The 56776-nt window shown below is 52.5% G+C and carries 56 protein-coding genes and 4 pseudogenes (1 of these 60 cut by a window edge); 20 read left to right on the plus strand and 40 right to left on the minus strand.

The window, feature by feature from the left end; translation table 11 throughout:
- Positions 1–52: 52 nt before the first annotated feature.
- Both mobB and mobA read right to left on the minus strand, forming a co-directional pair.
- A complete protein-coding gene (gene mobB / locus FDX11_RS03860) occupies positions 53–571 on the minus strand; it encodes a molybdopterin-guanine dinucleotide biosynthesis protein MobB (protein WP_137350461.1) in 519 nt (172 codons plus the stop codon).
- Positions 553–1137 carry a molybdenum cofactor guanylyltransferase MobA gene (gene mobA, locus FDX11_RS03865; RefSeq protein WP_137361690.1) on the minus strand — a complete coding sequence of 195 codons (585 nt, stop codon included), beginning with the start codon at positions 1135–1137 and terminating at the stop codon, positions 553–555. Before mobA ends, mobB begins: the two co-directional genes overlap by 19 nt.
- Positions 1138–1206: 69 nt before the next feature.
- Between mobA and FDX11_RS03870 the strand changes: the two genes are divergently transcribed.
- The 3 genes from FDX11_RS03870 (at position 1207) to dsbA (ending at position 3179) form a co-directional block, all read left to right on the plus strand.
- Positions 1207–1476: a YihD family protein gene (locus FDX11_RS03870; RefSeq protein ID WP_003028616.1), complete on the plus strand. Its 270-nt coding sequence runs from the start codon at positions 1207–1209 to the stop codon at positions 1474–1476.
- Positions 1477–1552: 76 nt separating this feature from the next.
- On the plus strand, positions 1553–2539 hold the full coding sequence (locus FDX11_RS03875; protein WP_137397529.1) for a serine/threonine protein kinase: 987 nt from the start codon (positions 1553–1555) through the stop codon (positions 2537–2539).
- A gap of 16 nt (positions 2540–2555) precedes the next feature.
- The gene (dsbA, locus tag FDX11_RS03880) at positions 2556–3179 is read left to right on the plus strand and encodes a thiol:disulfide interchange protein DsbA (protein WP_137397530.1); all 624 of its coding nucleotides are present in this window, start codon (positions 2556–2558) and stop codon (positions 3177–3179) included.
- 13 nt (positions 3180–3192) lie between these two features.
- Here dsbA and FDX11_RS03885 read toward each other — a convergent pair whose 3' ends face one another.
- Positions 3193–4056 (minus strand): acyltransferase, encoded by an 864-nt coding sequence (locus FDX11_RS03885; RefSeq protein ID WP_249357208.1) that lies wholly within the window; start codon positions 4054–4056, stop codon positions 3193–3195.
- On the opposite strand from FDX11_RS03885, the gene FDX11_RS25375 reads away from it, so the two are divergent.
- On the plus strand, positions 3941–4276 hold the full coding sequence (locus FDX11_RS25375; protein ID WP_233639323.1) for a hypothetical protein: 336 nt from the start codon (positions 3941–3943) through the stop codon (positions 4274–4276). The two genes, FDX11_RS03885 and FDX11_RS25375, sit on opposite strands and share 116 nt — an antisense overlap.
- Before the next feature lie 215 nt (positions 4277–4491).
- Entirely contained in the window at positions 4492–7278 is a 2787-nt protein-coding gene (gene polA / locus FDX11_RS03890) for a DNA polymerase I (RefSeq protein WP_137397531.1), read from the plus strand.
- Positions 7279–7611: 333 nt separating this feature from the next.
- On the opposite strand, the gene yihA is transcribed toward polA, so the two are convergent.
- Positions 7612–8244: a ribosome biogenesis GTP-binding protein YihA/YsxC gene (yihA, locus tag FDX11_RS03895; protein ID WP_042313572.1), complete on the minus strand. Its 633-nt coding sequence runs from the start codon at positions 8242–8244 to the stop codon at positions 7612–7614.
- Positions 8245–8453: 209 nt separating this feature from the next.
- Between yihA and FDX11_RS03900 the strand changes: the two are divergent.
- The 3 genes and pseudogenes from FDX11_RS03900 to hemN all read left to right on the plus strand — a co-directional run bounded on the left by FDX11_RS03900 (position 8454) and on the right by hemN (position 10880).
- Positions 8454–8702 (plus strand): annotated as a pseudogene (locus FDX11_RS03900) (hypothetical protein).
- A 106-nt stretch (positions 8703–8808) separates the two neighbouring features.
- Positions 8809–9318 carry a Der GTPase-activating protein YihI gene (gene yihI, locus FDX11_RS03905; RefSeq protein ID WP_047025942.1) on the plus strand — a complete coding sequence of 170 codons (510 nt, stop codon included), beginning with the start codon at positions 8809–8811 and terminating at the stop codon, positions 9316–9318.
- A gap of 188 nt (positions 9319–9506) precedes the next feature.
- Complete coding sequence (gene hemN, locus FDX11_RS03910; RefSeq protein ID WP_038635842.1) at positions 9507–10880, plus strand: oxygen-independent coproporphyrinogen III oxidase; 1374 nt, start codon at positions 9507–9509, stop codon at positions 10878–10880.
- 89 nt (positions 10881–10969) lie between these two features.
- Here hemN and FDX11_RS03915 read toward each other — a convergent pair whose 3' ends face one another.
- The 4 genes from FDX11_RS03915 to glnA all read right to left on the minus strand — a co-directional run bounded on the left by FDX11_RS03915 (position 10970) and on the right by glnA (position 15373).
- Positions 10970–11080 (minus strand): YshB family small membrane protein, encoded by a 111-nt coding sequence (locus FDX11_RS03915; RefSeq protein ID WP_003028631.1) that lies wholly within the window; start codon positions 11078–11080, stop codon positions 10970–10972.
- A 112-nt stretch (positions 11081–11192) separates the two neighbouring features.
- The gene (gene glnG, locus FDX11_RS03920; RefSeq protein ID WP_042313592.1) at positions 11193–12602 is read right to left on the minus strand and encodes a nitrogen regulation protein NR(I); all 1410 of its coding nucleotides are present in this window, start codon (positions 12600–12602) and stop codon (positions 11193–11195) included.
- Between the two features lie 11 nt (positions 12603–12613).
- Positions 12614–13663: a nitrogen regulation protein NR(II) gene (gene glnL, locus FDX11_RS03925; RefSeq protein WP_042313563.1), complete on the minus strand. Its 1050-nt coding sequence runs from the start codon at positions 13661–13663 to the stop codon at positions 12614–12616.
- A gap of 300 nt (positions 13664–13963) precedes the next feature.
- On the minus strand, positions 13964–15373 hold the full coding sequence (gene glnA, locus FDX11_RS03935; protein WP_038635848.1) for a glutamate--ammonia ligase: 1410 nt from the start codon (positions 15371–15373) through the stop codon (positions 13964–13966).
- A gap of 380 nt (positions 15374–15753) precedes the next feature.
- Between glnA and typA the strand changes: the two genes are divergently transcribed.
- The gene (gene typA / locus FDX11_RS03940; protein ID WP_003028641.1) at positions 15754–17577 is read left to right on the plus strand and encodes a ribosome-dependent GTPase TypA; all 1824 of its coding nucleotides are present in this window, start codon (positions 15754–15756) and stop codon (positions 17575–17577) included.
- Between the two features lie 311 nt (positions 17578–17888).
- Here typA and FDX11_RS25380 read toward each other — a convergent pair.
- The 15 genes and pseudogenes from FDX11_RS25380 to yihU all read right to left on the minus strand — a co-directional run.
- A pseudogene (locus FDX11_RS25380) lies at positions 17889–18418 on the minus strand (RHS repeat-associated core domain-containing protein); the annotation flags it as partial.
- An 82-nt stretch (positions 18419–18500) separates the two neighbouring features.
- On the minus strand, positions 18501–18893 hold the full coding sequence (locus tag FDX11_RS03955; RefSeq protein WP_137397534.1) for a hypothetical protein: 393 nt from the start codon (positions 18891–18893) through the stop codon (positions 18501–18503).
- A 13-nt stretch (positions 18894–18906) separates the two neighbouring features.
- On the minus strand, positions 18907–19176 hold the full coding sequence (locus FDX11_RS03960) for a hypothetical protein (protein ID WP_137397535.1): 270 nt from the start codon (positions 19174–19176) through the stop codon (positions 18907–18909).
- Positions 19177–19234: 58 nt separating this feature from the next.
- Positions 19235–19588 (minus strand): annotated as a pseudogene (locus FDX11_RS03965) (RHS repeat-associated core domain-containing protein); the annotation flags it as partial.
- 163 nt (positions 19589–19751) lie between these two features.
- Positions 19752–20054 carry a hypothetical protein gene (locus tag FDX11_RS03970; protein WP_137397536.1) on the minus strand — a complete coding sequence of 101 codons (303 nt, stop codon included), beginning with the start codon at positions 20052–20054 and terminating at the stop codon, positions 19752–19754.
- A 1-nt stretch (position 20055) separates the two neighbouring features.
- Positions 20056–20427: a DUF4329 domain-containing protein gene (locus tag FDX11_RS25710; protein WP_371414794.1), complete on the minus strand. Its 372-nt coding sequence runs from the start codon at positions 20425–20427 to the stop codon at positions 20056–20058.
- A gap of 48 nt (positions 20428–20475) precedes the next feature.
- Positions 20476–24130, minus strand: a pseudogene (locus FDX11_RS03975) (RHS repeat-associated core domain-containing protein); the annotation flags it as partial.
- A gap of 213 nt (positions 24131–24343) precedes the next feature.
- The gene (gene ompL / locus FDX11_RS03980) at positions 24344–25036 is read right to left on the minus strand and encodes a porin OmpL (protein ID WP_042313561.1); all 693 of its coding nucleotides are present in this window, start codon (positions 25034–25036) and stop codon (positions 24344–24346) included.
- Positions 25037–25102: 66 nt separating this feature from the next.
- Entirely contained in the window at positions 25103–26524 is a 1422-nt protein-coding gene (locus FDX11_RS03985) for an MFS transporter (protein ID WP_042313559.1), read from the minus strand.
- A 46-nt stretch (positions 26525–26570) separates the two neighbouring features.
- Positions 26571–27953 carry an MFS transporter gene (locus tag FDX11_RS03990; RefSeq protein WP_006686128.1) on the minus strand — a complete coding sequence of 461 codons (1383 nt, stop codon included), beginning with the start codon at positions 27951–27953 and terminating at the stop codon, positions 26571–26573.
- Positions 27954–27998: 45 nt separating this feature from the next.
- Positions 27999–30035: an alpha-glucosidase gene (locus tag FDX11_RS03995; protein ID WP_137397537.1), complete on the minus strand. Its 2037-nt coding sequence runs from the start codon at positions 30033–30035 to the stop codon at positions 27999–28001.
- Between the two features lie 48 nt (positions 30036–30083).
- Positions 30084–30926 carry an aldose-1-epimerase gene (locus tag FDX11_RS04000; protein WP_137397538.1) on the minus strand — a complete coding sequence of 281 codons (843 nt, stop codon included), beginning with the start codon at positions 30924–30926 and terminating at the stop codon, positions 30084–30086.
- Positions 30927–30944: 18 nt separating this feature from the next.
- Positions 30945–32186: a sulfoquinovose isomerase gene (gene yihS / locus FDX11_RS04005; RefSeq protein WP_061382598.1), complete on the minus strand. Its 1242-nt coding sequence runs from the start codon at positions 32184–32186 to the stop codon at positions 30945–30947.
- Positions 32187–32200: 14 nt separating this feature from the next.
- Positions 32201–33076 carry a sulfofructosephosphate aldolase gene (gene yihT, locus FDX11_RS04010; RefSeq protein WP_061382597.1) on the minus strand — a complete coding sequence of 292 codons (876 nt, stop codon included), beginning with the start codon at positions 33074–33076 and terminating at the stop codon, positions 32201–32203.
- 19 nt (positions 33077–33095) lie between these two features.
- Complete coding sequence (gene yihU, locus FDX11_RS04015; RefSeq protein WP_137350337.1) at positions 33096–33986, minus strand: sulfolactaldehyde 3-reductase; 891 nt, start codon at positions 33984–33986, stop codon at positions 33096–33098.
- A 166-nt stretch (positions 33987–34152) separates the two neighbouring features.
- On the opposite strand from yihU, the gene FDX11_RS04020 reads away from it, so the two are divergent.
- From FDX11_RS04020 to fabY, 6 genes are all read left to right on the plus strand, one after another.
- Positions 34153–35049, plus strand: coding sequence for a sugar kinase (locus FDX11_RS04020; protein ID WP_137397539.1), 897 nt, complete (start codon positions 34153–34155; stop codon positions 35047–35049).
- Between the two features lie 33 nt (positions 35050–35082).
- Complete coding sequence (locus tag FDX11_RS04025) at positions 35083–35886, plus strand: DeoR/GlpR family DNA-binding transcription regulator (RefSeq protein WP_042313532.1); 804 nt, start codon at positions 35083–35085, stop codon at positions 35884–35886.
- Positions 35887–35990: 104 nt separating this feature from the next.
- Entirely contained in the window at positions 35991–36590 is a 600-nt protein-coding gene (gene yihX / locus FDX11_RS04030; protein ID WP_038635879.1) for a glucose-1-phosphatase, read from the plus strand.
- Positions 36584–37456, plus strand: coding sequence for a virulence factor BrkB family protein (locus tag FDX11_RS04035; RefSeq protein WP_061382594.1), 873 nt, complete (start codon positions 36584–36586; stop codon positions 37454–37456). Before yihX ends, FDX11_RS04035 begins: the two co-directional genes overlap by 7 nt.
- Positions 37453–37890, plus strand: coding sequence for a D-aminoacyl-tRNA deacylase (gene dtd / locus FDX11_RS04040; RefSeq protein ID WP_003825289.1), 438 nt, complete (start codon positions 37453–37455; stop codon positions 37888–37890). Before FDX11_RS04035 ends, dtd begins: the two co-directional genes overlap by 4 nt.
- Before the next feature lie 44 nt (positions 37891–37934).
- Positions 37935–38876 carry a fatty acid biosynthesis protein FabY gene (gene fabY, locus FDX11_RS04045; RefSeq protein WP_032940213.1) on the plus strand — a complete coding sequence of 314 codons (942 nt, stop codon included), beginning with the start codon at positions 37935–37937 and terminating at the stop codon, positions 38874–38876.
- 14 nt (positions 38877–38890) lie between these two features.
- Here the strand turns inward: fabY and FDX11_RS04050 are convergent, their stop codons facing one another.
- The 3 genes from FDX11_RS04050 to FDX11_RS04060 all read right to left on the minus strand — a co-directional run bounded on the left by FDX11_RS04050 (position 38891) and on the right by FDX11_RS04060 (position 40660).
- Positions 38891–39337 carry a type II toxin-antitoxin system HigA family antitoxin gene (locus FDX11_RS04050; RefSeq protein WP_137366331.1) on the minus strand — a complete coding sequence of 149 codons (447 nt, stop codon included), beginning with the start codon at positions 39335–39337 and terminating at the stop codon, positions 38891–38893.
- Positions 39334–39645, minus strand: a complete 312-nt coding sequence (locus FDX11_RS04055) for a type II toxin-antitoxin system HigB family toxin (protein WP_000558161.1) — start codon at positions 39643–39645, stop codon at positions 39334–39336. Before FDX11_RS04055 ends, FDX11_RS04050 begins: the two co-directional genes overlap by 4 nt.
- Positions 39646–39730: 85 nt before the next feature.
- Positions 39731–40660, minus strand: coding sequence for an alpha/beta hydrolase (locus FDX11_RS04060; RefSeq protein WP_137397540.1), 930 nt, complete (start codon positions 40658–40660; stop codon positions 39731–39733).
- Positions 40661–40864: 204 nt separating this feature from the next.
- Here FDX11_RS04060 and FDX11_RS04065 point away from each other — a divergent pair, with 204 nt between their 5' ends.
- Positions 40865–41107: a CopG family transcriptional regulator gene (locus FDX11_RS04065; RefSeq protein ID WP_001523745.1), complete on the plus strand. Its 243-nt coding sequence runs from the start codon at positions 40865–40867 to the stop codon at positions 41105–41107.
- Entirely contained in the window at positions 41107–41481 is a 375-nt protein-coding gene (locus FDX11_RS04070; protein WP_137397541.1) for a type II toxin-antitoxin system VapC family toxin, read from the plus strand. Before FDX11_RS04065 ends, FDX11_RS04070 begins: the two co-directional genes overlap by 1 nt.
- Positions 41482–41517: 36 nt before the next feature.
- Here the strand turns inward: FDX11_RS04070 and fdhE are convergent, their stop codons facing one another.
- Genes fdhE through fdnG form a run of 4 tightly spaced genes read right to left on the minus strand, consistent with a single transcriptional unit; the run spans position 41518 to position 47041 of the window.
- Positions 41518–42447 carry a formate dehydrogenase accessory protein FdhE gene (fdhE, locus tag FDX11_RS04075; RefSeq protein ID WP_042313511.1) on the minus strand — a complete coding sequence of 310 codons (930 nt, stop codon included), beginning with the start codon at positions 42445–42447 and terminating at the stop codon, positions 41518–41520.
- Positions 42444–43079, minus strand: coding sequence for a formate dehydrogenase cytochrome b556 subunit (fdoI, locus tag FDX11_RS04080; protein WP_042313508.1), 636 nt, complete (start codon positions 43077–43079; stop codon positions 42444–42446). The genes fdhE and fdoI overlap by 4 nt, the downstream gene beginning before the upstream one ends.
- Positions 43076–43978: a formate dehydrogenase O subunit beta gene (gene fdoH, locus FDX11_RS04085; RefSeq protein WP_042313505.1), complete on the minus strand. Its 903-nt coding sequence runs from the start codon at positions 43976–43978 to the stop codon at positions 43076–43078. Before fdoH ends, fdoI begins: the two co-directional genes overlap by 4 nt.
- Before the next feature lie 12 nt (positions 43979–43990).
- Positions 43991–47041 carry a formate dehydrogenase-N subunit alpha gene (fdnG, locus tag FDX11_RS04090; protein WP_137350340.1) on the minus strand — a complete coding sequence of 1017 codons (3051 nt, stop codon included), beginning with the start codon at positions 47039–47041 and terminating at the stop codon, positions 43991–43993.
- 194 nt (positions 47042–47235) lie between these two features.
- Here fdnG and fdhD point away from each other — a divergent pair, with 194 nt between their 5' ends.
- Complete coding sequence (gene fdhD / locus FDX11_RS04095; RefSeq protein WP_072276989.1) at positions 47236–48072, plus strand: formate dehydrogenase accessory sulfurtransferase FdhD; 837 nt, start codon at positions 47236–47238, stop codon at positions 48070–48072.
- Here the strand turns inward: fdhD and FDX11_RS04100 are convergent.
- Positions 48039–48545 carry a YgjV family protein gene (locus FDX11_RS04100; protein ID WP_137366333.1) on the minus strand — a complete coding sequence of 169 codons (507 nt, stop codon included), beginning with the start codon at positions 48543–48545 and terminating at the stop codon, positions 48039–48041. The two genes, fdhD and FDX11_RS04100, sit on opposite strands and share 34 nt — an antisense overlap.
- A 58-nt stretch (positions 48546–48603) precedes the next feature.
- A complete protein-coding gene (locus FDX11_RS04105; protein WP_137397542.1) occupies positions 48604–49125 on the minus strand; it encodes a Crp/Fnr family transcriptional regulator in 522 nt (173 codons plus the stop codon).
- Positions 49126–49254: 129 nt separating this feature from the next.
- On the opposite strand from FDX11_RS04105, the gene FDX11_RS04110 reads away from it, so the two are divergent.
- The gene (locus FDX11_RS04110) at positions 49255–49467 is read left to right on the plus strand and encodes a DUF1471 domain-containing protein (RefSeq protein WP_042313485.1); all 213 of its coding nucleotides are present in this window, start codon (positions 49255–49257) and stop codon (positions 49465–49467) included.
- 56 nt (positions 49468–49523) lie between these two features.
- Here the strand turns inward: FDX11_RS04110 and FDX11_RS04115 are convergent, their stop codons facing one another.
- From FDX11_RS04115 to FDX11_RS04140, 6 genes are all read right to left on the minus strand, one after another.
- Entirely contained in the window at positions 49524–51269 is a 1746-nt protein-coding gene (locus FDX11_RS04115) for a putative frv operon regulatory protein (protein ID WP_137397543.1), read from the minus strand.
- Positions 51269–52339 (minus strand): aminopeptidase, encoded by a 1071-nt coding sequence (locus FDX11_RS04120; protein ID WP_137397544.1) that lies wholly within the window; start codon positions 52337–52339, stop codon positions 51269–51271. Before FDX11_RS04120 ends, FDX11_RS04115 begins: the two co-directional genes overlap by 1 nt.
- Positions 52329–53774 carry a PTS fructose-like transporter subunit IIBC gene (locus tag FDX11_RS04125; RefSeq protein WP_137397545.1) on the minus strand — a complete coding sequence of 482 codons (1446 nt, stop codon included), beginning with the start codon at positions 53772–53774 and terminating at the stop codon, positions 52329–52331. The genes FDX11_RS04120 and FDX11_RS04125 overlap by 11 nt, the downstream gene beginning before the upstream one ends.
- Positions 53775–53784: 10 nt before the next feature.
- On the minus strand, positions 53785–54231 hold the full coding sequence (locus tag FDX11_RS04130; RefSeq protein WP_137397546.1) for a PTS fructose transporter subunit IIA: 447 nt from the start codon (positions 54229–54231) through the stop codon (positions 53785–53787).
- 182 nt (positions 54232–54413) lie between these two features.
- Positions 54414–54737, minus strand: a complete 324-nt coding sequence (locus FDX11_RS04135; protein ID WP_042313473.1) for an AzlD domain-containing protein — start codon at positions 54735–54737, stop codon at positions 54414–54416.
- The gene (locus FDX11_RS04140; protein ID WP_079225721.1) at positions 54737–55396 is read right to left on the minus strand and encodes an AzlC family ABC transporter permease; all 660 of its coding nucleotides are present in this window, start codon (positions 55394–55396) and stop codon (positions 54737–54739) included. Before FDX11_RS04140 ends, FDX11_RS04135 begins: the two co-directional genes overlap by 1 nt.
- A gap of 101 nt (positions 55397–55497) precedes the next feature.
- On the opposite strand from FDX11_RS04140, the gene FDX11_RS04145 reads away from it, so the two are divergent.
- Positions 55498–56046 carry a helix-turn-helix domain-containing protein gene (locus FDX11_RS04145; protein ID WP_003825255.1) on the plus strand — a complete coding sequence of 183 codons (549 nt, stop codon included), beginning with the start codon at positions 55498–55500 and terminating at the stop codon, positions 56044–56046.
- 84 nt (positions 56047–56130) lie between these two features.
- Here FDX11_RS04145 and rhaM read toward each other — a convergent pair whose 3' ends face one another.
- Together rhaM and fucO are read right to left on the minus strand one after the other, a co-directional pair.
- Positions 56131–56445: an L-rhamnose mutarotase gene (rhaM, locus tag FDX11_RS04150; protein ID WP_079225720.1), complete on the minus strand. Its 315-nt coding sequence runs from the start codon at positions 56443–56445 to the stop codon at positions 56131–56133.
- A protein-coding gene (fucO, locus tag FDX11_RS04155) for a lactaldehyde reductase (RefSeq protein WP_042313465.1) crosses the window boundary here: on the minus strand, positions 56442–56776 show its final stretch. 814 nt of this gene lie beyond the right edge of the window; only the last 335 of its 1149 coding nucleotides appear in the window; the start codon falls outside the window, past its right edge; its stop codon occupies positions 56442–56444. Before fucO ends, rhaM begins: the two co-directional genes overlap by 4 nt.

Genomic DNA, 56776 nt, shown 5'->3' on the forward strand with positions numbered 1-56776 from the left:
ATGCGGCGTAAACGCCTTATCCGGCTTACCAAAGCGCATCAACATACAGCAGTTATCGTCTTGCCCATTGCGTAACGAAATCAGCAACTTGCTGTATATCATTAATATCTAATAATGGAACATCCACAGATAACGGAACATCACTGGCAACCGCGATAACAAACTCATCCATCGCCAACTCTTCAGGAGTATGTCCGCAGCCCTCACGAAAAAGCAGGATCTTCGCAACAGGTTCATGCTTAAATCCCTCGACCAGTACCATATCTAACGTCGAAGCATCCATCCTGCTTACCAGATACGCTAAATCCAGTTCGGGTTCTTCCGGTGTTTCTACCATTAACGCCCAACGTTGCTGGCTGGCGACCAGTGTTTGTGCCGCCCCTGCTTTGCGCAGCTCATAGCTGTCTTTACCGGGCTTGTCGACATCCATATTGTGATGTGTATGCTTAATCAATCCGGGTCTAATACCTCTGACACGCAGCTCAGGGATCAGTTTCTTTAGCAGCGTGGTTTTTCCCGTACCGCTCCATGCCGCAATGGCAAGTAATGGGATCATGATTTTTCCTGCCATTTTGCAAGTTCTTCAGGTGTGTTCACGTTTACGAATGCATCTTTATGATCGCTGAAATCGACGGCATGACCGCCAGCCTGACGCATAAAGACCATGACGCGTCGTTCACCTGACTGAAGATAATCCTGTAGCAAGGGCTGCAAGGAGCGGTGCATCAGGGCAATTGTCGGGTGATCTCTTTCCCCATCATGCACCCAGACGATTGGTGCAGCTTTGCGCTGCTCTTTTAAACGGGAGACCAGATCGTGAGGAATATAGGGCATATCGCACGGGCAGAACAAAAACCAGTCCCCCGCTTGCTGCAGGAATACCGACAGCATCCCGGCCAGTGGGCCAGGGAAATCGGCCAAGGCATCGGGAATAACTTTCAGGCCGCTTTGTTGGTAGATATCCCGGTGGCGATTGGCATTAACGACTACGGTATCGACCTGCAAAGCGAGAGTATCGGCCACATGTCGCCAAAGCGGTTTACCGTCGAGTTCAAGCAGGCCTTTATCGGTTCCGCCCATCCGTCTGGCCTTACCGCCCGCCAGCACAACCCCTGTTATTGCACTATCCAGAATCACTGATATCGCCTCTTTTAATGTGGGATTGACCCTGCTAACGTATCCGTATTAAGCCTAAGGAGCACAACCATGAAATGTAAACGCCTTAATGAAGTTATTGAACTCCTCCAGCCAGCCTGGCAGAAAGAACCTGATCTTAACCTGATGCAATTTTTACAGAAACTGGCGCAAGAGTCAGGTTTTGACGGTGAACTGGCGGATTTAACTGATGACATTCTGATCTATCACCTGAAAATGCGTGACTCGGCGAAAGACGCCGTCATCCCAGGTATTCAGAAAGATTATGAAGAAGATTTTAAAACAGCCCTTCTCCGCGCGCGTGGCGTAATTAAAGAGTAAAAGCTTGTAATCGCCGCCACCGAAAGCGCTGCGAAATGATATCCTGAATCATTCGTAGTATTTTCCGGATGATGGGATGAACGACAACGCTTTTACTTTCCAGCCGCTACACCCGGATACCATCATGGATGCACTGTTTGAGCAGGGGATCCGGGTGGACTCCGGGCTTACCCCGCTTAACAGCTATGAAAACCGTGTCTATCAGTTTCAGGACGAAGACCGCCGACGCTTTGTCGTTAAGTTTTATCGCCCTGAGCGTTGGTCCGTTGATCAGATCCAGGAAGAGCACCAGTTTGCGCTGGAACTGGTGAGCGATGAAGTGCCGGTTGCTGCTCCGCTGGTACTGAACGGCCAAACACTGTTAAGCCATCAGGGTTTTCATTATGCGATCTTCCCAAGCGTCGGCGGACGCCAGTTTGAGGCCGATAACATCGATCAGATGGAGGCGGTTGGGCGCTATCTGGGGCGTATGCACCAGACTGGCGGCAAGCGTAATTTCGCTTTCCGTCCCACGATTGGCCTTGAAGAGTATCTGACCGAACCGCGTAAACTGTTTGAACAGGCCCAACTTATTCCTTCAGGGCAAAAAGCAGCCTTCTTGAAAGCAACGGATTCACTTATTACAGTAGTTTCCGAATGCTGGCATACGCGTTTTGCCACGTTACGCCTGCATGGTGATTGTCATGCCGGCAATATTCTGTGGCGTGACGGTCCAATGTTTGTCGATTTAGATGATGCCCGCAATGGCCCGGCTGTTCAGGATTTATGGATGCTTCTTAACGGCGATAAAGCTGAACAACGCATGCAGCTTGAAACCATTATCGAGGCTTATGAAGAGTTTAGTGAGTTCGACACGACAGAAATCGGACTGATCGAACCTTTACGTGCTATGCGTTTAGTTTATTATCTTGCATGGCTGATCCGACGTTGGGGTGACCCTGCGTTTCCAAAAAACTTCCCGTGGTTAACTGGGGAAGATTACTGGCATCGTCAGACCGCAACTTTTATTGAGCAGGCAAAAATTCTGCAAGAGCCCCCCTTACAATTAACGCCAATGTATTAATCGGAGAAACTTGAACATGAAAAAAATATGGCTGGCGCTGGCTGGTATGGTTTTAGCTTTTAGCGCATCTGCGGCGCAGTTCCAGGATGGCAAACAATACATCACTCTGGAAAAGCCTGTTGCGGGTGAACCGCAAGTGTTGGAGTTCTTCTCCTTCTACTGCCCGCACTGCTATCAGTTTGAAGAAGTGCTTCATATGTCTGATAACGTGAAGAAAAAACTGCCGGAAGGCACCAAGATGACCAAATACCACGTCGAGTTTCTTGGGCCTTTGGGTAAAGATCTGACGCAGGCCTGGGCTGTTGCTATGGCACTTGGCGTTGAAGATAAGGTCACTGTTCCGCTGTTTGAAGGGGTTCAGAAAACCCAAACCGTTCAGTCTGTTGCAGATATCCGTAAAGTGTTTGTCGACGCGGGTATTAAAGGTGAAGACTACGATGCGGCATGGAACAGCTTTGTGGTGAAATCACTCGTGGCGCAGCAGGAAAAAGCGGCAGCTGATTTACAGCTGCAGGGCGTTCCGGCGATGTTCGTGAATGGTAAATACCAGGTAAACCCACAGGGCATGGATACCAGCAGCATGGATATCTTTGTACAGCAGTATGCGGATACCGTGAAATTCCTGGTTAGTCAGAAATAAAAGCGAAAGCCGGTCATTGACCGGCTTTTTTGTTTGTGGCTTTAATCGCATCTATTTGCGCGTCTTTCTCGCTCCAGAGCGTATTCAACCATAGCTGAAACCGACGCTTGAAACCTTTATCGTTCACGTAATCACCGTGCAACTCTTCTTGAATTTGCTCCAGGTTCACCCGCACGACAATACGCGTTAATTTGCCGCTCAGCATATCGTAGAAAGGGCGGCTGCTATTTTCCGGGTAGCACAGCGTGACGTTCAGCAACTTATCAAACTGCGCCCCCAGCACATTCAATGCCATAGCGATACCGGCCGCCTTAGGTGGGAGCAGGTTTTGATAGGGGGAGCGGGTTTGCTCACGTTTCTCATTAGTAAAGCGTGAACCTTCGACAAAATTGACGATAGTTGTCGGGTGTACGCGAAATTTCTCGCAGGAGCGACGCGTTGTTTCCACGTCTTTACCGCGCCGTTCCGGGTGACGGAGCAGGTAGCCGCGTGAATAACGTTTCATAAACGGCATATCCAGTGCCCAGCAGGCCAGGCCAATAAACGGCACCCAGGCGAGTTGTTGTTTGAGAAAATATTTATTCATCGGGATGTGCTTACGAAACAGAACGCAAAGCACGACGATATCGGCCCAGCTGTAATGATTACAAATGAGCAGATACCAGTTTTTTTTGCTAAGACCTTCCAGCCCTTCGACGTCCCACTTCAATCGTGGATTGAGGTGCAGCAGTATAGCCAGACCTTCACACCAGCAATACATCATGAAATTACAGAAGATGGAAACCTTGCGCCAGACGACAGGAACAGGCAAAAGGAGTTTTACCACCCCGGCAAGGATGATTGGCACAGAACAAAAAATCGTAACCAATATGGTCAATACGATACTCAGCAACAGCGTTATCGCAGCGAGTATTCTTGTCATAATTAAATTATTCAATAAGTTAGCCATAGACAGTGCGCTAAAAAGGCGCAAGGGGCTGATTTTATCAGAAAACGAACCAAATGATGGATCTTCCCTGAATAGAAAAAAAAGGAATATCTATCCACATCGGGATACAAGCGATAAAAATGGAATAAAATGCTGTAGATTTATTTAATTAACTGAAATATATGAAAAAATATAATGAATCAATAATTACCTTGCTATATTTAAAGAGCTGAAAATTATTTATTCACAAAGTTATCCACAGTCTTATTTGCGAGCAAAGCAGAAGAACTGCAAAAGTTTTTCGACAAAAACGGCGAAAAACTCATGTTTTCATCCCGTCTGTGGCATCCTTTACCCATAATCTGATAAACAGGCACGGACATTATGGTTCAGATCCCAGAAAACCCACTTATCCTTGTAGATGGCTCATCTTACCTTTATCGCGCATATCACGCGTTTCCGCCGCTGACTAACAGCGCAGGAGAACCTACTGGTGCGATGTACGGTGTTCTCAACATGCTGCGTAGCTTGATTCTACAATATCAGCCGACCCATGCTGCTGTGGTATTTGACGCTAAGGGTAAAACCTTCCGTGATGAATTATTCGAGCATTACAAGTCACACCGCCCGCCAATGCCTGACGATCTGCGCGCGCAGATTGAACCTCTACATGCGATGGTAAAAGCGATGGGGTTGCCATTACTGGCTGTTTCAGGCGTGGAAGCGGATGATGTTATCGGTACGCTGGCGCGTGAAGCGGAAAAGGTTGGTCGTCCGGTGCTGATCAGTACCGGTGATAAAGACATGGCTCAGCTGGTGACACCGAACATCACCCTGATCAACACCATGACCAATACTATCCTTGGCCCGGATGAAGTGGTGAATAAGTACGGTGTGCCACCTGAGCTGATTATTGATTTCCTGGCGCTGATGGGCGACTCCTCCGATAACATTCCTGGTGTACCTGGCGTGGGTGAAAAAACGGCTCAGGCGCTGCTCCAGGGCTTGGGGGGGCTGGATACCCTTTATGCCGAATCTGACAAAATTGCGGGGCTGACTTTCCGTGGTGCGAAAACCATGGCAGGCAAGCTTGAGCAAAATAAAGAGGTGGCGTACCTCTCTTATCAATTAGCGACCATTAAAACAGATGTTGAGCTGGAGTTAACCTGCGAGCAACTGGAAGTGAAGCAGCCCGCCGCAGATGAATTGCTTGGCCTGTTTAAACAGTATGAGTTTAAGCGTTGGGTTGCAGACGTAGAAGCCGGTAAATGGCTGCAGGCGAAAGGAACGAAGCCGGCGGCTAAACCGCAGGAAACAATCGTCGTCGAGGCTACGCCGGAAGAACCTGCGACGGCTCTTTCGTACGATAACTACGTGACGATTCTGGATGAAGCGACGCTGGAAGAGTGGATCGCGAAGCTGAAAAAAGCGCCCGTCTTCGCCTTTGATACAGAAACTGACAGCCTGGACAATATCTCTGCGAATCTGGTTGGACTGTCTTTTGCCATTGAACCGGGCGTAGCTGCCTATGTTCCTGTTGCCCATGACTACCTGGACGCCCCCGATCAGATCACTCGCGACCGTGCGTTGGCGCTGCTGAAGCCGCTGTTGGAAGACGAAAACGCGCATAAAGTCGGGCAAAACCTGAAGTACGATCGCGGCATTCTGGCGAACTACGATATCGAACTGCGCGGCATCGTCTTTGACACCATGCTCGAGTCCTACATTCTTAACAGCGTTGCCGGTAGACACGATATGGACAGCCTGTCCGATCGCTGGCTGAAACATAAAACCATCACCTTTGAAGAGATCGCCGGAAAGGGCAAAAACCAGCTGACCTTTAACCAGATAGCGCTGGAAGAAGCTGGTCGTTACGCTGCGGAAGATGCCGACGTTACGCTACAACTGCATCTGAAGATGTGGCCGGAATTGCAGCAGCATAAAGGGCCGCTGAACGTCTTTGAAAATATCGATATGCCGCTGGTGCCGGTTTTGTCTCGCGTTGAGCGCAACGGTGTGAAAATCGATCCGGCTGTTCTGCACAAGCATTCAGAAGAGCTGACGCTGCGTTTGAACGAGCTGGAGCAAAAAGCGCACGAGATCGCCGGAGAAGCGTTTAACCTCTCTTCCACCAAGCAGCTACAAACCATCCTGTTTGAAAAGCAGGGTATTAAGCCGCTGAAGAAAACACCTGGCGGCGCGCCATCAACCTCGGAAGAGGTACTGGAAGAGCTGGCGCTGGACTACCCGTTGCCGAAAGTGATCCTGGAATATCGTGGGTTAGCAAAACTGAAGTCGACCTATACGGACAAGCTTCCGTTGATGATTAACAAGAAAACCGGGCGCGTACATACCTCCTATCATCAGGCGGTTACCGCTACCGGGCGCTTGTCTTCAACGGACCCGAATCTGCAGAACATCCCGGTACGTAATGACGAAGGTCGTCGTATTCGCCAGGCGTTTATTGCACCGGAAGACTACGTGATTGTTTCCGCGGACTACTCGCAGATTGAACTGCGTATCATGGCGCATCTCTCGCGTGATAAAGGTTTGCTTACCGCATTTGCCGAAGGGAAAGATATTCACCGTGCAACCGCCTCTGAAGTCTTTGGCTTACCGCTGGATTCAGTAACTAACGAACAACGCCGCAGCGCGAAAGCTATCAACTTCGGTTTAATCTACGGGATGAGCGCCTTTGGTCTTGCTCGCCAGTTAAATATTCCGCGCAAAGAAGCTCAGAAGTACATGGATCTCTACTTCGAACGCTACCCTGGCGTGCTGGAATATATGGAACGCACGCGTGCACAGGCAAAAGAGCAGGGTTACGTTGAAACGCTGGAAGGGCGTCGCCTCTATTTGCCGGATATTAAATCCAGTAATGGCGCTCGTCGTGCGGGTGCTGAACGCGCCGCAATCAACGCCCCGATGCAAGGTACTGCCGCAGATATTATTAAGCGAGCCATGATAGCCGTAGACGGATGGCTGCAAACCGAGAAACCGCGCGTGCGCATGATCATGCAAGTTCACGATGAACTGGTGTTTGAAGTGCACAAAGATGACCTGGAAAGTGTGTCTAAAAAGATCCATCAACTGATGGAAAACGAGACCCAGATTGACGTGCCGTTATTAGTGGAAGTCGGTAGTGGTGAAAACTGGGATCAAGCGCACTAAGGGTTTACTGAATAACGGCCTTTTTTCGTAACTAAGCAACATAAGATAGAACTTTTTGTGATGTCCATTAGAATTCCCTATGTAAGGAATGAAAAAAAATTACAAAAAGTGCTTTCTGAGCTGCTCAAAAAAGAGTAAAGTTATTCACGTAGGGTACAGAGGTAAGATGTTCTATCTTTCAGACCTTTTACTTCACGTAATCGGATTTGGCTGAATATTTTAGCCGCCCCAGTCAGTAATGACTGGGGCGTTTTTTATTGTGCGCAAGAAAAGTTTCGCTCACGCCGTAGGCCGGATAAGACGCGCAGCGGCGCCATCCGGCATAGCGGGGGATTATTCCCCGTCCTGAATCTCTTCGACCGGTGCCAGTTCACTAAACCAGCTATCCAGCTTCTGCCGCAGTTTGTCCACGCCCAGCTTTTTCAGTGATGAAAAGGCTTCTACCTGCACATCACCATTAAACGCCAGCACGGCTTCACGTACCATATTCAGTTGAGCTTTGCGCGCGCCGCTGGCCAGCTTGTCTGCTTTAGTCAGTAGCACCAGAACCTGAACGTTGCTCTCTACCGCCCACAGGATCATCTGCTGATCCAGATCCTTAAGCGGATGACGAATATCCATCAGTACCACCAGACCTTGCAGGCTCTGACGTTTTTCCAGATATTCAGCCAGTGCGCGCTGCCATTTGCGCTTCATCTCTTCCGGCACTTCGGCGTAACCATACCCCGGCAGGTCAACCAGGCGTTTACCGTCAACGACTTCAAACAGGTTGATGAGCTGAGTACGGCCCGGTGTTTTAGATGTACGCGCCAGACTCTTTTGATTAGTCAGGGTATTTAGCGCACTGGATTTGCCTGCGTTGGAACGGCCAGCAAAAGCCACTTCGATTCCGGTATCGGAAGGTAAGTGGCGAATATCAGGCGCACTCATCACAAAATGCGTCTGTTGATAATTCAAGTTAGTCAAAGCGGTCCTCTCCATCAATCAAGGCTTTGCAGCGATTATACCTGAACACCAGCAAAAGGCTGGTTTTTCGACGCGTGGCCTGTGTAAGTAAAAACCTCGCACTTTGTGAGACATTGCCTATAGTATCTATACGAGATGACAGTGTAAAAAATGACATGGCCTAAATAAATCATAGCGTTACGGTTAGGCACTATTCTTAAAATCCGAAATTGTTACCTTGGTTACTTGTACGTTTAAACCAAAACGGTAAAGTAGTGCCCATAGCGAGGAAGCTGACAGGATAGACGACTCAGGATGAGGGTCAGGAGCGCCAGGAGGCGAAGACACAGGATTGTCAGGAAGACAAACGTCCGGAGACGTTAGTAAAAGGAAATGGAAACAACACGGAATGTTTCAGGCTAAGGGAAAAACAGGGTGTGTTGATAGCCAACAGGGATAGTAGAGCCCGTAAGGGTTGAGAGTCAGGAAAAAAGGCGACAGATTACTCTGTCGCCTTTTTTCTTTATTTCTGCTAGATTCCGGCGCAAATATATACTGAATTAAAACAGCCAAAGACGAATCATGATGAAACCAACTTCTACACCACGCGGTAAAGGTCCTGCAAAAGCGCGTCGTAAAACACGCGAAGAAATTAACCAGGAAGCTCGCGACCGTAAGCGCCAGAAAAAACACCGTGGCCATGCGGCGGGTAGCCGTGCGTCCGGTAGCGATGGCGCATCTGGTGGCGGAAAGCAAAATAAGCAACAAGATCCTCGTATTGGCAGCAAAACCCCCATTCCATTGGGCGTGACCGAAAAAGTCACCAAACAGCACAAACCGAAGAGTGAGAAACCTATGCTTTCACCACAGGCTGAGTTGGATTTACTGGAAACGGATGAGCGCCTGGATGCGCTGCTGGAGCGTCTTGAAGCAGGAGAAACCCTGAGTGCGGAAGATCAAACCTGGGTTGATGCCAAGCTGGATCGCATTGATGAGCTGATGCAAAAGCTGGGTCTCTCTTACGATGACGAGGAAGAAGAGGAAGAAGAAGAAAAACCGGAAGACATGATGCGCCTGCTGAAAGGCGGCAACTAACGGTTTTACACCGTGGGTCTTCCCGTCCTGCTTATAACCCTTCCGGTTATATGTTATCTGGTGTGGTTATTCGTTAAACTACAGCGGTTGTCGCGGCGACAGAAGTGGCTGCGCAACCGGCTTATTACCCGCACAGGGGTTAAGCCGGTACGCCGTACCCGCCAGAGACGCCATCGGAAGGAGTGAGCATGTCAGAGCAGCTAATAGACTGGGACCTGGCCCTGATCCAGAAATATAACTATTCCGGGCCACGATATACCTCGTACCCAACCGCGCTGGAGTTTTCTGAAGACTACGGCGCCGAGGCGTTTTTAAACGCTGTGGCGCGTTACCCTGAGCGTCCGCTCTCGTTGTACGTTCACATCCCGTTCTGCCACAAACTGTGTTACTTCTGCGGCTGCAACAAGGTTGTGACGCGTCAGCAGCATAAAGCCGATCAATACCTCGATGTCTTAGAACAAGAAATTATTCATCGCGCACCGTTGTTTGCCGGACGTCATGTCAGTCAGCTGCACTGGGGCGGTGGCACGCCAACGTATCTGAATAAAGCGCAAATCAGCCGTTTGATGTCGCTGCTGCGTGGCAACTTCAACTTTAACGCGGATGCGGAAATCTCGATCGAAGTGGATCCGCGTGAAATTGAGCTGGATGTGCTCGATCATTTACGCGCTGAAGGTTTTAACCGCCTGAGCATGGGGGTGCAGGACTTCAATAAAGAAGTTCAGCGCCTGGTGAACCGTGAGCAGGATGAGGAGTTTATCTTTGCGCTGCTGAATCATGCGCGGGAGATTGGCTTTACCTCGACGAATATCGATCTGATTTATGGTTTGCCAAAACAGACGCCGGAAAGTTTCGCCTTCACCCTGAAACGCGTTGCTGAGCTGAATCCAGACCGACTGAGCGTCTTCAACTACGCTCACCTGCCGACGCTGTTTGCTGCTCAGCGCAAAATCAAAGATGCCGACCTGCCCAGCGCGCAACAGAAGTTGGATATCCTGCAGGAGACCATCTCTTCACTGACCGAAACCGGTTATCAGTTCATTGGCATGGATCACTTTGCTCGCCCGGATGACGAACTGGCGATCGCTCAACGCAAAGGTGTGCTGCATCGTAATTTCCAGGGGTATACCACCCAGGGGGATACCGATCTTCTGGGGATGGGCGTATCGGCAATCAGTATGATTGGCGACAACTACGCGCAGAACCAAAAAGAGCTGAAGCGCTATTATCAGCAGGTAGACGAGCAGGGGAACGCGTTATGGCGAGGAATTGCGCTGACCCGCGATGACTGTATTCGTCGGGATGTGATTAAGCTGCTGATCTGCAACTTCCGCCTCGACTATGCCGCCGTGGAACAGCAATGGGATCTGAATTTTGCTGACTATTTTGCCGAAGATCTGAAACTGCTGGCGCCGCTGGCGAAAGATGGGCTGGTGGATGTGAATGAGAAGGGAATTCAGGTTACGCCTAAGGGCCGCCTGCTGATCCGTAATATCTGCATGTGCTTCGATGCGTATCTGCGGCAGAAAGCGCGGATGCAGCAGTTCTCACGCGTCATTTAGCCGGGTTGCCCGGTGGCGCTGCGCTTACCGGGCCTACACGTTGCGATAACCTGTAGGCCCGATAAGCGTTAGCGCCATCCGGCACATTGTCAGCTGAACAGTCCAACCAGCGCCGCGCACAGCACTGCGGCAACCGCAGTTTGTGGCGTATGGCTTTCGACCGCACCGCTCGACAGCAGATTAATCATTGATTCCAGCATGATGACTTCCCCCCGTTAGCCGGGCACGATCATACTTAACTCATCAGAACAGTAAAGCGCAAAATAGCAGCAATTTGCGCTCAATTATCAAACTTTACACTGTGACCGAGCGTCACTCCATTCCGAGTTCTTTTAACTTACGCGTCAAGGTATTACGGCCCCAGCCGAGCAAGCGCGCTGCTTCCTGTTTATGCCCCTGGGTATGACGTAGCGCGGTGGTCAATAGCGTGCGCTCCATCTCTGGTTGAGCTTCAGAAAGCAAATTTTGATGACCGGAACGTAATGCCCGGTCTGCCCACTGCGCTAACAGCGTTGCCCAACTGTCCGGCTGCATAGGGGACGGCGCGTCTGGCACGCTGGTTTCAAAAAGCTCGGCCGGCAAGTCCTGAATCAATACTTCCTGTCCGGCAGCCATAACGGTTAACCAGCGGCAGGTGTTTTCAAGCTGGCGTACGTTGCCCGGCCAGGCCAGACGCGTAAGCGCTGCCTCGGTTTCGGGATGTAATTGCTTGGCTTCCACCCCAAGTTCGCGGGCGGCTTCCTGCAGGAAATGACGTGCCAGGCGAGGGATGTCTTCCCGACGTTCACGCAGCGGGGGCAAATGAACGCGAATGACGTTGAGACGGTGGAATAAATCCTCACGGAATTTGCCTTCCTGTACGCGCAGTTCCAGATTCTGGTGCGTGGCGGCGATGATGCGCACATCCACTTTCACCGGCGCATAACCACCCACCCGGTAAAACTGTCCATCCGCTAATACGCGCAATAAACGCGTTTGCACGTCCAGCGGCATATCGCCGATTTCATCGAGGAACAGCGTCCCACCGTCGGCCTGCTCAAAACGCCCTTGACGAATGGTATTTGCCCCGGTAAACGCCCCTTTCTCATGACCGAACAGTTCAGACTCGATCAAATCTTTCGGGATAGCCGCCATGTTCAGCGCAATAAACGGCGCTTTGACGCGTGGGCTGTGACGGTGTAGGGCATGAGCGACCAGCTCTTTACCGGTCCCGGACTCGCCATTAATCAATACGCTGATTGAAGAACGGGAAAGTCGGCCAATAATGCGAAAAACATCCTGCATCGCTGGCGCTTCACCAATAATATCGGTCGTTGGTCCGTGGATTTGTACATTACGCGGCTGCTGCTGTTCCTGATAATGACTGATGGCACGTTCGACCAGCGCCACGGCTTCGTCAATATCAAAAGGTTTGGGCAGATAATCAAACGCCCCTTGCTGGTAGGCGCTGACGGCGGCATCCAGATCGGAATGCGCCGTCATTATGATGACCGGAAGCATTGGATGACGCTGTTTGATCTGTTTTAACAGCGTCAGACCATCCATACCCGGCATGCGAATGTCTGACAACAATACGTCCGGCGTTTTACTGGCCAGCGCGTCCAGCACCTCTTTACCGCTTTCAAATGCGGTACAGCTCAGACCAGCCCCTGCGAGCGCACGTTCTAGCACCCAACGGATGGAACTATCGTCATCAACGACCCAGACTATTCCTCGTTGCATAAACGTCACCTTTATTTCCTGATAGGCAGGTAAACCGAGAACTCGGTATGACCCGGCCAACTGGTAAATTCAATTTTGCCGGAATGCTGATCAATTAAATTACGGGCGATGGATAACCCAAGGCCGGTACCGCCCTCGCGACCGCTGACCATTGGGTAGAACAGCGTGTCCTGCAAATGAGAGGGAATACCCGGGCCGTTATCCTCAACATCGATCCGCGCCGCCAGACGGTAACGCACGCCGTGCAGCGTGAGCTGAAACGCAGTGCGGGTACGCAGTACGATCTCGCCACCTTCCGGCCCTAAGGCTTGCAGGGCATTGCGCACGATATTCAGCAAAACCTGTTCTATCTGGTCCGGGTCGTGCAATAACTCAGGCAGGCTCGGATCGTAATCACGAATTAGCGTAACGTTTTCTGGTACTTCCATCGAAACCAGCGCGACCACACGCTCCGCTACTTTGTGAATACTTTCCGTGACGTGCATGCCCGGTTGTTGCGGTCCTAACAGACGGTCGACCAGATTACGCAGGCGGTCGGCCTGCTCAATAATGACTTTGGTATATTCGGTCAGCGCCGGGTCCGGGAGCGCTTTACTGAGAAGCTGTGCCGCGCCGCGTAACCCGCCCAGCGGGTTTTTGATTTCATGCGCCAGCCCGCGTACCAGATCGCGGGCGGCAATTTGCTGGGCATGCTGGAGTTGTTCCTGACTCAGACGGCGCTGGTTATCCATTGGCGCCATCTCCAGCAGGATCAAGCCATCAGGCAGCCTCTGGGCGGTCACAGAGAGGATATGTGAGTGGCTGTCTATCACCAGCGTCACTTCGTTATCCGTAAAGCCCTGGCCGGCTTCCAGGCTCTCACGCAGCAGTCCGATGTTTAACGAGAAATAACTCAACAGATCGGGCAGCGGTGTACCAAACAGTTTGCGGGAGCTTTGAGCGAGCAGCTGTTGTGCCGCCGGGTTGGCGTAATGTATCGACAGCTCATCGTCGACGAGTAAGATGCTATTGATTAAAGAATTGAGGATCTGCCCAGCATCGGGCAGCGTGCCGGTTGCCATTCAGCAGTCTCCTGAAAAGTGTTGCACCATTTTAGTGCATTATAGCTTTTTATGGATAAAAAGCGCGAAAAAGCAGGTTGTTAGTGGAGAAAAAAGCCCATCGTGTGATGGGCTGAAAGTTTCCACGGCAACTAAAACCTTCGTCTTTCTCCCTACAGCTTTGTTGGCTGCTTTCGCTCACCCCAGTCACTTACTTATGTAAGCTCCCGGGGATTCACTCAATTGCCGCCTTGCTGTAGCAAGAAATCCATTGGTTATTACATCCTCTGCACGTTTTTATGTGAGAGTGTAAAAGTTAAATTAAACGCTGTAGTACAGCTCAAACTCTACCGGGTGCGGCGTCATGCGCACGCGGTCATCTTCTTCGCGACGCAGCGCAATGTACGCATCGATAGCTTCATTGGTGAACACGCCGCCTGCAGTCAGGAACTCGCGGTCCAGATCCAGTTCTTTCAGTGCTTCTTCCAGAGAACCCGCAACCTGTGGGATCTCTTTCGCTTCTTCAGGCGGCAGGTCGTACAGGTTTTTGTCCATCGCTTCGCCCGGGTGGATCTTGTTCTTAATACCGTCAAGACCCGCCATCAGCAGCGCGGCAAAGCACAGGTACGGGTTAGCAGCCGGGTCCGGGAAACGCACTTCGATACGACGCGCTTTCGGAGAAGCTACCACCGGAATACGGATGGAGGCAGAACGGTTACGGGCAGAGTAAGCCAGCATGACCGGCGCTTCGTAGCCCGGGACCAGACGCTTGTAGGAGTTGGTGGTCGGGTTCGCCAGGGCGTTGATCGCTTTAGCGTGTTTGATAACGCCGCCGATGTAGTACAGCGCCTGCTCAGACAGACCCGCATATTTGTCACCGGAGAACAGGTTTACGCCGTTCTTGGACAGGGACATGTGGCAGTGCATACCGGAACCGTTATCACCGAACATCGGTTTCGGCATGAAGGTTGCTGTTTTACCGAAGCGGTGAGCGACGTTGTGAACCACATATTTGTAGATCTGAATTTCGTCCGCTTTTTTGGTCATGGTGTTAAAGCGGGTTGCGATTTCGTTCTGGCCAGCAGTTGCCACTTCGTGGTGGTGCGCTTCAACAACCAGACCCATTTCTTCCATGATCAGACACATGGTAGAACGGATGTCCTGAGAAGAATCTACCGGAGGAACCGGGAAGTAACCGCCTTTCACGCCAGGACGGTGACCTTTGTTACCACCTTCGTATTTGGTGGAGGAGTTCCATGCGCCTTCGATATCATCGATAGCCACGTGGGAACCGGAAATGGACGCGCCGAAACGGATGTCGTCAAACAGGAAGAATTCTGGCTCTGGCCCGAACAGAACGGTATCTGCGATGCCGGTAGAACGCAGGTACTCTTCAGCGCGTTTAGCGATGGAGCGCGGGTCGCGGTCGTAGCCCTGCAGCGTACCGGGTTCCAGGATATCGCAACGGATGATCAGGGTAGACTCTTCATAGAACGGGTCGATGAGTGCAGTAGACGCATCTGGCATCAGAACCATGTCTGATTCGTTAATGCCTTTCCAGCCACCGATTGATGAGCCGTCAAACATTTTGCCTTCTTCAAAGAATTCGGCATTTACCTGATGAGCAGGAATAGTGACGTGCTGTTCTTTACCTTTGGTATCAGTGAAGCGCAAATCAACAAACTTCACTTCGTGTTCGTTCAGCATCGTCAAAACGTGTTCAGCGGACATACTTACTCTCCCGGATTGGTCATGGTCGTCGTGGTAACGAAGTCTTCAATTCTGCAAAAAATTGGCCGTGTCGCCGTAAAAAAGATAAAGCGAAATCTGTGCCAACTTTTAAATTGCCCCTAAAAGGCGTTATCATGCGCACTATCGTGCAAAGGGGCTGCACCATGAAGGATGTATTGCACCATTATAGTGCTTTAATGTGAACATTAAGCACCATATTGGTGCAACGCACCCCAGATTACCCCTTTTAACGCTCCGTGAATGTGATCACAAAGAAACTCTGCAATACTTGTTTGCGGAGGATGTTTGTGATCCTGTTTTGTACTGCGATTAATCCGTGTACAATAACGCGCTATTTCTAAAATGCCTGAGGCAAAGTTGTGATCGAAAATTTGCGTAACATCGCCATCATCGCGCACGTAGACCATGGTAAAACGACCCTGGTAGACAAGCTGCTCCAACAATCCGGTACGTTCGATGCACGTGCTGAAACCCAAGAGCGCGTGATGGACTCCAACGATTTGGAGAAAGAGCGTGGGATTACCATCCTCGCTAAAAACACCGCTATCAAATGGAATGACTACCGTATCAACATCGTTGACACCCCGGGGCACGCCGACTTCGGTGGTGAAGTTGAACGTGTAATGTCCATGGTCGACTCCGTGCTGCTGGTGGTGGATGCAATGGATGGTCCGATGCCGCAGACGCGCTTCGTGACCAAAAAAGCCTTTGCCCATGGCCTGAAGCCAATTGTTGTTATCAACAAAGTTGACCGTCCTGGCGCGCGTCCTGACTGGGTTGTTGATCAGGTATTCGACCTGTTCGTTAACCTCGACGCTACCGACGAGCAGCTGGACTTCCCGATCGTTTACGCTTCCGCGCTGAACGGTATCGCAGGTCTGGATCACGAAGATATGGCGGAAGACATGACCCCGCTGTATCAGACCATCGTTGATCGCGTACCAGCTCCGAACGTAGACCTTGACGGCCCGCTGCAGATGCAAATCTCTCAGCTGGACTACAACAACTACGTTGGCGTTATCGGTATCGGCCGCATCAAACGCGGTAAAGTTAAACCGAACCAGCAGATCACTATCATTGATAGCGAAGGCAAAACCCGCAACGGTAAAGTCGGTAAAGTTCTGACCCACCTGGGTCTGGAACGTATCGAGAGTGATATTGCCGAAGCAGGCGATATCATCGCGATCACCGGTCTGGGCGAACTGAACATCTCCGACACCATCTGCGACCCGCAGAATGTCGAAGCGCTGCCGGCTCTGTCCGTTGATGAACCGACCGTAACCATGTTCTTCTGCGTAAACACCTCTCCGTTCTGTGGTAAAGAAGGTAAATATGTTACCTCTCGTCAGATCCTTGACCGCCTGAACAAAGAGCTGGTGCACAACGTTGCGTTGCGCGTTGAAGAAACCGAAGATGCGGATGCATTCCGTGTATCCGGTCGTGGTGAGCTGCACCTGTCTGTTCTGATCGAAAACATGCGTCGTGAAGGTTTCGAAATGGCGGTTTCCCGTCCGAAAGTTATCTTCCGCGAAATCGATGGCCGTAAACAAGAGCCGTTCGAAAACGTAACGCTGGACGTTGAAGAGCAGCATCAGGGTTCTGTGATGCAGGCGCTGGGTGAGCGTAAAGGCGATCTGAAAAACATGAATCCAGATGGCAAAGGCCGCGTACGTCTTGACTACGTGATCCCAAGCCGTGGTCTGATCGGCTTCCGTTCAGAATTCATGACCATGACCTCCGGTACCGGTCTGCTGTATTCCACCTTCAGCCACTACGACGACGTTCGTGCGGGTGATGTGGGTCAGCGTCAGAACGGCGTACTGATCTCCAACGGCCAGGGTAAAGCAGTTGCGTTCGCACTGTTCAGCCTGCAGGACCGCGGTAAGCTGTTCCTGGGTCACGGTGCAGAAGTTTACGAAGGCCAGATCATCGGTATTCACAGCCGCTCTAACGACCTGACCGTAAACTGCCTGACTGGTAAGAAACTGACCAACATGCGTGCGTCTGGTACTGACGAAGCAACGGTTCTGGTTCCGCCGGTTAAGATGACTCTGGAGCAGGCTCTGGAATTCATCGATGACGACGAACTGGTAGAAGTGACTCCAACCTCTATCCGTATTCGTAAGCGTCACCTGACTGAAAACGATCGTCGCCGTGCAATGCGTGGCGCGAAAGAAGAGTAATTAACGCTCTTTCTCAGGTAAGCATAAAAAAGCCGCTGATTATCAGCGGCTTTTTTTTATTACCCTGACCCGTCCTGAATAGCGTTGACACGTTCCTGACTTAAATCCGGAGAACGTGATGATGACTGAGTTCAAACGCACCCAACGAGATTATCCTCTATCCTTTAAGAGCAGGTCGAAAAAGGCTAGATGACCTATAAGCAGGACCTGCAGCGATACGGCATTCAGGGGCGACCCCCATTCTGAGTCATCCATAAACCAAGTGAGGCACGCTCAGTAGTAGCTCTTCCCATACCGATACCATTAAATGGTTGTAACCCATATGGATCCACTTTTCCTATTGGATCAAGCGTATATACGTACTTATTTCATCCCCCGCCAGCCCTATCGGGTCTTGGGTGATATACCGTCCCTGTCCCGGATTGTAGTACCGGTGCTGGTTGTAGTGCAGTCCGGATTCGTCGTCATACTGCTGTCCCGGCAGCCGTATCAGCTGTTGCAGATTGTACGTATTATCTTCCTGCAGCACGTTACCCCATTCATCATATTCCGCGCGCCAGCTGATGGCGCCATCCTGGCGTTAAGCCGCACTGCGCCAGCCATTGCTGATTTTCAGCGCTGATATCACTTTGCCGCAATTCGGCTTCCAGCCCGTCCAGCATCGCCACCAGCTCCGGCACGAAGGTCACTCCCGCATCCTGCTGGAGCTTCTCTACCAGCGTGCGGTGGGCGGCGGCTTTTGTCATGTCCGTTTCGATTCTCCCAACAGCGTGAAGTTGCCCGGCGTATAAACCGTCTGGATACGGCAGTTCTCCGTCTGCGTGGTGGTCTGCCGGTCACCTTATCGTAGTGATAATGGTGATCGTTGCTGTAGCTAGTGGAACCACGCCAACCCGCGACATAGAAACACATTTAAAAAATGTTTATGTTGGAAAACTCACCTGATTGCTATGAGCCGAACTACTAATTATCTCAGTTTTTTTGTGAGTTAACTCCAAACAGCTACACATCCGTCTTAAATTAGAATTTAGATCTGTACGCATGCAAATACTCTCACAACACCCAGGATCTCCTGTTAAAATTATTTCTTCCAATACATTCATTGGCATTATTTTTATTTCTGAAAGTTGTTCCAGCACAGCTAGAGAGAATTTTATATCCGGCATGGGTAATGCTAATTTTGCACAATATACGATATCATCTATATTTTCCAACTTGGAAGTATCTATAAGAACGTTCTCTGATTTATCCCATGTAATGCTATGTACAAGATAATCATCTATGCTAATGTTAGGGGTGATGACTATATTTTCCATTTTCATTCCCTGCCTATGCTTCATAAGGTTTATCATTTTTCCCATTTAGTATTTCCAAAACGCCACACATTCCATTATCACCACGGGAACAAGCTTCCGTTGCTTCCTCAACAAGTAAATCATGAAGCATAAATGCATCTCCAACTATTGATAGTTTCCCTATTTTCTTTAGGAGGTCTGACCACTTTGTTAAATATTTTTTTGGCAATGAGCACCTCTCTTTTCCTGATGATTTATCGTAAATTCGACCGTCTTTATCAATTACTTCATTTGTATCATACATGTGACCATGAGGGTTACTTGGCCAGGAATCAACGTCGTTATTATGTACGGTGATCTTCTTACCATCTATTTTTATTGTTGCCTGATCCTAACGGATCAACTTCCATCACTGGATTCAATGGGTATGTGTAAAAATTCAACCCGCCTTTCAACCCAATCGGATCCTGGGTGATATACCGTCCCAGTCCCGGACTGTAGTACCGGTGGCGGTTGTAGTGCAGTCCGGATTCGTCGTCATACTGCTGTCCCGGCAGGCGGATAAGCTGTTGCAGATTATGTGGATTATCTTCCCGCAGCACGTTGCCCCATTCGTCATATTCCGCGCGCCAGCTGATGGCGCCGTCCTGGCGTATCAGCGCCAGCGGCAGGCCCCGGTGGTCGCAGTGGTACAGATGCTGTTTCTTTTGGGGAGATATTTTGGCTTCAGTTATCCCGCCATCGGGTCCGTTGTCAGTCAGCATCCCGCACCATTGTCGACACCGCATTGCACCTCAGTTCCCCCTATAGCCTGTCCAGTGCCGCCACTGTGCTGTAACGGTTAAAGACATGACCCAATATCTTTGCCATACACTTAAATTATTTCATTAACGTTTTGCTTACTAAAATACATGTGTTATTTTTCAAATCAACATGATAAACATACATTTTACCACCTCCACCTTGACTATCCATATCTTCATCAGATTCGAAAAAAATGATCTCAATAAAATCTTTTTTATCTTCAATGCTAGCTTTATAGCTTTCAAATGACTCATTATCTGGCAGGCAATCAGATACAATTTTTAAGGATGATTGTTCTCTGCTTGTTAAATAAATCACATCCTCTCCAAAAACACTGTATATTTTGCATAGCAAAAAAATAAAAATAAAAAATTTCATATTATTTCATCTCAGAAATCTTTCCGGTTTTTGGTCTGTATTTAAAATAGGTATTTTCTGGTGTCCCAAGATAACTTGAATACTCTTTTTCTCCTTTAGCAAAAAAATCAGCACTGCTTTTATCTTTTGGTGAAAAATGTAAGCTATCATAAGCATCATTTTCCTTTAAAACCTTATTTCCTTTTGTATCAGAAAAATATCCATGTGTATGATATACACCAACCCTTTTCGAGTCGTCAGGACAGGCTGCTTTGTATGGATTCACTCCTGCTACACTGCCTTTTAGAGGACCAGTATAAAAATAGCTCTTATCCTTTTTGCATATCAAACCGCCATATTCGCGATTATTTTCAATTGAGTCAGCGTTGCACATTTTTATAGCAAATAATCCGGCCTCATCTGCATTTGAAAATAAAAATTGTTCTAAACCCAATGGGTCTATGTAACTAACCGGATCTAACGGATAAATGTATTGATTCCATCCCCCCATCAGTCCTATAGGATCCTGGGTGATATACCGTCCCTGTCCCGGACTGTAGTACCGGTGGCGGTTGTAGTGCAGTCCGGATTCGTCGTCATACTGCTGGCCCTGCAGGCGTATCAGCTGTTGCAGATTGTGCGGATTATCTTCCCGCAGCACGTTGCCCCATTCGTCATACTCCGCGCGCCAACTGATGGCACCGTCCTGGCTTATCAGCGCCAGTGGCAGGCCCCGGTGGTCGCAGTGGTACAGATGAAGCGTCCTCTCCGGGACCGGCAACGGCTCCATCTGCGCCGCCATCTGTTCCGGCGTCAGGCCGCACCCGGCCAGCCACTGGCGGTTTTCATCGCTGATAACCCCGGCGCGCAGCTCACCTTCCAGGCGGTCAAGCATGTTCACCAGCGCCGGCGGGAACACCACGCCAGCGCCATCCTCGCTGCCTTCCTGCCGGAGTTTCTCCGCCAGCGTCCGGTGACGGCGCAGGGCGTCCAGCTCCTCCGTGGCGGTCTCCACACGGATGAGCGGCGTGAAACTGCCGGGTTCGTAAATCGTCTGGACGCGGGTCTGCGCCGTCTGCGTGGTGGTCAGCCGGTTGCCGTCCCAGCCGTACCAGGTGGTGTACGGCCTGTGCGACAGTGCCATCTGGTCATGGTCCGGATGTTCGCGCTCCCGTTTCCATATCTGCTTTCCGATACGCCTGCCCTGCGGGTCGTAAATATACCGCCCCTCTGCCAGCGTCTCACCGTGCTGCGTGCGTACATAGTGGACCAGCCGGTGCTGGTTATCGTAGCTGTAGCGGTGCGTGCCTTCATCGAACATGCGGATGGCCCCGTCCGGGATACGGTCCGTCTTCTCCGTCAGCCTGCCGTAACGGTCATAGCGGTACAGGTACTGTGCATCCTCCGTGATGCGGTTATCCGCCCATACCTTTCTGCTGCTGTCCGGATAAAATTCCGGGTCCGGCAGACGGTTACCCGCCGGGTCGGTGGCGTAAGGGTGGTGGATATCCAGACCGTGCGCAATCATGCGCACGCCGGTGAGCCTGCCGGTCTGGCTGTAGCCGTATTCCCGGGTCTGGTGCGGGGTGCTGATGCGGGTCAGATGCCCGGCCCCGTCATACCCGTAGTCGCGGTTCAGAAGCGGGCTGTTCAGGTGCCGGCTCAGCAGCTGTCCGGCCGCGCTGTAGCCGGTGGCGAGCGTATATTCGCCGAAACGGCGTTGTGTCTCCCGGTGCAGGCGGTCGCGGGTGAAGTCGATAAGCGGTGTGTCACCGAGCTTCACCCCGGCCAGCCAGCCGCTGCCGTACGTCAGCCAGGCCACCGGGGGAAGGTGGTCGTGTGTGGTTTTATTCGCCAGTCCGTTCTGATAATCGTGCTGCGTGAGGTGCTCCCACAGCAGGGTTTGCGTCTGCGGGGCGTGGATGGTCTGTTTCTCGCTGAGCAGCCGGCCTTTCTCATCATAGCCGTAGTGCACCGCCACCCGGTGACCTTCGCTGAGGTGGCTGATTTCCGCCAGCCAGCCCTGGTCGTTGTACTGCCACTGTTCTGCCGGTTCGCCGTTCACCGTGCGGTGCGTCAGCCGGTCAGCGTCATCGTAATGCCAGCGGGTGACGAGGTCTTCGTCCTTACTGCACACCCTTTTCCCCGTCAGGTCATAGTCATACTGCTGCGTTCTCCCGTCAAAGCCGGTCTGCTGTGTGAGACGGTCGGTGAGGTCATACGTGAACACCGTATGGCTGTCGTTCTCGTTCGTCAGCCGCGTCAAACGGCCGGCCTGGTCATACTCCATCCGCCGGGTCAGGCCGCCTGCGGTTATACTGACCGGTCTGCCGCCCGCATCGTACTGCGTTTCCGTGCGGCTGCCGTCCGGGGTAATCACTGCCGTCAGGTCGCCGGCCTCACTGTATTCATAGCGGGTTTCGCGGCCTGCCGCATCGTGCTGACTGACAGGCCGGCCCCGGGTATCGTAAGTGCGATACTGGCTGAGGCCTTCCTCCTGATGCATGGCCGTGACCTGCCCGAAGCGGTCATACTCATAGCGGGTTTCATACCCGGAGCAGTCGGAGACGTTCAGCAGCTGGCCGTAATGGCTCCATGTCATCTGCTTTTTGCTGCCGGTGGCATCTTCCCTGGCGCAGGGGTATTCACTGTGCGGGTCAGCATACACATAGCGGGTGGTGTTCCCCTGGCGGGAAGTCTGTGCCGTCAGGCGGCCCTGTTCATCGTATGCCAGCTTCTCCCTTAAGCCGTCCGGGTGGGTGACGGAGGTCAGCTGGCGACCGCCAGTGTAATAAAACGCTGTTTCCCTGCCGTCGGGGGAGATAATTTCGGTGACGTTACCGGACGCAATACTGTACCGGTATTCGGTTTTCCGTCCCGCCGCATCGGTCTGGGCGGTGAGCCAGCCCAGGGGATTGTACTCCCGGTGAAGCACACTGCCGTCAGCCAGTTCCTGTCTGACCACCCGCTTCAGGCCGCCTTCACCGGCGGTGTGCAGCACTTCCCGGCGGTGCAGGCTGTCGGTGATGGTGACGGCATTTTTTTCGTATTCATAGTGGTAGCTCAGTCCTGCCGGGTTTAACTGCTCCGTAACGCGCCCGGCTGCATCATAGCGGTAGGTGGTCTGCGGGCGTCCGGCATAGCCGTGTGCCACCATCCTGCCCGGGGTCTCCGCGTCATAGTCAAAGCGGCGTACCTGCACCCCGCCCCGGTCATACACCGCGGCCAGCTCGCCGCGCGGGGAATAGGCATAGCGCACCAGCGGGGACGCCGGCAGGTTGTCCGGGTATTCCGGGTCGTTCATCAGCCAGACGGCGCCGAGACGGACCCCGTCATCCTGACCGTAGCGGGTGACCGGCAGCACATCCGTCTGCTTCAGCACCAGCCGGAAGTGGCGGCCAGCGCCGTCCGTCACGCCGGTGATATGGCCGCTGAATGGCCCGGTGGCATTGCGGTGATATGAGAGCGTGCGCCCGAAACTGTCCACCAGCCCGGTCAGCACCCGGTACGGCGGCAGCGGGGCGGGGAGAGCCTCATCCACGTCCGGCACCCGTTCAGCCCACCCCAGTAACCACCACGGCCCCTGCGGACTGTTTGCCGCCAGGTACTGATGTGGGCTGAGACGGATGTCTTCCGGCAGCGCCAGCCAGATACGGTGCAGGGGATGGCTCTCGTGCAGGTTCGCCACGCCGCCACGGGCGAGCCAGAAGCGTTCGCTGCGGCTGAAGGCCACTTCTCCGGGGAGCAGGTGCACAAAGTGGATGCTGCTCATCCTGAACCTGCAGATAAATATCAAAAGGCGCTTTCCAGCCGGGGCCGAAGATACCCACCGGAGACGGGGTGCGGGTCTGATAGCTGCTGTAGGCGCGGGTGAGGGCAAAGGGCAGCGGGCCGGGGAGGGAAAAATCGGTCTCGCCGGGCAGGACTTTGGCGCCGAGGAGCGGGTTGACCGGAGGGCCGTAGATGACGTCGCCGGGGCAGACGGAGCAGGCAACGCCGGTGGGGGCGCCAATCATCACGCCCATGGAGCCCTGAACTATCGGGCCGCCGACAGCCGTCATGTCGCCCAGCCGGGCGGCCGGTTTACCACCGCTCATTGCCAAATCCTTTTGTAAAACATCAGGATTTGCAGATTACGCCAGCCTGGGGGGAGGATGATGTGAGTTGAGTGCGACAGAGAGAAGATTCGGAAATAATTTAGGTTGAGCACATGAAAAATTGCCGCTATTTATATTTATGTTATAAATATAAAAGCTTCACATGCAATTATAGCCGCTGATTATCAGCGGCTTTTTTTTATCTCGGGAGTATCAGAAGAAATACTTTGCCCCAACACGAATCTGATTTTGTTCGCGATGATAGGGTTCCACATTACGATCTAACCAGCGTAATTCCAGGTAGGGCAACCAGTGTTCATTGATACGATACTTAAAGGTATTCGTAATTTCCCAGTGATGATCTTTTCCGTTACTGCTGTTGAAGTCATTGACTCGTATAAAATAGTGCGGCTCAAAGGTATAGGAAAATTTATCGGTGATGGTAAAGTTCCAGTAATTACCTATTTCATAGGTATCGTTATTATCCTGATCACCGTTTAGATCGGTTGAACTATAGTTATTATGGTTATAACGGTTACGCACGGTAAGATTAAACCACGGGGTAAATTTATAGTTAACATCCAGATAAGCCGCGCCACCAGAACCCGTACTCTTATCGTTTATCAATCCACCGGGCTGGATAGTTAATTTATCCGTTGGTTTAAATAAAGGATACCAACCTTCTATTTCGTTATAGCCGTGTTTTAACTCATCCTTACGTTGCATGGTGTAGGTGTTGGTGAGCATGATACCTGCGCCCATATCGGAGTTATAGCCAACGCGCATCATCACTTCTATCTGATCGGATGCCAGATTATATGCCTCGCGGTTCTCGACATAGGCACCGGCAAAAACAGAAGTGGACACAACAGAGGATAAGAGCATTATTGTCGTTAACTTTTTCATAATAAATCCATTTTTTAAGCGTAGGGAAGCCGCCATCCATTAAGATGGAATAAGCGGCAATTATTTTTATACGTTTACAGCAGAGGTATTATTTTTAGCGGTAACAGGATCCGGTTGAGTGTTGTTTTTCTTCCGTTGGCTGATTTCCTCAATAATAAAAGCAAAACGCGTTTCATTGAGTTTATAAAATAAACCCATCGTGATTGCAGCGATAATAGCCAGCCCGCAAGGCCACAGAAAAATAAGCTGACGCAGGCCAAGCAGGGTCGCATCGCTCTGGGTTATGTTGGGAATATAACCGATTTGCGTCAGCATGATGCCTGGCAGGAAGCCTGCGAGCGCAGCGGAAATTTTGCGAGAAAAGGTATAACCCGTATACACCGAGCCTTCCGCGCGGATCCCCGTTTTCCATTCGCCATAATCAACCGTATCCGGAACCAGCGCCCAGTTCAGGCTGTTGACGAATGCTGTCCCGAAGAAGGCCATACAGGAGAACGTTACGAACAAAAATGACGTACTGCCCCAGAAAAAGTTCAGAACATCACCGACAGCCCATAATGCCAGACCGCCGAGATAAACCTGCTTTTTACCGAAGCGTTTCACGGCTGCGGGAACCAGCAGCACGCCGACCAGAATGCATCCCATACTGAAAAAACCCATCCACGACAGCAGATGAATATCGTTGAGCACGTACTGGGTGTAATACACCTGGATGGCCAGTTTGATGTTGAATGCGGCCAGTGTGCACAGGTTGGCAACACACAGCACCAGCAGCGGAGGGTTACGGAAAATGGCACAGAACGATTTGAGAATGCTGGGCTTATGGTGATCAGGCACGATTTCGATATAGCGTTCTTTCACACCGCTAAAGCACCACCACATGCTGAACAGCCCGCAGACCGAAAAGATCAGTGCGGCAATCAGATAACCCAATGAGGGGGAACTGACAAATAGCGCCTGAATTGGCATAAAACCAACGGTACACAATAACAGGCCAATGGTGGCACCACCCTGACGCCAGGCGGCGAGCTGAGCGCGTTCCTGTGGGTTTTTCGTGATTGCAGGCACCATCGCGCCGTAGGAGCAGTTCATCAGGCTATAGAACAGACCGAACAGCATAAACAACACCGTCGCCAGCCCGGTTTTCACCGTGAGCGTAAAATCAGTCGCTAAAAACTGGGCGCTGGCAACGACTGCGACAGGAAATGATGCATACAAAATAAAGGGTCTGAATTTCCCTTTTGCGCCAATATTTCGCCTTGAATCCAGCAATACACCGGTCAGCATATCGGTAAAGGCGGTGAAGAATTTCGCCACCAGAAAGATAATCCCACCGTAATATGCGGGCATCCCTAGTTCATCGGTATAAAATTTAAGCAGATACAGCGTGCCGATACACAGCATCAAATTTGAGCCGAAGTCACCCACTCCGTAGGCGAATTTTTCACGCAGGCTCAGTTTTAGCGTTAGCGGATCATGAAAAGACATAATCGCTCCTCAATAGCGCCCCGCAGGGCGCTATTCATTATTATTATCAAACGGGTTGTTTACGTGCTTCTATCTCTTCAACGATGCGGACATACATCTTTTCGTTGAGATTGTAGAAACAGCCCATTGCGACGATGGTGATGACTGCCAGGGCACACGGATAAATAAAGATCAGCTGCCGCAAACCTTCGACCGTGCTCGCAGATTGCACCACGTTGGGGACGTAGCCGATTTGCGTCAGCATCCAGCCAGGGAAGAAGCCTGCCAGCGCCTGTGAAACTTTACGGAAGAAGGTGAAGCCAGTGTATACCGTGCCTTCAGAACGTACGCCGGTACGCCATTCGCCATATTCCACCGTATCGGAAACCAGCGCCCAGTTCAGGCTGTTGACGAAGGCTGAGCCGAAGAACGCCAGACAGGAGAAGGCGACAAAGCTGACTGAGCCGCCGCCAAAGAAGTAGTTAAGCAGATCGCCCGCGACCCAAATCAGCAGCCCGCCAATATAAACCTTCTTCTTACCAAAACGTCTGACCATCCCAGGCATCAGGAAGACGCCAATGAAGATACAGCCCATGCTGAAAAAGCCCATCCAGGAAAGGAGGATCGGATCGTTCAGTACGTACTGGGTGTAATACACCTGAATCGCCAGCTTGACGTTGAATGCGCCCAGCGTGCAAAGGTTGGCAACACACAGAATAAATAGCGGGCGGTTACCGGCGATGGCGCGGAAGGATTGCAGTAATCCCGGTTTTTGCGCGGCATCCACGGGTTTCACTTCCACGTAGCGTTCTTTTACCCCGGCATAGCACAGCCACATGAATAACAGACCAAACAGCGAGAATAACGTGGCGGCGAAAATATAAGCCAGCTGTGAATTGCCTTCGATCAGGTTCATCACTGGGACAAAGCCGACGGTGCACAGCAGCAGGCCGAGAGTAGCGCCTCCTTGTCGCCAGGCAGCCAATGACGCGCGTTCGTCCGGGTTTTTCGTGATTGCAGGCACCATCGCGCCGTAAGAGCAGTTCATCATGCTGAAGAACAGTCCGTACAGCATAAACAGCACCGTTGCCATGACCGTTTTACCGGTGACTTCAAACGGTGTACCGACAAAGTTGGCAATCGCCAGCAAGGTAACCGGAAATGCGGCATAAAGGACGAATGGACGGAATTTTCCTTTCGGGCCGATTTTGCGGCGCGAATCGAGCATAATCCCGGTGCCCATATCGGTAAACGCGGTAAAAAACTTGGCGATAAGGAAAATGATACCGCCATAAGTTCCCGGTAAACCAAGGACATCGGTATAAAACTTGAGTAAATAGAGCGTACCAATGTCCAACAGGATATTGGAGCCTAAATCACCCATCCCATAGGCGAGTTTTTCTTTGAACGGCAAGCGTAGGGTTGCCGGATTAGAGGAAGTCTGACTCATTATTATTCTCCATGTGCCCGCGAGTTGCCCCGCGGGCGAGCCGTGTTAGATGTTGCGTAAAGTGGCAAACAGTGACGCCCATTCACTCTTCGCCCGATAAAACACCGGAGGCTGGCCAATCGGCGCGTCCACGGTAATTTCACCCCCCTGGTAAGTTTCCCCGGTCCAGACATTGACCCAGCTATCCTCCGGCAGATACAGCGTCCAGTCGTTGCGTCCCTGTTCGTGAACCGGCGCTACCAGCAAATCTTGTCCCAGCAGGTACTGATACTTCAGGGTGTAGGTGCGCGCATCGTCTTCGTAATGCAGGAACAGCGGGCGCATTACCGGCAGACCGGTGGCGCTGTTTTGCGCGACGGCCTGTTTGAGATACGGTTTCAGAGTGGTGAAGACGGTGGTCATACGGGCAAAGTGGGCAATGGTTTCCTCATCGCCATCAAACTGCCAGTTATCGCCAGGGCGGTTGCCTTCATGGGTGCGCATCATTGGGGTGAAGGCGCTGAAATCACACCAGCGCAGCAACAGCTCTTTGCTGCGTTTCATATCAAACAACGTGGTGTAACCGCCGATATCGCTGTGGTGCAGACCGTGGCCGGTCATTGCCAGCGACAGTGCGGCAGGAACGACCGAGGCCAGTCCATCATCAAGGCTCCAGTCAACGTTTTGATCGCCTGCCCACATCATGGTGGAGTACTTCTGACTGCCGGTGTAGCCCGCACGCATAAAGAACAGGATCTCGCCGAGCTTGCCGGTCTCCTGTAGCGCTTCGTAGTTACATTTCGCCCACAGTGCGGGCCACGCGTTATGCATAATTTCGGCACTGACGCCGTTGTGCAGGTAAGTGTCGGTCGGCAGATATTCACCGAAGTCCGCCATCCAGCCGCCGCAGCCCAGCGCGATCATGTTCTTTTTGATGACTTCTTTGAACCAGTCGTAGGCTTCGGGGTTGGTCAGATCGACCACGCCGCCGTAAAACTCGCCGAACTCAACCAGATAGTCATCGCCAGAAGCGTCTTTCGCCAGATAACCGTGTTTGGCTGCTTCAGCGCAGAGATCTTTGTCGCTGGCGACGTACGGGTTGATATAGGAGAGGAACTGCACGCCTTCTTCTTTCCACTGCTTAATACGACTGTCCAGTTGCGGGTAGTTGTCGCTGTTCCACTTCCAGTTCCACATTACGCGCTTGCCAAAGGAAGTCATGCGGATCCCCGACCAGTCCTGCGCCCAGATGCCGTTTACTTTCACGCCAGCGTTACGCATGGTGTCCAGTTTGTTCTGGCAAATCTCAGTCCCGCCCTGAATGCCGAGCGTGACGCCGTCGTAAATCCAGTCCGGCAGCTCCGGCTGGCGGCCTAGCAGTGCAGTCAGTTTTTCCAAAAGAGAGATATAGGTTTCGGCGCACTCAATACGCAGAGTGGTTTTGTCTTCCCACAGAGCGAGTTCGTGATACTCCGGCGCGCTGAAGTCGAAATTCATATAGCAGCTGTTATCAACGTGGCAATAATACTTCTGCGTACTGACAAAGGTTGGCTGTGGGAAGAAGGTCCAGTAGTAGTCACCGCCGGCATTTTCTTTGCAGTCGGCCTGCCACGTGACATAGCTGTTTTTGTTGCGGCCCACGCCCTGTTCGCTGGTCCACAGTGGGAATGGCTTACCGCGCAAATCGAAGTAAGAGAACTGTTCGCCACAGCCGTAAATATGATCGTCTGGGTTAGCGGCCAGACGCAGCCAGATACGGTTATGGCTGCGTTCCTCGTTATGGAGGTCGAGCTTCAAACGACCCTGTTCGTCGGTAGAAATGTGCAGCGTGGCGTTGATGGTATTACCGCGGCTGAAATCGACCCGCCAGCCCTCAGGCGACTCGCTTACTGTGGCGTCGGTCAGGGCAATCTTCTTGTTGAGCTTGTCTTTAATGCTGAAGTTGCCGCGGAACATATCAATGTCGGCAACGCCAGCGCCAATCCACAGGCAAGGGGTCTCTGCGCTGTGACGTAAGATCGGGCGCTGGTGGTACGTCAGCGTAAATCCATTTTGTAACGTCGTCAGTTCTAATGCGGCGGACCGTTGTTGTAGCGAATTCATTTTCGTCTCCGTAAAAATAGGGTATTTCGGTAATTTGTCGGAAATCTGTTATTCACTGCCGATTAAAAAATGCATTTGATGCGTTTCTCCGGGCGCGAGATGAATCAGGCTAATCCCGGAGTTAAAGGCGTCGGGCGGGCAGGTCATCGGTTCTACTGCCAGGCCGCGGCGTACTAATTTTTCGCCGGTATACACCTGCAGCCAGGGCTGGTGGCTGCGCAGGTATGTGGATATATTTTGTGTTGGGCAGGTCAGTCTGACCTCCCACTCAGCCTCAGGCAGCAAGATCCTGAACGTGTGATCGATAGTGGTCTGAGCGATAACACGCGGCGTTGTGAAATCCCATTCACCGTGGGTGACATCACTCGCCGGGAGCGTTAATTCGCAGCTATCAATGGATTGCAAATTGCAGGTCAGGTAGGGATGTGCTCCCGCGCCATACGGTGCGATTTCGTCACCCACATTCTGGGTACGAATAATGACGTGCAATCCGCAGTCTGCCTCCAGTCGGTAAATCACCTCTGAAACCAGCGCAAAGGGATAGCCATAAGAGGGCGGCAGAAAAATCGTCAACGACACTTCCGTGTTTGACAGTTGGTTAATCTGCCAGTCGCGCCAGGCCAGTAATCCATGAATGGCGGTATGCGAAACAGGGTCGTTAACGGCAAGCTGAAAGGCCTTGCCGTTATGTTGATAGCAGCCGTCTGCAATACGGTTTGGCCAGGGAATTAACACTTTTCCCAAATGTGCCAGCGGCATCTCTTCCGGCTTATGTGGAATAACGACGTGACGCCCAAGGTGCGTCAATTCTGCTAACCCAGCGCCAACCGTGACGATTTTCGCCTGGTAATGACCAGCCTGAAGATGAAGGGTTTTTCCACCGCTATGCATGACAGCTCACCTCGTGACTTATTTGGCGTTGATATCCAGCAGACCGGCTGCAACTGCCGGTGCAAGACCCGGAGCCAGCGGTAAACGTGGGATCACGAGGCAGTGCAGCAGATGGTAAATATCCTGCTTACCGTCCCAAACTTTGGTGGTCACCTTGTTATCGGCATCCAGCTCCTGCCACCATGAACCGGTCTCGTAGTCCATCAGATACGTGATGCAGTAATCCCACCACTTCTGATACCAGGCTTCGTACTGGCTATCGCCGGTTAGGGTGTAGAGGGCGTAGGCGGTGCCCATGGCCTCGACTATCGGCCAACGCACTCTTTCGCGCACAATGGGTTTTCCGTCCCAGTCCACCGAGTAGACAAAGCCGTCTGCGCCGTCCGGCGCCCAGGCATCGCGGATAGTGGCGTGGAACAGACCCTTGGCATCTTCCAGCAACCAGGCGGGAGGTGTTTCAAAGCGGGCCTCCAGCGCGGCATGCAGATGCAGCATCAGACGGCCCCACTCGATCCAGTGGCCCGGCGTGCCGCCGTAGGCACGGAAACGATGCGCTGGATTCTCTTTGTTGTAATCGCGGATTGGGTTCCACTGTGAATCGAAGTGTTCGTTGACGCGATACTCCCCGCTGCGAGCCACGTCGTGAATAATTACCGATGCGATACGCAGTGCGCGATCGAGCCATTTGCGATCATGGGTAACGTCATAAACGATCAGGAAGGCTTCAACCGCGTGCATGTTGGCATTGCCGCCGCGGTAATCTTCCGTCTGGCTGAAGGCTTCGTCCCAGGACTCCAGACACATCTGCTCATCTTCGCTCCAGAAGTACTTCTCAATCACTTCGATAGCGTCATCCAGCAATTGTCTGGCCTGCGGATGCCCGGTAGTGACCGCGCTGGCTGCACCAAGCAAGACGAAGAAATGCTGATAGCCCTGTTTGGAGGCATCCATCACGCCTTCGTCATTTACGCAGGCGTACCAGCCGCCGTAACGTGTGTCGCGTAGCGCGCCGTTCAGCGCCTTAATTCCGTGATCGACTAACTGATATGCGCCGGGGCGACCCATGGATGCCGCAACGGAGTAAACGTGCAGCATGCGGGCGGTGATCCACAGATGCGTACCCATATCCGCTCTGACCTGACCACTATTTCCCAGCCAGCCAAAACCGGTCGGGACAGCAGCATTTTTACCAAAGTTAAAGATGCGGTCAGTTTCCTGCTCCAGCCAGCGGTTGTGGCTTAAGGTGTTAAACCATTTCATGCTTTGATCCTCGATTAACGGCGGGCCATCATTTCGTCGACGATATCGCCCAGACGCTGCAACTTCGGTGCGGAAACGTCGCGCAGCATCAGTTCGGTGTCCGGTAGGCCAATAACTGATGACCAGACAGCTCGCCCGGCCAGGAAGCCGGATGCGCCAGCGGTCATCGCCACACTGACCGCGCGTGGGAACAGTTTTTCATCCACACCAGAGGAGAGGATGACCCATGGCATGTTGATGTTTTCATGCAGACGCTGAGAGGCGCTGAGCAATTCCTGTTGGGTTCCTTTGCCATACAGCGGCATCTCGACCTTGTAGAGATCGGCGCCGCTATCGCCCAGCTCTTTCGCGGCATCGATAATGGCCTGTTCGCGATCGAACTTATCGCCACGACGCGGTGGACGTACAACCGGCTCAATGATGCTCAACAGGCCATTGGAATGGCATAGCTCATTGAATTCTTTGACCATATCCAGACGTTGCTGGGCATCTTCATCGCTACGCCACAGCACCAGCAGTTTGAGAGCCTTGGCGCCATCTTGCTTCACGGCCTGCGGGTTAATTTTTTTATCAATCACCACGCTATCGACCGGAATGCCGTTACCCGGAATAAAGTCATCAGCGGCAACAATCATGGCGCAGCTTTTGGCGACCGCGTTTTGCTCTACGACCTGGCGGTAGCAGAACTGCTGATCGACCAAAATAGCGGATGCATAGGGGGAAAGGATCTTCGCCGCATTGACTTTAAAATCAGTCAGCACGCTGTCACAGACCGGAGATTTTGCACCCGCTGCGACAAACATTAAGCGCATGGCCTCGCGCTGATCGACTGCCAGCATGGCAAAACCGCCGGAAGCTCGGGTGATATCTTTCAGGGTGTACTTCGTCATTGTTCAGTCCTTTTACTTATTAAAATTGGTGATTCAATCCGGCAGACGCGCGAACCTGCTCAAGAATTGCGGTCCAGTCTTCCCGGCCACGGCCAGCGGCACGGGCCTGGTTATAAACTTCGCGGGAGGCGGCGCCGAGCGGCATCGGCACATGCAGAAGGTTTGCGACATCCAGCGCGATGCCAAGATCTTTATGAGCTAAATCGATCATGAAAGCGGGAGAAAGATCGCCTTTCAGCACTTTGTTCGGCCAGGAGGTAGTGAAATGGCCTTTTCCGGCAGGAGTACCGCTCATTACCTTCAGAGCCACATCGAAGGAGAGGCCGAGCGCTTCGCATAACACGGCAGCTTCGGCTGAGAGGGCGTTCAGCGCGATACTCATGTAATTGTTGATGAGCTTCACGCGGATCCCCATGCCGGGACCCCCTGCGTTGATCAGCTCATTCCCCATCGCCATCAGCACTGGTGTGGCGCGTTCCACCTGTTCTGCTGTTCCGCCCGCCAGCAGCAGCAGCGTTCCCGCGATGGCGTGATCGGAGGTGCGTCCAACCGGGCAATCCATCATGTCAAAGTCTTTGGCACGCATATCGGTAATCAGTTTGTCGGTTTGCAGCGGGTGAATGGTGGACATATCAATCACCAACGCCTGCGGGGAGAGGCTTTCGCAGATTCCCTGTTCACCGAACAGTACGCTGCGCACCAGATCGCCGTTGGGGAGCATAGTGATGACAAATTCCGCCTCTTTTGCTGCCTGAGCCGGGCTGCTGGCAGGCTGTGCTCCTTTTTCCACCAGGCGCTGAACGGCATCCGGGTTAACGTCAAAGACGCTGAGTTGATGACCCTGCTTCAGCAAGTTGCTCGCCATGGGTGAACCCATCTGACCTAATCCGATAAATGCTATAACTGCCATAACGTTCTCCTGAGACGTGGATGTCATTTTTTGTCATTTAAGGTCGCTTGTTTTTGTCTGTTTTTGATCGTATTTGTAATTTATGGTCAAAAAATTGACAGCCGTCACTTTTTAAACATTTTGTGAAATTAAAATGATCCCATCTTGAAACGCCTAAGGAATGACCATGATTCGTATTGCTTGTGTAGGTATTGCCGTGATGGATCGCATCTATTACGTGGAGGAGTTACCGACTGAAGGAGGTAAATATGTGGCGAAGCGTTATACGGAAGTGGTCGGCGGGCCTGCGGCAACGGCCGCGGTGGCTGCAGCGAAGCTGGGCGCGCAGGTGGATTTTATTGGTCGTGTGGGCGACGATGACACCGGAAATAGCCTGCTGGCGGAGCTGGAATCCCTGGGGGTGAATACGCGCTACACCCGACGCTACGTGGGGGCGCAATCCTCCCAATCGGCAATTCTGGTTGATGCACAAGGGGAACGAATTATCGTTAACTATCCCAGCCCGGATTTACTGCATGACGCTGGCTGGCTCAATGAGATTGATTTTTCCCAGTGGGATGTGGTGTTAGCGGATGTTCGCTGGCACGAGGGGACCAAACAGGCGTTCACGCTGGCACGTCGGGCGGGGGTCATGACGGTACTGGATGGTGACGTAACGCCGCAGGATATCCGTGAGCTGGTGGCGTTAAGCGATCATGCCGCGTTCTCTGAGCCGGGTCTGGCGCGTATGACCGGGATAAACGATCCGCAGGCCGGACTGAAAAAAGCAAAAACGCTCACAAATGGACATGTTTATGTGACGCGAGGGCGTGAAGGTTGCGACTGGATAGAAAATAATACTTTGCAGCATCAATCTGGTTTTACCGTCGACGTTGTTGACACCACCGGGGCCGGGGATGTTTTTCACGGCGCGCTCGCGTTCAGTCTGGCTAACGGAAATACCCCGCAAGACGCTGTCAGGTTCGCCAGTGGCGTTGCGGCGCTAAAATGCACGCGCCCGGGAGGACGAGCCGGAATCCCTGACTGTGATCAAACCCGATCTTTTCTGTCACTTTTTGTATAAAATGCCAGGGCAATGGTTTTTCGAGGAAATTTCATGAGTCTTACCGAACTGACCGGTAATCCGCGACACGATCAACTACTGATGCTGATTAGCGAGCGCGGTTATATGAATATTGATGAGCTTGCCAACTTGCTGGACGTGTCCACGCAGACCGTGCGTCGTGATATTCGTAAACTCAGCGAGCAGGGATTAATTACGCGTCATCATGGTGGCGCGGGCAGAGCCTCCAGCGTGGTGAATACGGCGTTCGAGCAGCGTGAAGTCTCCTGGACGGAAGAGAAAAAAGCCATCGCGGAAGCGGTGGCTGACTATATTCCTGATGGGTCAACGGTGTTTATTACTATTGGCACCACCGTTGAGCAGGTGGCCCGCGCGCTGTTAAACCATAATCATTTGCGCATTATCACTAACAGCCTGCGTGTGGCACATATTCTTTATAACAATCCACGTTTTGAAGTTATGGTGCCAGGTGGAACGTTACGTCCGCATAACAGTGGCATTATCGGTCCTTCCGCTACGGCATTTGTCGCTGATTTTCGGGCTGATTACCTGGTGACCAGCGTCGGCGCGATCGAAAGTGATGGCGCTTTGCTGGAGTTTGATGTCAACGAGGCCAGCGTCGTGAAAACGATGATGGCCCATTCAAGGCATATTCTGTTGGCTGCGGATCATACGAAATACACGGCTTCTGCCGCGGTAGAGATTGGCAATGTGTCTCAGGTGACCGCGCTGTTTACCGATGAATACCCTGGTCCCGCATTGCATAATTTACTCCAGTCTCAGCAGGTGGAAATTGTGCAGGTGAGTCCGTCACAGGATGATGCTCAGGTCGGGTAATTCTCCCAATGATGGCTCGATAAATTCGCAGCCATCATTCGCGCATAGTCAAACTTCTTCTTTCCCGCTACAGTTATTCATCCACGGCGAATAAGGAGAAGGGCATGCTCTATATCTTTGATTTGGGTAATGTGATTGTCGATATCGACTTCAATCGCGTGTTAGGCACATGGAGCGATCTGAGCCGTGTACCGCTAGCTTCGCTAAAGCAAAGTTTCAGCATGGGCGAGGCTTTTCACCAGCATGAGCGAGGTGAAATAACGGATGAAGCGTTTGCGGAGGCGCTATGCCATGAGATGGCGCTGCCGCTAAGCTACGAGCAATTTTCCCACGGCTGGCAGGCGGTTTTTGTCGCGTTACGCCCAGAGGTTATCGATATCATGCACAAACTGCGTGAGCAGGGGCATCGGGTGGTCGTTTTGTCGAATACCAACCGTCTGCACACAACGTTTTGGCCGGATGAATACCCCGAGATCCGTCAGGCCGCGGACCATATTTATCTTTCCCAGGATCTGGGCATGCGTAAACCGGAAGCGCGGATTTACCAGCATGTCCTGCAGGCTGAAGGTTTTTCTGCGCACGATGCGGTCTTTTTTGACGATAACGCCGATAATATTGAAGGGGCTAACCGGTTAGGTATTACCAGTATCCAGGTCATCGATAAAGCGACCATTCCTGACTATTTCGCGAAGTTGTTATGCTAAAAAATGTCCAGCGACAAGCCAGGCATCATACGCGGCCCGTACGAGCCTGGCTGAAGCTGCTATGGCAGCGCATTGATGAGGACAACATGACGACGTTGGCAGGGAATCTTGCCTACGTTTCATTGCTCTCGTTAGTGCCGCTTATTGCTGTTGTTTTTGCACTTTTCGCCGCATTTCCGATGTTTTCCGACGTCAGTGTCCAGTTACGCCATTTTATTTTTGCGAACTTTATCCCGGCGACGGGAGACGTCATCCAACGTTATATCGAACAGTTTGTCGCCAACTCGAACAAAATGACGGCCGTCGGGGCATGTGGGTTGATTGTGACAGCGTTATTGCTGATGTATTCCATTGATAACGCGCTGAATACTATCTGGCGCAGTAAGCGCACCCGGCCCAAAGTTTACTCTTTTGCCGTTTACTGGATGATTTTAACGCTGGGTCCTCTACTGGCGGGGGCCAGCCTGGCGATCAGCTCTTATTTGTTGTCATTGCGCTGGGCCAGCGATCTCAACACGGTGATTGATAACATTCTGCGTATTTTCCCGCTGGTGCTTTCCTGGCTCTCGTTCTGGCTGCTTTATAGCATCGTGCCGACCACGCGCGTACCTAACAGGGATGCGGTTATTGGCGCCTTTGTAGCCGCCGTATTGTTCGAGGCCGGAAAAAAAGGATTTGCGCTCTATATCACGATGTTCCCGTCTTATCAGCTTATTTACGGTGTTCTTGCGGTGATCCCCATTTTATTTGTCTGGGTGTACTGGACGTGGTGTATCGTCTTGCTAGGCGCGGAAATAACTGTCACTCTCGGGGAATACCGCAAACTTAAACAAGCCGCAGAACAAGAAGAAGCAGAGCAACCATGATTGCATTAATTCAGCGCGTAACCCGTGCCAGCGTCACCGTGGAGGGCGAGGTGACGGGTGAAATTGGCCCAGGACTTTTGGTCCTGTTAGGTGTCGAAAGGGATGATGACGAACAAAAAGCGAACCGCCTGTGCGAACGCGTACTCGGCTATCGAATCTTTAGCGATGCCGAAGGCAAAATGAACCTGAATGTGCAGCAGTCAGGCGGCAGCGTGCTGGTGGTCTCGCAATTTACGTTGGCGGCAGATACTGAGCGCGGCATGCGCCCAGGCTTTTCAAAAGGCGCCGCGCCCGATCGGGCAGAAGCACTGTATGAGTACTTTGTTGAGCGTTGCCGCCAACAGGAAATGAATACGCAAACCGGCCGATTCGCTGCGGATATGCAGGTTTCTCTGGTTAATGATGGCCCCGTGACGTTCTGGTTACAAGTATGAACCAGCTACCGGTGTGGCCGCGGGCAACAAGAGAGAGTACAGCTATGTATCACCTTCGAGTACCGCAAACAGAAGAAGAGTTGGAGCGTTACTACCAGTTTCGCTGGGAGATGCTGCGTAAACCATTGCACCAGCCTAAAGGCTCTGAACGGGATGCCTGGGACGCAATGGCGCATCACCAGATGGTGGTGGACGAAGAGGGTAATCTGGTCGCGGTAGGGCGTCTGTATATCAATGCGGATAACGAAGCCTCCATACGCTTTATGGCTGTTGACCCCTCCGTGCAGGAGAAAGGGCTGGGAACGCTGATGGCGATGACCCTGGAGTCTGTCGCGCGTCAGGAAGGGGTAAAGCGCGTAACCTGTAGCGCCCGTGAAGATGCGGTCGAATTTTTCGCCAAACTCGGGTTTGTGAGCCAGGGAGAAATCACCACGCCGCAAACCACGCCGGTGCGCCACTTTTTGATGATTAAGCCCATCGCGACGTTGGACGATATTCTCCATCGCGGCGACTGGTGCGGACAGTTACAGCAAGCCTGGTACGAACATATTCCCTTGAGTGAGAAAATGGGCGTGCGCATTCAGCAGTACACTGGGCAGAAATTTATTACCACGATGCCCGAGACGGGTAACCAGAATCCGCACCATACTCTGTTTGCCGGGAGCCTGTTTTCTCTGGCGACATTAACGGGTTGGGGGCTGATCTGGCTGATGCTGCGTGAACGTCATTTGGGGGGAACCATTATCCTTGCCGATGCGCATATCCGCTACAGCAGGCCGATCACCGGGAAACCGACCGCCATCGCCGACCTGGGCTCGCTGAGTGGTGACCTCGACCGTCTGGCGAGAGGCCGCAAGGCGCGTGTGAAGATGCAGGTCGAGGTATTTGGCGATGACTCGCCTGGCGTCGTGTTTGAAGGCACGTATATTGTGCTACCCGCGAAACCGTTTGGCGCGTATGAAGAGGGCGGAAATGAGGAAGAGTAGCTGGACATATCCAACTACTCGATGAAGGCATCCGCTGGTAGTTTAAAGCGTTGTGTAAGCGCTTTAATATGATTAACCGTTAGTGCTCTGCGGCCATTTAAGATGTTGCTGACGTTCGATTTAGAACCAAGTTCGTTGGCAAGATCTGCTGCTTTGAGACCGTATTGATCCATGAGCGTTCGCAATACTGAAACGCCAGGGGGCGTTTTCTCCAGGTGTTGGTTGAGTGCTTTGAATTGCGGCGCATGTTTTTCGTATTCACTGATTCGGGCACAGAGTAATTCAAATAGTGGGTTTTCAAGATCGTCGTGGTCGACCAGAAACTCCACTAGCGCTAGTGCCCTGCGATACTCATTGTCATTTCGGTCTTCCCCCATCAGTGGGACGCTTTTTACCGCATCGCTGAAGGTATCAACGATCTTTTTTGCGCTGGTTGCATCCATCTGACGATGAGTTCTCATTCTTTATTACCCCGATAATATGCGGTCAGTTTGTCATATTCGGCATGGGAAACGATATGTTTCACAAATATCTTATGTAACCTGAAATCTATGTAGGAAATGAGTCTCAGGCTGTTACCAGAAACATCAATCACCCACCATTTATCTCTGTACTTAAAATTATCCAGTGAAGGAATATACAGCTTCATCTCTTCTGGCTGAGTGAATGTTTTTTTCTCCAGAACATTCAGCAACTCAGTGAGAGCAAGCTCATGGTTTGGATACATGAGCATCGCTTCATTGAACGGTTTTCGGCTGATAACATGCACAATGTAGTTCCATTACAAAGTTTTCAACCTGAAAACAATTTAGCGCAACGTTATCCAGTTTTCAAGTTGAAAACAAAATTGAATTTTAGGTCATTTTGCCTGTTGATGGACTTACAACACGCCAGGCCACATCTCGTATGGCGCTTCGTGCCGCCTGGCTCACACCTCCGAGCTGGAAAAAGCCATGAATGACACCGAGATAGCACTGGCAAGTGCATTCCACACCCTGCTCCTGGAACCGTTGATACAGGGCCTCGCCTTCATCTCGCAGTGGGTCGAATTCAGCTGTAATGATGTGCGTGGATGGCAGACCGGCGAAGTCCTCACGCCAGAGCGGACTGGCTTCAGGATGCAGTGGATCGGTTCGCGGCATATACATCTCGTAGCCCGACAGCAGCGTGTCGCGGGTGATAATGTAATCCTGTCCATTATGGTCATAGCTCGCAAACCTGGCGGTTGCGTCCAGCATCGGGTAGATCAACATAAGCTGCGCAGGTTGCCATTGACGGGCGGCTTTCAGGCGTAGCGCGGTGACCAGCGCCAGATGCCCACCCGCGCTGTCACCGGCAAGCGTAATGTTCTCGCGATCTATCCCCAGTTTCTGGGCATATTTCCAGATAGTATTGGCTCCAGTTTCGGCATCGTTATGTGCGGCCGGGAAGGTGTGCTCTGGTGCAAGTCGGTACTGCGCCGCAATCACGCGACAACGGCTGTAAAAAGCTAACTGCCTTAACTGGTTATCGTGGGTGGCAAAACCACCGCTGACAAAGCAGCCGCCGTGATAATAGATAACGCAGGGGAGATTTCCTGTGCTGCCCCGCGGCGAAACAACGCGAAACGTCATGGCATCGAGTTCAATATCTTCAACTTGTACGCGTGTTTCAGTTTCTCCTGCCAGTGTCGTGCTGGCGATGTAGCCCGCCCTCCGGTCATCAATATTCTGTTCGCGAGAAGAGGGGCGTCCCGCCGCGATAAATTCCTCCACTAACTGCGCAATCCCGCTTTCCAGTGCCATTTTTCATTGCCTTTATCTGTATGGATATACAGTTTTATAACCCGATTTGGTACGAATGAAAATGGGAAAATTGGGCTGCGTACGATTCTGGAAAGCGGCTCGCAAAAATAAAAATCGTTCGCGTAATAACTATTTTCTCGTCAGTCTCAGGTGTATGTTGTTTGAAAAATAAGCGCGAATGATATACTGGAGGTATATGTGAGTATGATGGCTGGGATGGATATGGGCAGAATTTTACTCGATTTATCAGACGACGTGATTAAACGGCTTGACGATCTCAAGGTGCAACGCAACCTACCTCGTGCAGAACTCTTGCGGGAGGCCGTTGAGCAGTATCTGGAAAGACAGGATCGGGCTGAAACCACAATTTCGAAAGCATTGGGGCTCTGGCAAGGCTGTGAGGAAGATGGCGTTGAATACCAACGTAAACTTCGTGAGGAATGGTAATGGTCAAAGGGTCTGCGCTTTTTGATACCAATATCCTCATCGACCTGTTTAGCGGGCGAAGTGAAGCAAAACTGGCGATAGAAACATGGCCGCCACAGAACGCAATCAGTCTCATTACCTGGATGGAGGTGATGGTAGGTGCAAAAAAATACCATCAGGAGACCCGTACTCGCATTGCGCTAGGCGCTTTTAACATTATTGGAGTTTCACAGGATATTGCTGAGCGAAGCGTGAATATCAGGCAAGAATACGGGATGAAATTGCCGGATGCCATTATCCTGGCTACTGCGCAGATTCATCATCTGACACTGGTTACGCGTAATACCAAAGATTTTGCAAGCATATCCGGTGTGGTCACACCGTATACGTTATAGTCCGGGCGACCAGTGTCGCCCGGCAGTACTGGGGTTTTACTCCCCTTCACCCGGGAATAAGAACGGGTTGATGGAGCTGCGGGCAAAGCCTTCTTGCTCCATGTGGGCGTCCAGCATCAGTGACGCGAGGTCGTCGGCCACGGCCTCGACTTTCGGGTCTTTTTCCTGGTAGAGAATCTTCAGGTAAGTCCCGCAGTCGCCGCAGCTTTCGGCTTTAATTGCCGCCTGCTCGTTATCCAGCGACCAGTAGTTCAAGTCACGGCTCTGTTCGCAGTTGCTGCACTTCACGCGCACCACGTGCCACTCGGTTTCGCACAGGTTGCAGTGCAAATAACGCAGCCCCTGAGTCGTACCGATTTGCACTATGCTGGAGACCGGCATCGAACCACATACCGGGCAGAACTGACGCTGTTCACCGTACTCAGCGCGCGCTTTGCCGGGGATCAGACTTGCCATCTGCGCCCAGTAGAGCGACAGAGCGGCCCAAATGAACGGGGCTTTATCGCTACTGACGGAGGCAAAATCTGAGGCAAACAGCGCGCTTGCCATCAGCTCCAGCTCCTGCTCTGAGGCTTTTTCCAGATTCTCGATCACCGCCAGTGCAGGGCCGCTCATTTCTGGCTTCAGCTCAGCAATTAACGATTGCAGCAGTTTTTGCCAGTGCTTGTCACGTGGCAGGACGTGGATATCCAGCGGCGGCTTGCCCTGATCGTTCGCTTCTTTGATACGAGCGGTCAGATCCATCTGCAGCGGATGATCGTACAGTACCACTTCCTGTGCGTGGGCGATCAGCGCGGCAAAGCGCAGATAATCGCCCAGCGGGTTGTTTTCGGCCAGCTCGCGCAGACGTTCAGCACGACGGTTATACAAATTTTTGAGTCTGGGGAACAATAACGGCGGAATCATATCCGCCGTGCGTTTCTCGCTCGAACCCAGCTCATCTTGCGGGATTATGCGAATACTCATTCAGATGACTTTTCCTGTTTCTGGCGGACTTCACGGTACCAGCGCGGGTGATGTTTCTTCGCCCACGATTTAGTAACCCATCCCTCCACCATCGCGGTAATGGTGCCTTTCACCCAAAGGGCGGCGTAAATGTGCACCATGATAACCACAATTAACGCTACTGCGGCAAATGAATGCAGCATTAACGCGAATCGGATCACCGGGATTGAGAAAGCAGGCGCAAAATACGGACGCCAGATGATCACTCCGCTCACCAGTAACAGCACCAGGAAGATAATCGCCGCCCAGAATACGCATTTCTGGCCGAAGTTATAACGTCCCGTGTCACCTACTTCCTCGTTGACGACAATCTTACGAATATTCTTCGCCCAAAAGATATCATCCCGATTGATTAGATTGTGGTGCCAGTAACGGAAAAACATGATGATAAAAGAGGCAAACATGATCACGCCGACAAACGGGTGCACAATTCGCGCCAGTTGCGGCGTGCCCATGATGTGCATCAGCCAGTTAAAAGACGGGAAGAGAAAACCCATCCCGCTCACTGCCGCCAGAATAAAGCAGAAGGCGGTTATCCAGTGGTTGATGCGTTCCGGCGCCGTGTAGCGCACGATGGTGTCACGTCGTTTCATTTGCGCACCTCGTCTTTCTCTTCATGCAGATTGTCTTCTTCCTCTTCCGCACGGTTTGGACCCACACCGACGTAGTGGAAGATACTGGCCGCAAACGTCGCTGCGAAGCCGACCGCTGCCAACGGTTTCCAGATGCCTTTCCAGAACTTCACGGTGGCGCTGATTTCCGGGTTCTCCGGCAGACCGTGGTACAGATTCGGCTTGTCGGCATGGTGCAATACGTACATTACGTGCGTACCGCCAACGCCTGCCGGATCGTACAGACCCGCGTTATCGTAACCACGCGTTTTCAGCTCCGCCACGCGCTCACCGGCCAGGGTTTTCATCGACTCTTTGGTGCCGAAATGAATCGCCCCGGTTGGGCAGGTTTTCACGCAGGCCGGTTCTTGCCCGACCACTACACGGTCGACGCACAGCGTACATTTGTACACGCGGTTGTCTTCCGGGTTGAGGCGCGGCACATCGAACGGACAGCCAGCAATGCAGTAGCCGCAGCCGATGCACTGCTCGGACTGGAAGTCGACGATACCGTTGGCATACTGAATGATTGCGCCTTCAGCCGGGCACGCCTTCAGGCAGCCCGGATCGGCGCAGTGCATACAACCATCCTTACGGATCAGCCACTCAAGTTTGTCGTTCTGTTCCACTTCCGAGAAGCGCATCACCGTCCAGGATTTCGCGGTCAAATCAGCCGGGTTGTCATACACCCCAACGTTGTTGCCCACTTCATCACGGATGTCGTTCCACTCGGAACACGCCACCTGACAGGCTTTACAGCCGATGCAGGTAGTGACGTCGATAAGTTTCGCCACCTCTTCCTGGTGATCCCGCGCCTGAGGCGCGGGGGTGAAACCGTTAGTGGCGGATCGACGAATGATGTCTTGCGATTGATAAGCCATAGGTCGTCTCCGTTACACCTTTTCCACGTTCACGAGGAAGGACTTAAATTCCGGCGTCTGCGTATTCGCATCACCAACGAATGGCGTTAACGTGTTAGCGATAAAGCCTTTTTTCGCCACACCTTCGTAGCCCCAGTGAATCGGAATACCGATAGTGTCGATATCCTTACCGTTAGCCTTCAACGTGCGAATACGTTTGGTCACCACTGCTTTGGCTTTAATATAGCCGCGGTTAGAGGAGACTTTGACGGTATCACCATGAGAGATACCGAGCTTATTCGCCAGCTTCTCGCCAATTTCCACAAACTGTTCCGGCTGGGCGATAGCGTTTAGCAGCGCATGCTTGGTCCAGTAGTGGAAGTGCTCGGTCAGACGATAGGTTGTACCGACATACGGGAATTTATCCGCTTTACCCAGCGCCTCCGCGTCACCTTTAAAGATACGCGCGGCAGGGTTAGAGATAACGTTCGGGTGCAGCGGGTTAGTGCCGAGCGGCGTTTCAAACGGCTCGTAGTGTTCCGGGAACGGCCCTTCCGCCATCTTATCGATAGCAAACAAGCGTCCCATCCCTTCCGGCTGCATGATGAACGGCCCGACGTCAGTACCCGGTGCGGCGGCGCTGTAGTCTGGAATATCCATCCCGCTCCATTTCGCGCCATCCCATTTCAGGATCTGACGTTTCGGATCCCACGGATTCCCCTGCGGGTCTGCGGAAGCACGGTTATAAAGAATGCGGCGGTTAAGCGGCCACGCCCAGGCCCAACCCAGCGTATTGCCAAGGCCCGACGGGTCGGCGTTATCGCGACGCGCCATCATGTTGCCTTCCGGCGTCCAGCTACCGGCAAAAATCCAGCAGCCGCTGGAGGTCGTGCCGTCATCGCGCAGTTGGGCGAACGAGCTGAGCTGTTGGCCTTTCTTGACGATTACCGCGCCGGTTGCCGGGTCGGTAATATCAGCCAGCGCTTTACCGTTACTCTCCATCGCCACTTCTTCCGAAGCCGGCTCATGCGGTGTGGAGTAGTTCCAGGTCATGCTCAGCACCTGTTCCGGGTTTGCACCACCTTGTTCGGCATACATCTTGCGCAGGCGCAGGAAGATACCGGCGAGGATTTCGCCATCGGTTGCGGCAATCCCTGGGGCATCCGCGCCTTTCCAGTGCCACTGCAGCCAGCGACCAGAGTTGACGATCGAACCGTTCTCCTCGGCGAAGCAGGTGGACGGCAGACGGAATACTTCGGTCTGGATTTTTGACGGATCAACATCGTTCGACTCACCATGGTTCTGCCAGAAGGTGGAGGTCTCTGTGTTGAGCGGGTCGATAGTGATCAGATACTTCAGTTTGGACAGTGAAGCCACAACCTTGTTTTTGTTCGGGAATGAGGCGACCGGGTTAAAGCCCTGGCAGATATAGCCATTCACTTTGCCCTGGTTCATCATCTCGAAGTACTGCAGGACGTCGTACCCTTTATCCCACTTCGGCAGCCAGTCGAAGCCCCAGCTATTTTCTGCTGTCGCTTTATCGCCAAAGAAGGCTTTCATCATCGAAACGAAGAATTTCGGGTAGTTGCCCCAGTAGTTTACCTGACCTTCCAGCAATGGTTTTGGCGTGTTGGCGGCAAGGTAGGTTTGCAGGTCGGTCTGTTTTTCGCTTGGCAGCGTCAGATAACCCGGCAGACTCTGTGACAGCAGACCAAGGTCGGTCAGTCCCTGAATGTTGGAGTGACCACGCAGGGCGTTAACACCGCCGCCGGCCATGCCCATGTTGCCGAGGAGCAACTGGATCATCGCCATCGTACGGATGTTCTGCGCACCAACGGAGTGCTGCGTCCAGCCCAGCGCGTACAGGAATGATGCGGTTTTGTCTTTCGCGCTGGTTTCTGCGATGTATTCACAGACCTTCAGGAAATCGGCCTTCGGCGTACCGCAGATATTCTCTACGACCTCCGGTGTATAGCGGGAAACGTGCTGTTTGAGCAGGTTCCATACACAGCGTGGATGTTGCAGAGTCACATCGCGTTTGGCGAAGCCGTTTTCATCCAGCTCATAGTTCCAACTGGTTTTGTCATACTTGCGTTTGTCCGCGTCGTAGCCGGTAAACAGGCCATCTTCGAAGCCAAAATCCTCGCGCACGATCAGGCTGGCGTTGGTATAGGCCTCGGTATATTCGCGGTTGAATTTTTCGTTATTCAGCAGGTACAGCATGACGCCTGACAGGAAGGCAATGTCAGTACCGGAACGAATTGGGGCATAGAAATCAGCCACCGCTGCGGTTCGCGTAAAGCGAGGATCGATGACAATCAGCTTAGCGCCGTTGTGAATTTTCGCTTCCATCGCCCAGCGGAACCCGACCGGGTGAGCTTCAGCGGCGTTACCGCCCATCACCACAACGAGGTTGGCGTTTTTAATGTCGACCCAGTGGTTGGTCATCGCACCGCGACCAAATGTTGGAGCAAGACTTGCTACCGTTGGTCCGTGTCAGACACGCGCCTGGTTGTCGACCGCGAGCATACCCAGCGCGCGGGAGAATTTTTGCGTCAAATAGCCGGTTTCGTTACTGGAAGCGGATGCACACAGCATCCCGGTGGAAAGCCAGCGGTTAACGGTTACGCCTTCGGCGTTTTGTGCAACGTAGTTAGCGTCGCGGTCTTCTTTCATCAGCTTAGCGATGCGGTCGAATGCCTCATCCCAGCTAATTTGCTGCCACTTATCTGAGCCTGGTGCGCGGTATTCCGGGAATTTCAAACGGCTTTCAGAGTGGATGAAGTCCACAAGACCTGCGCCTTTCGGGCACAGTGCGCCGCGGTTCACCGGGTGATCCGGGTCCCCTTCAATATGGAAGATGGATGCTTTGGCGTTTTTTGCTCCGTCACCGAGGCTGTACATCAACAGTCCACAGCCAACGGAACAGTAGGTGCAGGTGTTACGGGTTTCGCGGGTGCGCAGCAGTTTATATTGCCGTGTTTCCGCGAGCGCTACGCCGGGTGCAAAGCCCAGTGCCGCTGCCGTGGTGCCTGCCATACCGCCAGCGCAGATCTTAAAGAACTGCCTTCTGCTGACCTGCATGGTTTGCTCCTTGTTTCGACATTGTCACGTTCCCTTCGCATTTCTGCCATGCCAACGCGTGGGAAGTGGTTGTTATTTTTCTTTGCGGACGGGACCGCAAAGGTCCAGAATTGGGTGAATTTCCCTCCGTCCAGGAGGGATTTGTAAAGAATACCACAATGTTGGTACGCGTGTTCCAATATGGTTAAAAGAAAGTGAATAAGATTATTCAAGAAAACATTAAGAATGTGACATCTACGACAGGATCGCGCCAATTGACTCTCTGGAAGCGCGAGGATTTACAACATCCTCAGCCTGATGAAGTCGCTGAAGAAGTGCCTGTTGCGCTGGTCTATAACGGAATTTCACACGTGGTGATGATGGCGTCACCGAAAGATCTTGAGCATTTCGCGATGGGTTTTTCACTTTCTGAAGGCATTATTGAGTCCCCGCAGGATATTTACGGGATGGACGTGGTTCCTTCCTGCAACGGATTAGAAGTTCAGGTTGAGCTGTCCAGCCGTCGTTTTATGGGATTGAAGGAACGTCGTCGCGCGTTGGCCGGGCGCACCGGTTGTGGTGTTTGCGGCGTGGAGCAGCTCAATGATATTGGCAAGCCGGTCCAGCCGCTGCCGTTTACCCAGACATTCGATCTGGCGAATCTTGATAACGCTTTACGACATCTCAATGATTTTCAACCCGTGGGTCAACTGACAGGCTGCACGCACGCGGCGGCATGGGTGCAGCCTGCAGGTCATCTGGCGGGCGGACATGAAGACGTTGGGCGTCATGTCGCGCTGGATAAACTGCTGGGGCGTCGGGCGCTCGAAGGGGAAACCTGGCAACAGGGTGCGGTATTAGTCTCCAGCCGCGCCAGCTATGAGATGGTGCAGAAGTCGGCAATGTGCGGCGTGGAGATCCTGTTTGCCGTTTCTGCGGCGACAACGCTCGCTGTGGAAGTTGCCGAACGCTGTAACCTGACGCTGGTGGGTTTTTGCAAACCAGGCAGGGCGACGATCTATACGCATCCGGAGCGTCTGATCGCGAAGTGACGCCACCAGGCGGCCAGGATACTCCCTGAAAATGCCAGTTCCATTATTACGGCAACGGGCGAGCCGACAATCACATTGTTCAGTAGCCAACACAGGCTGCCGCACAATGTGTATCCGCGTAATTTCCCGCTGCGTTTTTGAAACGACGCAAAGGTCATCAGCAGGCTTCCCATCAGCGGCAAAATACTCGACAGATTTTGCCAAAGATAAACGCTACACATCAGCGACCCCAGCATAAATCCCCACATCGCCCAGCGGTGAAACGTGACGATGGCCGTCGCGTAGCGGCATGCGGCAATGATCATTAACCCAGCCGCAGCGTGTTGATCCAAAAGATAGAAATGGATAGCCAACAGGGAAGTGGAACTGGTGAGCAGAGATAAGGTGATAGCCCGGCGCTGAAAATGAAAAGCGGAAATATCCAGCAAAAAGCTGATGCCAGCCAGAATCTGAGAGAGGAGAAATGCGTTCATAATGTGCGCCAACAATTGAAGAGTGACGGGACAATAATCGACGCATCAACGTAAGGCGTTAACCTTTGTTAAGACGCTGGCGAATACGAGACAGGCTAACGGGAGTAATGCCGATATAGTTGGCGAGATCGCGCTGAGTGAGTTGCGACTCCCAGTCCGGGAAGTGTGTTTGTACGTACTGGTAGCGTTGCTCTGGGGTATTGAACAGCAGCATTTGTTCTTTTTTCTCTTTGTAGATCAATTGCTGAATCAGTAGCTGGGTCTTAATATCCTGATTTTCCGGCGCATCCAGCAAAGCCAAAGAAATTTCACTGGTTTCTCCTGCGGTAATCATTTGCAGACTGTAATCAGCAGGCGTTTTGGTCAGCCAGTTCAGGTACAGAAAGCAGTATTCCCCGGCAAAGTAAAACTCTTTAACCCTTTCTACGCCGTTGTTTGCGTGGTACACCGCACGTGCAACGCCATGATGTAAAAGATGAATTTTACTTTGTGCCTCGCCCTGACGAAGCAACCAACTGCCAGCCGGTTGCGCTTTTCTTCTGCTACCTGCGAACCATTGTTGTTCGTGATTAAGCGCCATTTTATTTCTCAAATAATTTGAATAAGACAGGCAAATCCTTCCGCTTTTAGTTGTTCGAGTATCAGCCTATTATTTATCACATCAAGGCACGGTGCCTTACTCAAACAACTAAGTTAAAGGGTTTATATCATGAAAAGCATCAAAACTTTTGTCGCAGTTATCGCTCTGGCTACTTCTTTTGGTTCATTCGCTGCTCAGACTGTTACCGCAACCGGTTCTACACTGGAAAGCGCTGAAGCAAACATTGCCGCTCAGGCTGAACGTGCAGGCGCCAGCGATTATAAAATCACCCAGGCTTACACCGGTAACCGCGTGCACATGACCGCTGAACTGCTGAAATAAGATACCTTAGTACTGTAGAAAGAGCGCCTTTGAGGCGCTTTTTTCATTTCCGGCATTCACTGCCCGAGCAATGCGATAAACGCTTTATAGTCTTTCAACCCTGCAATAATCTCTGCCGGGTGGCTGCTCAACACGCTGGATAAATAACTGAAGATTTTTAGTTCATGTCGCGCTTCGGCAGCGGCACAGGCGATCAGCACATGGCTGACCGGTTCGTTATTCACCAAAATAGGTTGCGCGAGGGTGATAAAGAAACCACGAAAGCGACGCTCCTGTTCACTCCAGCAATGAGGAATCGCCAGACGATTCACTATCAGGTTTTCACCTTCATGTTCCCGGGCGCAAATGCGTAGCGCTTCGTCTTCGGTGATGTGGCCCTGTGCCACAAGCTGGCCGCAGATCCGGCCAATGATGCTCTGCCAGCTTTCGCCACTCGTATTGGCGTAATGAAAACTGCCCTGCTGTAAAAAGAATCGTTCGGGCTGCTGGCGTATAAAGGCCGTTGCGAGGAAGTGTTTTATCTGCTCGGTACCCGCCGCGGTGATAATGTTTTTGATAGTTAATGTATTTTTTAGAGATTCATCAAGCAGATAGTGGCTATTATTGATGATTAACAGCGGGGTGATTTCTTCACTGATGGCGCTGACCTCACTCGTATTTCGCGCAATGATCACCCGACAATTCAGTACGTCTCTCTCAATGGCCTGTTGGTTAACAGTGGCGATAGCATTCTGGTCGGATAACAAAATGATCGGCTGACGCTCGTTTTGGTGCCGCTCCAGCGCACAGGCGAAGTAAAGTCCGATGAGATCGCTATCGAACAGCGGAATATCCAGTTTTTCGCGCAACAGGGCGATAAAACGCAGACTCAAATCGAAAGCGGCAGGCCAGGTAGACTTCAGGTTATGCATACTGCTCTGGCGATGTTCCGGTACCCAGACTGGGGCAGAGACGCATCGCAGCAGGTGGCCGGTAATATTATCAACCAGTTGGCTATCGATAACGTTCAACGCGGCGATGCCGGGAACACTTTTTAATAACGAAGTCACCGTCCCGGTCGAGATGGTCATGGCCTGCCGTTGTCTGATTTCCAGAAGGCCGATCAGTGTTCTGAAGGCGTTCTCACCCAGGTAAACACCTCCTTGTTCCACTGCGTTTTTCAGTGATGCATACCGACACTCCGGCCATGATCCGCTGAGCTGATTACGCAGGGCGTAGACTGCCAGCACCAGGCTTGCCAGGTACTCTCCCGAGATGAGCGGAAATTCATTAAGGTTTTCACATGCTGCATTGAGCCTGTCGATATTGTTGCGGGTAATACCCGGCAGCGGAATCAACAGCGGATCTTTTTTCAGCAGATTCGCCAGCAGGATAATGCGCTTTTCTTCCGGTTCATCAATGAAATGACCGACGCCTGGGCGGCTGGCAAGACAAAAGGCGCGCTCATAGCGTTGTTTGAGACGCGGCAGCCTGTCGGCAACCCAGGTTTCGGGTAAATTCAGCGTCGAGGCGAGCTGAAGGCGGGGGGTAAAAGGGTTCAGCAATAATATCGCCAGCAGTCGGTCATCATTATCATGGCGTTGCAGAAGCTGAAAATAACCGCGCCTGTCGACGATATCCAACTGATATCCCGCACTGCCCCCTGGCTGGATGCGGGCCTTACCGCTGAGCGTAAAATTGAGGTAGTCAAGATCGCGCAGGATGGTTCTGCCCGAAACGCCAGTTTGCCGCGCCAACTCGCCCAACGAATACGGCTGCTGTTCGAGGAGATCGACAATTTTCAACTGGCGTTCACTGAGCATCAGATTGACTCGCGAAAATCGGTGAAGGCTTTAACGTTATCCGCCGTCAGCGAGACCAGCAGCTCGCGGACCAGAGTGAACAGCGCGTCATAATCTTTCGCCGAAATCATACCGCTATTGGCGTGCAGATAGCGGGTCGGCAGGCACAGCGCCGCCACCGGACGACCGCCGCCCATCACATTATAGCGTCCGCCGTCCGTCGCACCGGTTTTCATGGTGCAGAACTGTAAAGGAGCCCCGCTGCGCTTAGCGCTCTCTTTCAACGCGGCAACCAGTCGCTGATTGGGAAAGTAGCGCTTATCAAACAGCATCAGCCCCGGACCATCGCCGAGCTTCAGCGGATATTTGATGCTATCAATGCCGGGAACGTCGCCCGCCACCGCCGTATCCAGCACGATAACCACGTCGGGTTTGATATGCTCCGCCGAGGTTTGCGCCCCGCGCAGCCCGACCTCTTCTTCCACGCTGCCGACGCCGTACAGGATGATCTCCGGGTTATCCACTGCCTGTAATAGCTCCGCCATCAGGGCGCAGCCGACGCGGTTATCCAACGCTTTGCCGACGATTTTATCATCGCCCCAGCGGGCGAAATTGGCCACCGGACTGATGAAATCGCCGACCGTAACTCCCTGTTTTTCTACCTCTTCACGACTGTTCGCGCCAATATCAATGAACATCTCATCAAAAGAGAGCGGCTGCTGTTTTTGTTTCTCCGTGAGGGCATGTGGCGCAACGGAGCCGATCACGCCGGGTATTTTAGCCCCCGTGCGAGTGCGAACAGTGACCCGATGGTTAAGCATCGACTGGTTCCACCAGCCGCCGATGGTGGTAAAGCGGATAAAACCGCCCTCGTCGATATGCGTCACCATAAAGCCGACTTCATCCATGTGCCCGACGATGGCCACTTTCGGCCCGCGCTCACCTTTGCGGGCGACAAAACTGCCGAGGCCGTCAAAGGTGATTTCATCGACGCCGGATTCCAGCGCATTAATGAGAACGGAGCGAACTTCCTGCTCATCGCCGCTGACGGCGCTGGCTTCGCATAACTGCTGTAGTAACTCAATGTTCATGGGCAAGCTCCTGCTGCGCGGCTTTACGTTTCAGCCACAATCCTTTCAGGATGATAATTAACGAAATGTTCAGCGCCAGACCGATAGCCAGCACCAGATAAAATGACCCCACTGGCGACATCAGGCCAATCAGTGGATCAAAGATACCTAACCCCGGCGCGAGCCGTTTGATTCCGAAGGCGATCACCAGCATGCCGGTAATACCGCCGGAGAGCGTATTGGCAGTAATCATCGGCAGCGGCGCGGCCAGCGCGTAAGGAATAGCCGGTTCGGTGGCGACGGTTGCCCCCACCACAATCGCGCTGCTGGCGGCTGCCTTCTCCTGCTGGGTAAACAGTTTTGGCGCTAAATAGGTAGCGATACCTGCTGCGACGGGCGGCATCAGCGCCACCACGCCGACGATGGCGTACCAGTCATAGATATGTTTTTCCAGCAGCGAGAAACAGAAGAACCACGCGGTTTTGTTGATTGGCCCGCCCATATCAAACGCCAGCATCGCGCCGACGAGAAAGGCTGCGCCCATTTTCATTGATGGCGGAATGGTGTTCAGGAAGTGCAGCAGGCCGCTCATGATATCGGACATCACCGGGCCGATGACGTAATAAGTCAGTACGCCAAACACCAGCAGTGTGACAAACGGGATCAGCATCGAGCCGAGCAGCGGCTGGAGCGCTTTGCCGAGGCGCACCTTGCGAAACCACAAGACGAAGTAGCCGATTGCCAGCCCCAGCACGACCGCGCCGAGAAATCCCGCGCCGGATTGCGTCCCCAGTAGCCCTTTATCGTTCGCCAGATAGCACACGAGGAACGCCGGGGCGAACGCCGGTTTATCGGCAATAGACCAGGCGATGTACGCGCCCATTATGGGGATCATAAAGGTGAAGCCCAGATAGCCGATGGATTCGACGATCCAGGTAAACGACGGCGCGCCCTTTGACATGTCGGTATAGGGCAAACCGAACTGCACTAGCATATTGGCGATGGCGACCAGAATACCGCCGCCGATAACAAACGGCAGCGCGGCGGAGACGCCCGCCATCAGGTGACTCATCACGCTACCCTGCTGCACATCCTGTTTGCCCAGCTTTACGCCGCTATCGGCGGTAAACAGCTGCGAATGTGAAGGCAACTGCGTAAAAATCTGGTCGATATTTTTCAGCGCCTGAGAAATGGCGATTTCATAGACCTTTTTCCCGGCGAAGCGCGCGCGGTCTTCACCGCTTAAGCCGCGCCCTGTTGCCAGAATCACGTAATCCGCGGCGGCAATCTCTTCACTGGTCAGACGGTTTTCCACGCCGCTTGAACCCTGGGTTTCGACTTTAATGGTATGGCCGAGCGAACGCGCTTTTTGCTCCAGCGCTTCCGCCACCATATAGGTGTGGGCGATTCCCGCAGGACAGTTGGTGATCGCCACTAAACGCAAGGATGACTCCATAGCCGCTTCCTTATGAGGTTAAGGTCTGATTGAGCAGGGCAAGCACCTGACCGACGTCGCCCTGTTTCAGCTGGTTGATGAAATCCTGATGGATAATTTTGCGGCACAGGGTACCGATGATTTTGACCTGATCATCCTCACCGGTTTGCGGCACGCCGAGGCAAATCCAGCAGTTGACGTCTTCGCCGTCGCTGGCTTTCCAGTCCACGTTTTCTGATTTACGTGCGAACAGGACGAAGGGCTGCCTGATGCAGGCGCTTTTGCCGTGTGGGACGGCAATGCCCGAACCAAAGCCGGTGGAGTGCAGCTTTTCGCGCAGCAGCAGCGTTTGCAAAAACTGATGACGATCGCTGACGTAGCCGTTATCAAAAGCGATATTCGCCAGCTGTTTGAGGATGGAATAAACGCTATTTCCCTGAATATTCAGGTCAATGCAGTTAGCTGTAAGGGCTGCCATGGTGAGACTCCGTTAAAACCTGTTTCATACGATTTTAACGGTGAGGCGATGAAGAGATGAGCGGCAATATGTCAGCGTGCAGTGACATTTTGAGGCCGAGTTAGCGCGTGGTTTTGTGGGGTAAAACACACAATGCTACAGGCGATTACCCTGATGAATATTTCGTCAGGGTAGTTATATTATTAGTGTATTCCCGCCATCCTCAACAGCGCCGTCACCACGGCCGCAGCAATGATTACCACGATCAACGGCATTTTACGCCAGGCGAGAAAGACCGCGAAGCCAACCCCAAGAACGCGCGCCATTCCAGCAAAGTGTTCACCTTCATAAAAAGTAGTCGCCAGCGCGACGGAGAACAGCAATACCGTTGCGGCATCAGAAAGCAGCGCCTGCGAGCGTTCTGAAAACGCTAAACGGCTCCCAAGCTTCGCTCCCCCTAAACGCATTAAATACGTTCCCAGAGATAACATGGCGATACCAACGATAAACAGCGTCATGTTGCCCATTATTTTTTCCTCGTCAGTAAGCCAAACAGTGAGAGCAGAACCGGTAAACCCACCGGCGCAAAGGGAATGGCGGCAAGCGACAGCGCGGCACCGCTACAGGCGCGGATTAGCGTGGTGCGGTTTTTAAAGGCCGGGACCACTAAGGCCAACAAAATGGCAGGGAAAACGGCATCCAGACCGATGGTTTCTGGGGCCGGGAGCAGTTTGCCGACACCTGCGCCAATCAGCGTGCCAATCGGCCAGAATAGGGCGACGCCCAGACCGCATAGCCAGTAGGCGGCTTTACGCTGTTCCGGCGTTTTTTGCGACAGGCCAAACACCACGCTTTCGTCGTTCATGATATGGCAGCCGAGGAGGCTGGCGGCACGAGAGCCCACCAGGTCACGCACCGTAACGCCAAAAGGTACGTGTCGGGCGTTCACCAGTAAACCGGCAGCCGCAGCCGCCAGTGGGTTACCGCCGCTGGCGACGATGCCGATAAACATAAACTCGGATGCGCCCGCCAGCACCGTAATAGAAAGCACAAACGGTACCCACAGCGGGAAACCGTAGGCCATCGCCAGCGAGCCATATGACATGCCGACAACGCCGACGGCCAGACAGACGAGAAATATTGCTTTCAGCGTGTCGCCTTTGAGACAGAAAAAATAATGTTTCATACCATTTTAGCCATATCGAACGAATTTCCATTATAATGAACGCAACCATTTAGCTTTACAAGTCGAACGATTCGTTCGATATAAAAAACATGGAGTCGTGAATGACCCAGCCCATCAGTATGATCGCGAAAAGCCTGGTGCGTGAACGTCAGCGCACCGGTTTGTCACTGGCAGAGATTGCCCGCCGCGCGGGGATTGCAAAATCGACGCTCTCACAGTTGGAAGCGGGTAATGGCAATCCTAGCCTGGAAACGCTCTGGTCGCTGTGTGTGGCGTTGGATATCCCTTTTGCGCGCCTGCTGGAGCCGCAAGAGCAAAAAACGCAGGTGATTCGCCGCGGCGAAGGGACAAAAGTCGTGGCGGAACAGGCCCACTACCAGGCCATTTTACTGGCCGCCTGCCCACCGGGCGCGCGGCGGGATATCTATCTGCTGCTGACGCAACCGGGCGCGGATCGTATTTCACAGCCGCATCCACCGGGATCGGTTGAACATATTATCGTGACGCAAGGTAAGGCGATGGTGGGATTGACGGAAGCGCCGGAAGAGTTAGGTGAGGGCGACTACATTTGTTACCCCGCCGATCGGGCGCATATCTTTAAAGCACTGGAGCCTGACACCCAGGCGATTCTGGTTTCTGAGCAGAATTGAAATTGCCGGATGGCGCTATCGCTTATCCGGCCTACAAAAAATAAAACCGTGTGCCCGGGAAGCTTGCACCACCGGGCACACGACTTACTGCAGATAGAACACCTCTTTTAGCTCTGCGCTGAGCGGGCTGTTGTCCGGGTTGGCTGGCATTACGTCACGCATATGTTTCCACCAACGCTGGCAAACGTCGGTGCTGGCAACGGCATTCCAGCGCTCCTCGGACTCAATCTCAACGGTGGCGAACAGCAGATTACGCTCCTGATCAAGATAAATCGCGTAGTGATGTGCGCCGTGCTCTTTTAATACGGCTGCCAGCTCAGGCCAAATGGGATTATGACGACGCTGGTACTCAACGTGCGCGTCGGCATTCACCTGCATCACAAACGCTTTGCGGATCATAACGCCTCCAGATACAGCTCGCGGACTTCATCGCGACTGGCGGTGCGTGGGTTACATGGCGCACACGGATCGGCCAATGCTTTATCCAACCAGCCTTCAATATCTTCTTTGGTCACGCCAAGCTGGCTGAAACCGGCTGGAATACCTACCCGCTTGCTCAGGGCGCGAATGGCGTTAATGGCTTCCATGCTTGCCGCTTTATCGCTCATGCCGCGGGTATCGACGCCCATCGCCTGCGCCACGCGGGCAAAGCGAGCCTCGGCGTTTGGGCGGTTAAAGTTTTCGATTACTGGCAGCAGGATGGCATTGCAGACGCCGTGCGGCAGGTTGT

The organism is Citrobacter sp. wls714, from assembly GCF_005281025.1.
Lineage (GTDB): Bacteria > Pseudomonadota > Gammaproteobacteria > Enterobacterales > Enterobacteriaceae > Citrobacter > Citrobacter werkmanii.

Excerpts from the sequence above, each read along its gene's own strand:
- yihS (WP_061382598.1), bottom strand. The coding sequence starts at position 32,186 with ATGAAATGGTTTAACACCTTAAGCCACAACCGCTGGCTGGAGCAGGAA.
- FDX11_RS25375 (WP_233639323.1), top strand. The coding sequence starts at position 3,941 with ATGAAATTACAGAAGATGGAAACCTTGCGCCAGACGACAGGAACAGGC.
- FDX11_RS04050 (WP_137366331.1), bottom strand. The coding sequence starts at position 39,337 with ATGAGAACTCATCGTCAGATGGATGCAACCAGCGCAAAAAAGATCGTT.
- FDX11_RS04070 (WP_137397541.1), top strand. The coding sequence starts at position 41,107 with ATGGTCAAAGGGTCTGCGCTTTTTGATACCAATATCCTCATCGACCTG.
- FDX11_RS04060 (WP_137397540.1), bottom strand. The coding sequence starts at position 40,660 with ATGGCACTGGAAAGCGGGATTGCGCAGTTAGTGGAGGAATTTATCGCG.
- glnL (WP_042313563.1), bottom strand. The coding sequence starts at position 13,663 with ATGGCAACCGGCACGCTGCCCGATGCTGGGCAGATCCTCAATTCTTTA.
- FDX11_RS04125 (WP_137397545.1), bottom strand. The coding sequence starts at position 53,774 with ATGGAGTCATCCTTGCGTTTAGTGGCGATCACCAACTGTCCTGCGGGA.
- FDX11_RS03990 (WP_006686128.1), bottom strand. The coding sequence starts at position 27,953 with ATGAGTCAGACTTCCTCTAATCCGGCAACCCTACGCTTGCCGTTCAAA.
- yihI (WP_047025942.1), top strand. The coding sequence starts at position 8,809 with ATGAAACCAACTTCTACACCACGCGGTAAAGGTCCTGCAAAAGCGCGT.
- FDX11_RS04025 (WP_042313532.1), top strand. The coding sequence starts at position 35,083 with ATGAGTCTTACCGAACTGACCGGTAATCCGCGACACGATCAACTACTG.
- polA (WP_137397531.1), top strand. The coding sequence starts at position 4,492 with ATGGTTCAGATCCCAGAAAACCCACTTATCCTTGTAGATGGCTCATCT.
- FDX11_RS03875 (WP_137397529.1), top strand. The coding sequence starts at position 1,553 with ATGAACGACAACGCTTTTACTTTCCAGCCGCTACACCCGGATACCATC.
- hemN (WP_038635842.1), top strand. The coding sequence starts at position 9,507 with ATGTCAGAGCAGCTAATAGACTGGGACCTGGCCCTGATCCAGAAATAT.
- FDX11_RS04140 (WP_079225721.1), bottom strand. The coding sequence starts at position 55,396 with ATGAAACATTATTTTTTCTGTCTCAAAGGCGACACGCTGAAAGCAATA.
- FDX11_RS04065 (WP_001523745.1), top strand. The coding sequence starts at position 40,865 with ATGATGGCTGGGATGGATATGGGCAGAATTTTACTCGATTTATCAGAC.
- FDX11_RS04020 (WP_137397539.1), top strand. The coding sequence starts at position 34,153 with ATGATTCGTATTGCTTGTGTAGGTATTGCCGTGATGGATCGCATCTAT.
- FDX11_RS25710 (WP_371414794.1), bottom strand. The coding sequence starts at position 20,427 with ATGTGCAACGCTGACTCAATTGAAAATAATCGCGAATATGGCGGTTTG.
- FDX11_RS03995 (WP_137397537.1), bottom strand. The coding sequence starts at position 30,035 with ATGAATTCGCTACAACAACGGTCCGCCGCATTAGAACTGACGACGTTA.
- mobB (WP_137350461.1), bottom strand. The coding sequence starts at position 571 with ATGGCAGGAAAAATCATGATCCCATTACTTGCCATTGCGGCATGGAGC.
- glnG (WP_042313592.1), bottom strand. The coding sequence starts at position 12,602 with ATGCAACGAGGAATAGTCTGGGTCGTTGATGACGATAGTTCCATCCGT.
- dtd (WP_003825289.1), top strand. The coding sequence starts at position 37,453 with ATGATTGCATTAATTCAGCGCGTAACCCGTGCCAGCGTCACCGTGGAG.
- yihT (WP_061382597.1), bottom strand. The coding sequence starts at position 33,076 with ATGACGAAGTACACCCTGAAAGATATCACCCGAGCTTCCGGCGGTTTT.
- FDX11_RS03955 (WP_137397534.1), bottom strand. The coding sequence starts at position 18,893 with ATGGAAAATATAGTCATCACCCCTAACATTAGCATAGATGATTATCTT.
- rhaM (WP_079225720.1), bottom strand. The coding sequence starts at position 56,445 with ATGATCCGCAAAGCGTTTGTGATGCAGGTGAATGCCGACGCGCACGTT.
- FDX11_RS04035 (WP_061382594.1), top strand. The coding sequence starts at position 36,584 with ATGCTAAAAAATGTCCAGCGACAAGCCAGGCATCATACGCGGCCCGTA.
- FDX11_RS03960 (WP_137397535.1), bottom strand. The coding sequence starts at position 19,176 with ATGTATGATACAAATGAAGTAATTGATAAAGACGGTCGAATTTACGAT.
- fdoI (WP_042313508.1), bottom strand. The coding sequence starts at position 43,079 with ATGAAACGACGTGACACCATCGTGCGCTACACGGCGCCGGAACGCATC.
- fdhE (WP_042313511.1), bottom strand. The coding sequence starts at position 42,447 with ATGAGTATTCGCATAATCCCGCAAGATGAGCTGGGTTCGAGCGAGAAA.
- FDX11_RS04110 (WP_042313485.1), top strand. The coding sequence starts at position 49,255 with ATGAAAAGCATCAAAACTTTTGTCGCAGTTATCGCTCTGGCTACTTCT.
- FDX11_RS04000 (WP_137397538.1), bottom strand. The coding sequence starts at position 30,926 with ATGCATAGCGGTGGAAAAACCCTTCATCTTCAGGCTGGTCATTACCAG.
- FDX11_RS03870 (WP_003028616.1), top strand. The coding sequence starts at position 1,207 with ATGAAATGTAAACGCCTTAATGAAGTTATTGAACTCCTCCAGCCAGCC.
- ompL (WP_042313561.1), bottom strand. The coding sequence starts at position 25,036 with ATGAAAAAGTTAACGACAATAATGCTCTTATCCTCTGTTGTGTCCACT.
- yihX (WP_038635879.1), top strand. The coding sequence starts at position 35,991 with ATGCTCTATATCTTTGATTTGGGTAATGTGATTGTCGATATCGACTTC.
- FDX11_RS04105 (WP_137397542.1), bottom strand. The coding sequence starts at position 49,125 with ATGGCGCTTAATCACGAACAACAATGGTTCGCAGGTAGCAGAAGAAAA.
- FDX11_RS04135 (WP_042313473.1), bottom strand. The coding sequence starts at position 54,737 with ATGGGCAACATGACGCTGTTTATCGTTGGTATCGCCATGTTATCTCTG.
- fdoH (WP_042313505.1), bottom strand. The coding sequence starts at position 43,978 with ATGGCTTATCAATCGCAAGACATCATTCGTCGATCCGCCACTAACGGT.
- FDX11_RS03970 (WP_137397536.1), bottom strand. The coding sequence starts at position 20,054 with ATGAAATTTTTTATTTTTATTTTTTTGCTATGCAAAATATACAGTGTT.
- glnA (WP_038635848.1), bottom strand. The coding sequence starts at position 15,373 with ATGTCCGCTGAACACGTTTTGACGATGCTGAACGAACACGAAGTGAAG.
- FDX11_RS03915 (WP_003028631.1), bottom strand. The coding sequence starts at position 11,080 with ATGCTGGAATCAATGATTAATCTGCTGTCGAGCGGTGCGGTCGAAAGC.
- FDX11_RS04115 (WP_137397543.1), bottom strand. The coding sequence starts at position 51,269 with ATGCTCAGTGAACGCCAGTTGAAAATTGTCGATCTCCTCGAACAGCAG.
- fabY (WP_032940213.1), top strand. The coding sequence starts at position 37,935 with ATGTATCACCTTCGAGTACCGCAAACAGAAGAAGAGTTGGAGCGTTAC.
- yihU (WP_137350337.1), bottom strand. The coding sequence starts at position 33,986 with ATGGCAGTTATAGCATTTATCGGATTAGGTCAGATGGGTTCACCCATG.
- dsbA (WP_137397530.1), top strand. The coding sequence starts at position 2,556 with ATGAAAAAAATATGGCTGGCGCTGGCTGGTATGGTTTTAGCTTTTAGC.
- FDX11_RS04145 (WP_003825255.1), top strand. The coding sequence starts at position 55,498 with ATGACCCAGCCCATCAGTATGATCGCGAAAAGCCTGGTGCGTGAACGT.
- FDX11_RS04130 (WP_137397546.1), bottom strand. The coding sequence starts at position 54,231 with ATGGCAGCCCTTACAGCTAACTGCATTGACCTGAATATTCAGGGAAAT.
- FDX11_RS03985 (WP_042313559.1), bottom strand. The coding sequence starts at position 26,524 with ATGTCTTTTCATGATCCGCTAACGCTAAAACTGAGCCTGCGTGAAAAA.
- FDX11_RS04120 (WP_137397544.1), bottom strand. The coding sequence starts at position 52,339 with ATGAACATTGAGTTACTACAGCAGTTATGCGAAGCCAGCGCCGTCAGC.
- FDX11_RS04100 (WP_137366333.1), bottom strand. The coding sequence starts at position 48,545 with ATGAACGCATTTCTCCTCTCTCAGATTCTGGCTGGCATCAGCTTTTTG.